Below are 56,665 nucleotides of genomic sequence, written 5' to 3'. Positions count from 1 at the left end.
CCGCTTCGCGATTCCCGTGTTGGTCGTCGCGATCGCCGGCGTGATTGCCGGGTTCGCGTTCGACACGGTGCGCGACGTGGCGGCCTGGCGAGTGGCGGGCGTCCTCGGCGGCTACTGCTTCTGGGCGCTCTTTCAGCAATACCTGCTGAACGGCTACTTCGCGAATCGCCTGCAGGCGTCGTTCGACTCGCGCTATCAGTTCGTCGTCGCCCCGATCGCGGGACTGATGTTCGCCGCGGCGCACGTGCCGAACCCGCTGCTCATGGGTGTGACGCTCGTCGGCGGCACGGTGGCGGCGTGGGCCTACCAGCGCCATCGCAACCTGTTCTTCCTGGCGTTCGCGCACGCGTTGATCGGGACCATGCTCTGGCTCGTCGTGCCCGACTCGGTGAGTCACCATCTTCGCGTCGGGCCGGGGATGAGGAGGAATCACGCACATGCGGTGCAACGGCCGGCCGCTGGGCGAGCGGACGTGAGCACGCGAACGTTGGAGCGGCCGAGCGCCGGGGAGCGCTAGTCTATCGTACCGTTCGCGCCGGCCGATCGCGGTCGAACCGTGAGCGGCCGTCGAAGCCGGCGCGCTTGGCCGCCGCGAGCGGGTTCGCGACGCCGTCAAACTCGGTGCGCTTGATCCTTCGCCGGCGGGCCGGCCGTCCACTTCGGCAGCCGGCCGTGAAGATGATGTGTTGCACGCCGGCAACGGCGGCCGGAGCACGCCGGTGCCGCGGTTCCGCCAACGAGCAAGACCGGCCGGGCAGCTGTCACACGACGCGATCGACGTCCACGGCCGCGAGCGCCATTTCGTACAGCAGCAGGGTATCACCGCGCTCGTCGATTCCCCGAGTACCGGCCACTCGAAAGCCATTGGCCTCGACCACACGCCGGCTCGCCGCATTGTCTTCTGCAACGCCGGCCCAGACTGTTTTCACCGACACTTCGGCACGGGCCCAGCGAAGGGCGTCGGCGACCGCGCGCTTCGCCAGACCACGGCCCGTCGCCGACGTGGCCAGCCAATAGCCAATCATCGCACGCGCGTCCGAGGCGCTCACTTGCTCGAGGCCGACGACGCCGACCGCAGGGGCGTTCTTCGACTCACAGATCGCGAAATGAAACTCGGTTCCCTCGCGGCGCGCGGCGAGGGTGTGTCGGATCCACGACTCGGCGTCCGCTAGATCGTACTTGTCATGATACCAATCCAACCAGCGGCGAAGCGCGTCTCGCGAACTGTTGACGGCCGCGAAGAGCGCCGGAGCGTCGGTGAGCTCGAGTGGACGGATGTTGGACATGCGCGTGTGTCGTTCTAGGCGACGGCGTCAGAGAGGCTTTCGAAAGAATACTTCGTCCACTCCGCCTTCATTGAGTCCAGGGAGAACGCCGCAGTCGGTGAAGCCCATGCGCCGGTGCCACGCTTGCGGTTCAGGCTCGTTCGCCGACGATGAGCTGAGTGGCTCGCCGAAGCCTTCCCGTTGAAGAGCGTGCTCGGCGAACCCGAGCAGGGCGCGGCCGACGCCGTTGCGTTGATGCTCCGGCGCTCGCCCATCGAATATTGACCGGGGTCGGCACGTCGATCGACCGTGGCTAGCGGAGCAGACGCTCCGGATCAGCGGCGGGCTCGCCGAGTTGCACAGGCGCGCGTCGGGCGAGTCGCAGCATCCCCGCGCTGACGACACTTCCCCCGATCCCAAAGAGAGCCGTGCTCGCCGCGATGATGCCGATCGGCACCGAGACACCGCGCGCCGCGAGTGCCGCCAAGACGGGAATGCTCGCGGTCGCGAGCCCACCCCAAAACGCCACTCGCCCGGTGGAGAGCGCCGACAGCGACTTTCCCCGCTCGCCGCGCGCGACGAACCACGAAAAGAGACCGCCGGCGACCGCGCCCGCGACGAAGTCTCGAACGGCCACGGCGAGCAACTCGCGCGGGCCGAAGATGGACGACGGCACGAGTCCCGTGGCGAGCCCCAGCGCCAGGATTCCGGTCCCCAAAGCCGAGAGTGCGACGCCGGCCGTGAGGCTCGTGCGAAGCAGGCCGCGAATGCGGCGAGGCGGTCGTGCGTCCAGCTCTGAATCGTTCGTCAAGCTCATCGTTGAGCGGCCCTCAGGTGTGACAACGAGCGCGCAGCCATTTGACCATCGAAATCACGTCGCGCTGCTCACCGGCGCTAAGTGGATTGCGGGAGCTTATTGCGCATATGTGCCTTGACCGTACGAAATATCGCCGAATCCGGTTTCAACGAGAGGCTGTCGGAGAGATGCGTCTTCGTGCGCAATCTCCAACCTCGAACGTTACTCCGAGCGTCCGACGCGCACGTGACGCTCGCGAAGCGCATCGTCAGGGACGGAAGAACCGAGAGTTGTTCCAGCAGGTCGCCCGGGCCGTCGCCCGGATCAGCCGGCCTCGAGATTCAAAATAATGATGCTCACGTCAGCGAATGTAAATATCGGGATCCCTTGCCGAATGCCCTCCGATATTGTCAGCCGAAGCCAACGGCGGCAACTTGGTGCGATGAACCGTCCTCGACGCGGCTGGGTCACGTTCGCGTCCGCGTGCGGGCTCGGCGCCATTGCCGCCCTCGCGGTCCGCGGTGTACCGCGAGCGTCAATCCTTCGTCCCACGGCGGGGGCGGCGGCCGGTGGCGACGACGAATGGCCGTCGTACGGCCATGACTTCACGAACCAGCGATTCTCGCCGCTCACGCAAATCAACGTGAAAAATGTCGGGCGGCTCCGGCTCGCCTGGTTGCACGAGACGCGTCCGGCGCCGATCGCCCCGGTCGAGGGGATCTTCAAGCAGGAGAGCAGTCCCGTCGTCGTGGACGGAGTGTTGTACTACACATATCCCGGCCCGCAGGTATTCGCGCTCGACGCGGCAACAGGACGGGAGCTTTGGCGTTGGGCCGCGGCCGACAACGGAACGATTCGCGTCTGCTGCGGGCCGAACAACCGCGGGGTCGCCGTCGCCGACGGACGAGTATTCGTCGCGACACTCGACGCGCGCGTCGTGGCGATCAACGCCAAGAACGGAAAGGTGGTCTGGCAGACGCGCGCGGCCGACGGGGCGTTCGGATACTCCTTCACGATGGCGCCATTGGTCGCCGACGGGAAAGTCATCGTTGGAGCGGCAGGCGGAGAGTTCGAGATCCGCGGTTTCGTCGATGCGTACGACGTGAAAACGGGCAGTCGCGTGTGGCGATTCTGGACGATTCCGTCGCCGGAAGAAGGCGGTTGGTGGGGGACGTGGGCGCGAACCACGCCCGACGGCGAGCAGTTGCCGCGCAACATCGAGCGGGAGCGCGCCGACAGCGCGAAATACCCGAACGCATGGCAGAAAGGCGGCGCGCCCGTGTGGATGACGCCGAGCTACGATCCGGCGTTGGGTCTCGTGTATTTCGGAACGGGCAATCCCGGCGCGGACTTCGACGATCACGAGCGGCCCGGCGACAATCTCTACAACAACTCGATCGTCGCCGTCGACATCAAGACCGGAAAGCATCGCTGGCACTATCAGATGGTCCCGCACGATCTGTGGGACTACGACGCGGCGAGCCCCACGGTGCTCGTCGACATCGACGTCCGCGGCGCGCGCGTGCCGGCGATCGCGCACGCGGGCAAGACGGGCTGGGTCTACATACTGGACCGGCGCACGGGAACGCAGATTGTGCGGTCGGAGGAATTCGTTCCGCACGAAAACATGTGGGCCGAGCCGACCGAGCTCGGAACACGGATCGCGCCGGGAATTCAGGGTGGCTCGAATTGGCAGCCGATGTCGTATTCGCCGCGCACCGGACTCCTCTACGTGCGCGGGCAGCACACGCCGAACGTATACCATAGAATGGTTCGCGAGCACACCGTTGGTGAACGCTACGACGGCGGGATCGCGTCGCCGGCGAGAGGAGACGCCTACGCGACGACGACGGCCATCGACGCGGCCACCGGCAAGGTTCGCTGGATGCTGAGGACCGACGAGCCGACGCTGGCGTCGCCACTGTGCGGCGGATCCCTCGCGACGGCGGGCGACCTCGTCTTTTACGGCGACGTACAGGGCTATCTCAACGCGGTCGAGGCGAGCACCGGTGAAGGTCTGTGGCGCGCGAAGATGTCGGGCGGAGCTCAGTGGATTCGTTCCACGCCCGTGACGTTCAGCGCCGACGGGAAGCAATACGTCGCGATCACGACGCTGCAGGGGCTCGTGACGTTCGCCTTGCCGTAATCGAGCTCGTTTTTTCGTGTTTGTTGACATGGCGGCAGGAACCGCCAGCTTTGGGGTCACCCTACCTCCCACTCGCACCCGGAGCCGACGATGGCTTTTACCGTGGTTGCCGCGTTCCTCCTTTCGGCTGTCCTTCCGCCACAGGAGTCAGTCGTACCGCCGCCGCCGAGGTTTCCGCTTCCGCACCCAGTCGCGAACGCGTCGATCGCGCGCGTGAACGACAATCGGCATCCCGCGGGGACGCTGTCCAGCGGAACGCTGACACTCTCGCTCGACATCGTCGAAGCGGGCTATCAGCCGGAAGGCGAGCTCGATCCGGTCGTGCGGATTTTGGCGTTCGCCGAGACGGGCAAAGCGCCGTCGGTGCCCGCGCCGCTGTTGCGCGCGCCGGTTGGAACGACGGTCCACCTCACGGTTCACAACAAGTCCGACTCCGCGCTCACGCTGGGCGGCCTGCGCCGCTCGATGCCGGCGGAGCGCGACACGGTGCAACTCGCGGCCGGCGCGACGCGCGAGGTGACGTTCAAGCTCGACAAGGCCGGCAACTTCTTCTATTGGGCCGCGCTCAAAGGGCTGAACAACTTCGACGACCGCAATTGGCTCGACGCGCAGCTTACCGGAGCGCTCATCGTAGATGCGACGGGCTCGGCGCCGGCTGCGAACGAACGAGTGTTGCTGATCACCGAGTGGTTCTACCCGGTCGAGAAAACGCAGACGTTCGAGTCGGCCCTCACGTTCAACGGCAGGGAGTGGCCGTACAACGAGCAGTTCACGTTCACGCAGGGTGATTCGGTGCACTTCCGGATCGTGAACGCCGCGGCGATCGAGCATCCGCTACACCTGCACGGATTCTATTTCCGCGTGACCCGCTCCGGAGGCGCGCGAGCCGATACGGTAGTCCCGCCGGCGCTCCAGCCGCTGCAGAACATGCGCATCATTCCGATCGGCGGCTCGATGACGTTGGCGTTCGTGCCGACGACGCCGGGCAACTGGGTATTCCATTGTCACTTCGCAGGGCACATCGATGAGATCGTGAGCCTGCATGGCTCACCCGAACCGAACATCGTGCTGGCGTCGAGCAGTGATCACGCGATGCCGGCGCACGACAAACCGGGCGGACACACGATGCGCGGGTTGGTGATCGGGATCCACGTCACGCCGTCGCCGACCTTCAAAGAAAAAGCCGTCACCGACCGCCGGACGATCAACCTTCTCATACAGAAGCACGAGAACGGGCTGATGGGCAATCAGCCGGCGTACGGATTCGTGTTGCAGACGGGAAAAGAAGTTCCGGCCAGAGACTCGGTGATCATCCCCGGCCCCGTGCTCGAGCTCAAGCGAGGCGAGCCCGTAAGAATTCTCGTACACAACAACCTTGACGAGGCGAGCGGCGTGCACTGGCACGGACTCGAGATCGAGAGCTACCCCGACGGCGTTTCCGACTGGAGCGGCATGGGCGACAAGATCATGCCACCCATCCCGCCCGGGGGAACGTTCGCCGCCGAGTTCACGCCGCCGCGGAGCGGAACGTTCCCGTACCATTCGCATCTGCACGAGATGCGACAGATTGCGTCCGGGATGTATGGCGCGATCATCGTCAGCGATTCACCGCGCGACACGACGAAAGATCACTTGATCGTCGCCGGTGGCGGTGGGCTGCCCGAGTTCTACAAACTTGGACCGTCGACGTTGCTCGTGAACGGACGAATGGAACCTCCGGCGATCGTGATGACCGTCGGAGATACGAATCGGCTGAGAATCGTCAGCATCCACGCGGACGAAGTGCTGAACTTCAGGTTCGGGACCGAGGAGCAAGTGGTGAAGTGGAGGCCATTGGCGCGCGACGGCGCCGATCTCCCGATGGCCCTCCGGGCTCCGAAGTCGGCGCTCGCGCGGCTGGGGCCGGGCGAAACGGCCGACTTCACCTATGTGCCGACCAAAGCCGGTGAGATGCGCCTCGAGGTGTGGGTCGGCGGCGGCGGACGCCGCGTGCTACTCCCGGTAGAGATACGGGAGCGACAGAAAACGAAGAAGGCGGCTGAGTAGCAGCCGCCTTCTCGTCACATCAGCTCGTACCTGATCCCGCCGCCCGGCTTGTCGAGGATCATCACGGTTTTCTTTTCGCCGCTGGCGAGAGGAATCGTGATCTTGATCGGCGCGTTGGCCCATCCGGAGGAATCCGCGGGCGTTTGCCAGACGCGGATCTCCCAGGTGCCGACGGTGCTCTGAACAAACGGCGCGCTGATCGGCGTCGGGTCGGATTGATAGTTGAACGGAAACTGCCAGTCGACCGGCGTCGGGAAATCGGGCTGCGTGCGGTAGACCTGAATCGTGCCCGCGTTCGGCGCGAGATGGAGCACGCGGACCTTCGTGGCACCGGCGGGCACCACGCTGTTGGTGTCATCGAGGACCGCGCCTTGTACCGTGCCGCTCGCCGTGAGCACGACGGCGACCGTCGCGACCGAGCCGTCTGTCGTCGTGATGGAGCGCGGTGTCGACGCGGCGAGCTGCGTGGCGCGTAGTATCAGGGAGTGGCTGCCCGAAGGCGCGGCGGCGGTTCCGATCGTGCCGGGCGCGAGCGACGAGATCGCGACGCTGCCGTCGATCAACACATCGACCGGACTCGTGATCGCGTTGACGACGCGCAGCGATGGAGCGCCGGTCGTGCAGCAAGTCGGGGCCGCGGTGTCGCTGCTGCAAGCGGCAGCGGCGGCGAACGTCGCGATGGAAACGAGGGTGAGTATGCGCATACCCCGAAAATACCCGCCGCGCAGGCCAGTGTGCCCCGAAAGTCGCTCCGGGCTAGTCGCCGACCGTCCAGCCCCGGTTGTGTCGAAGGCTATTTCGGCCCGCTCGTCGCGACGCCAAACGCCGCCGGATCCATGCCATAGCCTTTGATCACCGCCGCGAATCGCGTGCTGCGACGGAGCGGGTCGTAGGCCGGCATGCTGAACGGAACGGAGAACGGCAGCGGCTCGCGGGCGCGCACCGCCTGCTCGAGCGCATCGAGGGCCCGAGTCGTGTCTCCGACGCCCAAATAGGTCCAGGCAATCGTGAGGTTGGTGAAGCTGTCGTGTCCTCGAACCGCCTCGCGTTGATCGATGAATGTCTTCGCGCCAACCCGGTCGCCCGTCACCGCGATCAAATACCCTCGCCAGGGCAGAATCTGCGGCGAGATGACGGCAGACGCGCCCAACAGTTTGCGAGCGCCATCGTTGTCGTTCGTCGCGTGCAGAATGAGAGCGTGGACCAACCGGGCGGGATTGTTCGCGCCCGAGTCGAGCTCCACCGAGCGCTGAGCCATGGCGATGCCCTCGTCGTATCGCTTCGCGACGAGCATCACCTGAGCGCCGACCCATGCGGACGTCGCATCCAACGGATCGAAACGAGCCGTCCGACGGGCCGCGTCGACGGCTGCATCGGTCTGACCCGCCGACTCCAGCGCCGACCAGCGCGCGCGGTTCGCCAGCACGTTGCCGGAGTCGAGGCTCAGCGCTCGGTCGAACGCGACCTGGGCCTCGCGTGGGCGAATCGCCAACATGTCGCAGAATCCCTCGGCGGCGTACGCGTTGGCGTCCGATGGATCCAGCGCGTGCGCTCGCGCGATGGCTGAACGCCCGAGCGGGAGAACCGAGTCCACGCGCACGGCGCTATACAAGGGAAGGACGCAATACGCTTCGCCGAGCTCGGACCATGCCCGGGCGTACGAAGAGTCGCGCGCGAGCGCTTGGCGAAAATAGGGAATCGACCCCATGACTCTCGTTCCACGCTGACGCAGGAGGTGGAGCGCGCGAAGATAGACGTCGTACGTCTCGAAATCGGTGGTATCTCGCTTGGCGCCGGCTTCCCCCGGTGTGGCGCTGCCCGCGAGTTTCACACGCAATGCGCCGACGATGTCCCGCGTCAACTCGTCCTGCACGGCGAACACATCCTTCACCTCGCGCTCGTAGCTGTTGCTCCACACGAGCAGTCCGTCGGCCGCGTCGGACAGCTGTGCCGACACGCGGATTCGGCCACCCTCTCGACGAACGGTGCCCTGCAGCACCGCGGCGACGTTGAGTGACTTGCCGACCTCGCGGACGTCTGCCGCCTTGTTGCGATAGGCGGCCGCGGAGCTCGTCGCGGCGAGTCGAAGCCCGCCGACCTTCGCGAGCTCGGTGGTGAGCTCGTCGGCCATGCCTTCGGCGAAATACGCGTTCGCGGTGTCGCCCTCGCGCGATCCGAATGGAAGAACGGCGAGCGACTTATAGCCCGCCGGCCTCGCGGAGCCCGATGTTTTTCGCGCCATCAGCCAGGCGCTCGTTCCAAGGACGACTACGATCGCGGCCGCGATCGCGAGGGTTCGCGCGGAGAATCGGCTGGACCGCGTCATCGAGGGCGCGGAGCCGCTCGTCGATCCGACTTGGTCGAGCGCGGAAAGCAGTTCAGTCGCCGATTGCGGCCGTCGCGACGGATCCTTTTCGAGGCAGCGCGCGACGAGCGACGCGAGCGCGGGTGGAACGTTTGAACGAATCGTCGTGAGCGAAGGGCACGCCTCGGTCAAATGCGCGGCGAGAACGGCCTGAGCGCTCGTCCTGCCGGAAAACGGATGTCGTCCGGCGATCAGCTCCCACGCCACGACGCCCCACGCATAGAGATCCGCGCGGTGATCCACGCCCGGATCTCCCGCGATTTGCTCAGGCGCCATGTACGCCGGCGTGCCGATTGCGGCACCCATCTGGGTGATCGTCGGTCCTGCCCCGTCGTGCGTACGCGACGTCGTGATCGCCTTGGCGATTCCGAAGTCCGTGACGACCGCGGCGCCGCCCGAGAGCAGAATGTTTTCCGGCTTGATGTCGCGATGGACGACGCCCTCCCCGTGCGCGAACGCGAGCGCGCGGGCCACGTCGCGCAGGATGTTCACCGCGTCGGTCAACGACACCGGCTCACTCGCCGCCAGCCGCGTGCGAAGCGACTCGCCGCGCACGTACGGCATCGAGTACCACGCCAGGCCATTCGATTCGCCGGCGCTGAGTAGGGGGACGATGTTCGCCTGCTGGAGCCGCGCGGCCACCTTCACCTCGCGCGCGAAGCGCTCCGCGCTGACCTCGGCGGCCAGCTCCGGCGCGAGAATCTTGACGACGACGGTGCGCGCGAGACCGGTTTCGATCGCGAGAAAGACGCGCGCCATTCCGCCGCCGCCCAGCTCACGCTCGATCGTGTAGCCGTCGCCGAGCGTGGTCTGGAGTCGAGAGCGCAGGTCGGAGGTCATCGAGCCGTCACGGGCGCGGCTTCTCGACCGGCGTGAGTCGCGCGAGTCGCTTCCGCGCGTCGGCCACTCGAGGTTGCAGATCCGGGTCCGCGTTCTTCCACAGCTCGATGAACGCGCGATAGTTCTCGACCGCCTTGTCGGTGTTGCCAATCGACTCGTAGAGCTGTCCGAGTCGTTCGCGGATCGCCGGTACGCGCGTTGGGTCGAGCTCGATCGAGTACTTGTCCCAGAACGGTGTTGCCAGATAGCGCTCCAAAAAGAAGATCGCCGAGTCCGGCTTCGCGGCGGCGTCGAACGCTTGCCCCAGCTCGAGCGGCAGGCAGGGCGCGCATTCGTGAGCCGGGGCGCCGTCGTATCCGATGTCACCCCGCCGAAACTCCTCCACGGCGTCGAGGGGCTTTCGGTCGGCAATCGCGATCTCGCCGAGTACGTCGTGCAGCTCGGCGAGTTGGTCGCGTCGGAGCGCCGTATCGGTGACCTCGGCGCGATACCGCGCGACCATCGCGCGCGCCTTATCGGCGCTCCCCACGAGGGCGAGCGTGACGGCCGCCTCGAGATAGGGGCGGTCCACCATGGGCAAGTCCTTGAACGGTACCTGGCCGATCACCGAGTCGAGTCGCGCCACGATCTTGGGTGACGGGCCCTTGAGCTCCGCCTCGCGGCGTAGCTGCCGAATCGGAAATCCCGGATCGGTGGCTCCGGCACCGGATCGCTCGTTGGTGAGCGCGACGTAGTCTCGCCAGCGACCTTCCTGAACGGCGAGCCCGCGCAGGTTCGGAAGGCCCACTCGTCGCCTCGGTTCGTCGCCCGCGCGATATGTGCTGTCGGCGAGTCTGGTGAGCGCTCTGTAATCCCCCTGGAGCGCGAACAAGGATGCCTGGCGCCCGAGTCCGTACCCGACGACTCGCACCTTGAGCTCAGCGATGTTCGCCGCGGCGTCCTTGAACTTCCCCTGATTCAACTCCATTTCGACGGCGTTTCCGAGAGCCGTTGCCGTGCCGGGCAAGAGTCGCGAGGCCGCCAGGTTGAGCGATTCGGCGCGCGCGAACTGTCGACGCCCTCTCAGTAGCTCGCCGAGGTTGATCAGTACCTGGGGAATGCTGTCGCCGCGCTGAAGCATCCCTTCGTACGCGGCGATCGCCTTGCCGCGATCTCGGCCGGGCCCCATCGCGAAGTAGCGCCCTACAACCTGGTCGTGCTCGATCTGCGGAAGCCGACCTCGATTGCGGTACGCCTGTGTGGTCGCCGTATCGATGGCTGACCGGGGGGCGCCGTAGTTCGACAGCGTTGCCGCGAGGAGGGTCCACGCCATCGCGAACGTCGAATCGAGCGCCACGGCATCGCGGGCGAGATCCGTCGACTTCCTGTCTCCGAGCGAGTTGAGTCGCACCGCCTCGCTGTACTTCCGAAGCGCATCCAGCGAAGACGTTGTCGCCTGGAACAGCGGAGGCGTCGCGTTCACCCGGCGGAGAGATTCGCCGGCCTTGGCGCGCAGTTGGCGCGCGAGCTTGTCCGCCGCGTCGATCAGGCCCCGCGGCCCGTCGCCCGTCTCGCGGAACGACGCCAACTCGCCGCCTGAATCCGCGCGTACGAGGCGGATCGAGACGATGTAGCCGCCCGGTACGCCGGTGACGTCGCCGTCGACGATCGCCTTGATGTTTTTTCGCTGCGCGATCTCGCGCGCCACCGCCGAATCGATTCGTGTCGTCGGCTCTCGCTGCATCTGTCGCAGCGTGGCGACGATTTCCGCGGGCTGAGTCAGCGTGAACGCCGACGAGCCGGTCAGCCCCGCGCGAACGGCGTCGCTCACGACGCGCCCCAGCGCGGAGTCGACGTTCGTCGTGCGGAAGTCGGTGAGCAGAATCGGTTCGCTCTGCCTGAGTCGGCCCGACGCGAGCAAAGAGGCGAATGGTCCGACGCCGACGGCCCGCAAGCCCATGAACAGCCCGATCATCGCGACGAACGCGACGAACGCGTAGAGCCCCCCGCGCGCGGTACGATACCAACTGACGTGCGGCGCGGCCTTGAGCGCGATCGTCGCGATCTTGCCGTGCGTCGCGGTCGGCGTCCCGCCCGGAGTGAACGTCGGCGTCGCCGTCATCGCGCGGCGGGTCACCCGCTGGACATACCCCGTCCACAACACCACCGGCAGGCCGAGTCCCATCACGATCAGCGAACCGGGGAACACCCATTCCGGAAGGCCGATTCCGACGATGGCCGCCTTCGCGATGACGGCGACGACGACGAATGACGCCGCATAGATCGCCAGTGCCTTCATGAACATCGCCGGTCCGCCGAGCAGGATTGGCGGCATCGCCGTCGCGCTGCCGCTCGCCATCGTTTCGAGATCTCGTACGACGTCGCCGGCGCTCTGCGGCCGGTTTGCCGGGTCCTTCGCCAAACACCGCATCACGAGATCGGCGAGCGCGGCAGGGACGTCGCCCCGCAGCGTAGCGAGCGGGCGCGGATCCTCGCTCATATGAGCAGCGAGCATCCGCGGCGCGGTGCGATCGGGGAAGACGAGTTGCCCGCTGAGCAGTTCGTACGCCATGGCGCCGAGCGCGTAGATGTCGGCGCGGGAGTCGATGCCGGCGTCGCCCGCGGCCTGCTCGGGCGCCATGTACGCGGGAGTTCCGATCGACGTGCCGACTTGCGTGAGCGTCGCGCCGCCGGAATCCGTGCGGGCGGCGCTGATCGCTTTGGCGATACCGAAGTCGGTAACGACCGCCGTGCCCCCCGAGATCAGCACGTTGTCCGGCTTGATGTCCCGATGGACGACGCCGCGCTGATGCGCGTAGGCGAGCGCCTTCGAGACGTCCTTGAGAACGCTCACGACTTCGGCGACGGCGAGCGGCCCACGGGCGAGTCTGGCGCGAAGCGACTCCCCCTCCACGAACGGCATCGTGTAGAAGGGGAGCCCTTCGGTGTCGCCGGCCGTCAGCACCGGGACGATGTTGGCCTGCTGGAGCCCGGCGACCGTTCGGATCTCGCGCTCGAAACGTTCCGCGCTGAGACCCTGCGCGAGATCGGGCGACAGGAGCTTCACCACGACCTTGCGACCGAGTCGGACCTCGTCGGCGACGAAGACCCGGCTCATCCCACCGCCGCCGAGCTCACGCTCGAGTCGATAGGCGTCGCCCAGTGTCGCTTGAAGCTGCGTGAACAGCGGGCCGCTCACGGTCGCGCGGCCTTCGTCGTTCCGGACGAGGTCTCGATCATTGGCGGCGAAGTCGGCCGTGGGGGGGAGGCAAGCGTGCACAAATTAGCGCTCGGCTCCGGGCTTAGCGAATTCGCGGATCGGGTTCAGATTTCACGCATACGACTCGCCATGTTGGCGGCGGCGACCTCGTTCTGCGCGTGCGCGGATGCGTCCATTGGCGCGACGTGGAGAATCGTCGCGCCGTAGTTTCTGGCGTCACGCCTGCGCGCAGGCGTAGAACAGCTCGACGTATGACCGCACCGCGCCGTCCATCCCGGCGACCTTCGGATTCGCCGACTCGATCAGCCAGTACTCGTCAGGCGCGTGTGCGCCGTCGCCATGGCCCATCCCGAATTGTCCGGCCGGGAGGCTGAGCGGCGCGCCGGTGAAGCGCACGCCCGGCCACGAGCCGGCGAGACGAGGCCAGAGCAGCGGCTCGACGCCCTGAGCCTTGTACGCCGCGATCTGCGCCTTGACGAGCTTCGAGTCGGGGTCGGTCTCGGTGGGATCGTATCCGCCGCTCATGTTCACCTCGATGTCGCCAAAGCCGTGCTTCGCGAGGTGCTGCTTCAGCAACTCGAGCGTACCGAGCGCCGTCATGTCGGGTACGAGGCGCATGTCGATCTTCGCGATGGCGCGATGCGGTAGAATCGTCTTGCCGCCCGGCCCCGTGTAGCCGCCGACGAGTCCTTCGATGTTGATCGTCGGCTGCGTCACGAGTCGCACTTCGGCGTCGTGGAACGACTCGTCCTTGAACCAGCGCTCGACACCGAGCGACGTCTTGGCCAACGCTTCGTTGCGTTGGGGGATAGCCGCTTCGAGAATCTGTCTCTGTCGCGCCGAGAGCGGGCGCACCTTGTCGAAGAATCCGGCGACGGCGGGAGTGTGGCCGTCCGGCTGGATGAGCGTGTTCAGCGCCTGCACGAGATGCCACGACGGGCTGTCGAGTTGCGCCTCGAGGCTCGAGTGCACGTCGTGCTTGGGACCGCGTCCCCATTTTTCACCGCTCGACACGAGCTCGAGCTCGACCACGCCCTTCGCGCCGAGGTTGATCTCGACCGAGCCGTCGAGACTCTGATTCCCGAACGGAATTACGACGCCGAGACACTTCTTGAGCGCCGCCTCGACCTTCGGCTCGAGGACGATCTGCGAGAAGTTCGGCGAGCCGATTTCCTCTTCGCCCTCGCAGACGACGACCAAGTTCACCGGCAGCTTTTGATTCGCCGCCTTGAAGGCGTGTAGCGCGGCGAGACAGGCGACCTGAGGTCCCTTCTCGTTGGTGGCGCCGCGTCCGACGACCACCTTGCCCAGTCCCGGTTTGTCGACGAGCCGACCCTCGAGCGGCGGCGAGCTCCACTCGGCCGGATCGAACTGTTTGACGTCATACATGAAGTAGATGCCGACGGAGTGCGGCGCACCCACGTCGTACGTCGCGAAGACGCCGGGCTTTCCCTTCGTCGGCACGAGATCGGCGCGCTGGCATCCCGCCTCGCGCAGCAGCTTCGCCATGTACTCGGCGCCCTGCGGAAATCCCCGGTTCTCGGCGGCGATCGAAGGAAACGCGATCCAGTCCTGGAGCATCTTCACGGTCCGATCGTGCTGCCCGGCGATCTTCGCGATCACGTCGTCCTTCGGCGACGAGATGAGATTCGGAAGTCGCGGCGCGACGCTCAGCGCAGCGGCGGTGGCCATCGTTCCGTGCAGGAACTCGCGACGATTGATGCTCGATGTTTCCGAGGGCAGCGTCTTCTCGAACTTCGAGTCCATGTGAGCTCCGCGCTGAGACCTTCGTGTGGGTGGGGTGGGGAGCCGAGAGACAAGAATCCACGTGAGTATGGCCCGCGACGCCGAAGCGCTGCAAGCTGCGCGGTTGGCCTGGTGACGCCGGAGCACCGGGACTATGATAGGCCGCCGAGTCAACGACTAGAACATGGAGATCCAATGCGCCCGCTCGCGATGATGCTGGTCGCTGTTCTGGCGTCGCGGGCGATCGCCGGCGCGCAACAGCCGCAGTACGACGTCGTGATCGCCAACGGTCGCGTGATCGACCCGGAGTCGCGTCTCGACGCGATTCGGTTCGTGGGGGTTCGCAACGGCAAGATCGAGTCGATCTCGACGACGCCGATCACCGGCAAGACCGTTCTCGATGCCAAGGGTCTCGTCGTCGCGCCGGGGTTCATCGACTTGCACGCGCACGGACAGGACGACGAGAACTACCGCCTGTTCGCGCTCGACGGTGTGACCACCGCGCTCGAGCTCGAGGTCGGCACTGAGGACGTCCCCCGCTTCTACAAGAGTCGTGAAGGAAAGGCGCTCATCAATTTCGGCGCGTCCTCGAGCCACATTCGCGCGCGCATGCTCGTGATGAAGGATAAGTCGACCGGTCTGCTGCCGACGGGGCCGGGCGGGCATCAAGTTGCCACCGACGCCCAGATCGCCGACATCGAGCACCGCGTCGCCGCCAATCTCGCCGCCGGCGCACTCGGCGTCGGGATGGGTCTGCAGTACACGCCGGCCGCGACGCGAAACGAGGTGCTCGAGACGTTCCGCACGGCGGCGAAGTATCACGCCCCCGTCTTCGTTCACGTGCGCTCGTTCGGCACCAAGGAGCCCGGGAGCTCGGTGGAGGCATTCCTAGAGGTGATCGGTGCGGCCGCGGTCACTGGCGCGCCGTTGCACATCGTACATCTCAACAGCATGAGTCTCGAGTCGACGCCCAAGACGCTGGCCCTCGTGCGCGAGGCGCGCGAACGCGGCATCGACGTCACGACGGAGGCTTATCCCTATATCGCGGGGATGACCGAGATCGGTTCGGCGCTGCTCGACCAGTACGTCGGCGCGCCGGACAGCGTGATGCAACGAATCATGCTCGTCGCGACAGGCGCGCGTCTCACGCGCGCGACGTTCGAGACGGAGCGCAAGAAAGGGGGCGGCGTGATCCTGTTTCTCAACACGCCCGAGATGGAAGCAATGGCGATCACGAGCCCGCTCACGGCGATCGCGAGCGACGGCGGCATCGAGCATGGCAAAGGTCACCCGCGCACCGCGGGGACCGAGGCGCGCATTCTCGCTCACTACGTTCGCGAGACCAAGCAGCTCACGCTCGTCGACGCGATTCGGAAGATGTCCCTCATGCCGGCGCAGCGATTGGAGACCCTCGCGCCGGTGTTCAAGAACAAGGGACGCATCAAAGTCGGCGCCGACGCGGACATCACGGTGTTCGATCCGAATACCGTCGCCGATCGGTCGACATATCAGCAACCCGCGCTCACGTCGGTCGGGTTCAAGTACGTGCTCGTGAATGGCGTGCCGGTCGTGAGCGACGGCGTCGTCCGCGACGGTGCGCTACCCGGTCGAGGACTGCGCGCGCCGATTCACTGATCGGCGGCGCGCCGGGCGGGGCCTCAGGTCCTGGCGAACGTCACCTCGCGACTCGCGGAGACCGCTTCACTCTCGGCGTCGAGCAGCGACTCGACGAACGCGCCGGCTGAGCGCGGCCGGTCGCCCGGCGAGCGCGCGAGAGCCGACTGAAGCGCGCAGGCGACAGGGCGAGGGATTCCGTCGCGTATGACGCTCACGCTCGGCGGCGTCTGCATGAACCGCTTCGAGATGACGACCTGCGTTGCCGGCCCGACGAATGGCGGCTCGCCGACGAGCATCTCGTAGAACACGCAAGCGAGCGAATAGACGTCGCTGCGCGAATCCACCGGTTCGCCGGCCACCTGCTCGGGGCTCATGTACTCCGGCGTACCGATGCCGATCGACGCCTTTGCGAGCGCGCCGCCCTCGATCGTCGCCATGGCGTTCCCGATTCCGAAATCGGCCAGCAGCAGGCGGCCGTCCTCGAGAATGACGTTCTGCGGTTTCACGTCGCGGTGGAGAACGCCGCAGTCGTTGGCGTAGTCGAGCGCACCCGCGATTTCACCGGCGATGCGGATCGATTCGCCGACCGACAGCTGGCCGGCCGAGTCGATCACGTGGCGGAGCGTATGCCCGCGAGCGCTCGGCATTACGCAGAACAGCGTGCCGTCTGCGTCGCCCCACTCGAAGATCGAAAGGATGTTCGGATGGCTGAGCGTGGCGGCGGCCGCCATTTCGCGCGTGAAGGCCTCTGCTCCGACCGCGGCGCTGAGCTCCGATTTGAGAACTTTGATCGCCACGTCGCGACCGTGCTTCAAGTCGCGGGCGAGATAGACCGTCGCCAGTCCGCCTTCGCCGAATGTGCGCTCGATGTGATATCGGTCGCCGAGCGCGGCGTAGAGCCGCGTACGAATTTCGAGCGTGTTCATGCGCGCCCACCCGCGCATGACGACGTGGATCGACCGCAGGCCCGAGGGCGGCGTCGCCCGACGGAGGTCTCAGTCATAAGTTCGATTGGTGGTGAAGGTCGCTGGAAGGCGAGCAGAACATACCGCGCCAGTGTGCACCGGGCCATGGCACGGCGCATACCGGCGCGGCATAGAGGATTCTTGACGCAAGCTTACGGTTTTGTCAGTCTGCGTTCGACCGGCTCGGTCACCGCTGTTGCTGTGTCGCCTGCACCTTCGGACCCGCTTTCAGCATCTTCATCGCCTCGTCGATCGCCACCTTGAGCTCGCGGTCCACGCCCTTCGCGTCGTCGTCGGGCGAATTCTTGACCCACACATCCGGCGGGATCCCGTAGTTCTCGAGATCGAACCCGTAGTTGTTCGGCTTGGCGGGATCCCACGAAACGACGAGAGAGCCCGGCGTTCGAATAGCCCCGCCGTTGATCAGCGCATAACTCCCGGTCGCGATCACCTGCGCCGAAGTCGGGTTGCCGACGAGCTTCCCGAGTCCGAGCGTGCGGAAGCCTTGTGGGGTCACCTCGGCGTCGGACACCGAGCGGTAGTTGATCATCATGACCTTCGGCCCGACGATCGCCTGCCGCGGACGGCGTCCCCACGTGCGTGAGCCGTTGCGGTTGTTCCAGAACTCGTATGGCTGGCGCTCGAGAATGTCGAGCAGCTCTTGGTCGATGTTGCCGCCACCGTTGTTCCTGATGTCGACGATGATCCCCTTCTTCTGCCAGAACCGGTCGATCTCGTTCTGGAAGCGCTCGAGCGACGGTTGGTCCATGGCTCGAATGTGGACATAGGCGATCTGTCCGTTGGTCGCCTTGTCCACCGAGTCGCGGTTGTTGGCGACCCATTCTTCGTACTTGATGTTCGTCATGTTGGTGGCCGTCGCGATTCGGTATGTCTTCGCGCCGGCTCCGTCGGCGGACTTCGACACCTTCACCGGGATGTACTCGTTCTCGGTCTGGCTCAAAATTTTCCAGTAGTCGTCGCCCGCTTTGACGTCCTTGCCGTCGATCGACCAGACGTAGTCGCCGACGTTGACGTCGATCCACTCCTTGTCGGCGGGACCGTCCCGATAGACGTGGCTCACGCGGTAGCGCGCGCCGGCCGGCTCCAGCTCGACGCCGAGGTACCGCGTCGTGTACGTGGCCGGCATGTTCACGCTCGGTGGGCCCGTCACGCCGGTGTGCGACGTGCTCAACTCTCCGATCATCGCGTTGGCAATGTCATAGACGTCTTCGTTCGTTCCCGCGTCGGCCAGAAGCGTCGAGTAGCGCGAGTAGATCACGGGCCAATCCTTGCCGTGCATCGTCGCGTCGTAGTAGCGGTATTTCATGACGCGGTACGATTCGTCGAGCAGTTGCTTCCACTCGTCCCGGCGGTCGACCCGCACGTTGAACGCGAAGTTGATCTGCTCGCCGGCAGCGCCACCGCCGGTCGCACCCGCGCGCCCGGGCGCGCCACCGGCGCCACCCGCACCACCCCCGCCCGCCGCGATGGTGAGTCGCTCGATCGGGAAGCCGACTTCGGCGGCACCGCCGCGTCCCTGAGGAGGCGGATCGTCACCCGCCGGGGCGCGCACGGCGCCGCGGAAATAGATCGCGCGACGATCCGCCGTCGGCTGCATGCCCGCGAACGTACCCGCCGCGATCCGCCGACGATCGCGTCCATCGACGCCAACGGAGTAGAGTCCCGCATCCGACTCGGCTGCGCCCGGCGCGCCGCCGCGTCCGCGACCACCGCCGCCGCGTCCGCCGAATCCGCCGACCGCGAAGTAGATGGTGCGTCCGTCGCGTGAAAGGAAGAAAGCGCCAACGCCGGTGCCGCCTCGCGTGAGCTGAATCGCGCGCCGGTCGATTCCTTTGAGGTCTACATGAACCGCCGCGTCCACCGCCGCCGAATCCGTGTTGCCCCCTCCTCGACCTCCGCGGCCGGCGCCGCCCCCGCCCGACGCGCGGCGAATTCGCTCTCGAACCAACGGATCGTTCGGATCCTCGGCGATGCGCGACAGCGAAACGGCGAACAACTGATTCACTCCGCCGTCGCGATTCGACGCAAAAACGACCGTCTTGCCGTCGGCGGTCAGCTGCGCGTTGGTCTCGTTCCACGGGCTTCGCGAGACGTTGTACTCGGTCTTGGTCCTGATGTCGTAGAGATAGACGTCGGCGTTCTGTTCGTCGTCGCGACGGCTGTAGACGAGCCAGTTTCCGTCCGCCGAATACTGCGACACGTTGATGCCGCCGGCGGCGTTGTGCTCGATTTCGCGAGGGGCGCCGCCCGCGGCGTCCACCTCGAACACCTTGTTGTCGGCGCCGTAGGCGAGCTTCTGCGAGTTCGACGCCCAAACCAGGTTGTCTTTTTCCGCCGGCTGCGCCGTGAGCTTCTTGCTCGTCGCCGATGCGACGTCGTAGACCCACACCTGCTGCTCGCCACCTTCGTCGGAGACATACGCGATCTTCCGGCCGTCGGGCGAATAGGCCTCGCTTCGCTCGCGCCACGCCGAGCTCGTGACCTGCGTCTTCTCGCCGACGCCGGCCTCGGTCGGCACGATCACGATTTCACCGTGGTAGTCGATGGCCATGTAGTCGCCGGCCGGGGACACGCTGAATCCCTCGGCTCGACTCGCGGACGCGAGGACTTGAACGTCCGGCTCCTTGGGATCGAACGACATCGCCAACGCCAGCTTCTTCGCCTTTCCGTTGGGGAGGTCGATCGTGTACAGGTCGAACTCGTTCTGAAAGACGATGTGCTTTCCGTCGGGCGAGATGGACGGGAAGAACACGCCGCCCGGGCTCTTGAAGGTCGTCACCTGTTGCGCGGCGCCGCCCTTCGTAGACATGCGCCACAGGTTGAACGTGCCGTCGCGCTCCGACGCGAAGTAGATCATTCCCTCGGGGCCCCACATCGGAAACACGTTGTTCGAGAACGTCTTGAATTGCTGGAGATCGGTGTTCGTGATCTCCTGAATCGAGCCGTTGCTCACGTTCATCACGGCGATGTTCGCCGCCGCGTTGCCGCGATACTCTTTGCGCCACGTCGACGGCAGGTTGCGGTTGAACGCGATCGTCGCCCCGTCCTGGCTGATCATCCCGGCCCGGGCGATCCCCATGCCCAACGGCTTGGCGATTCCGCCGTCGACGGGCTGCACGTAGAGCGGCGATCCCCACGCGTTCGATCCGCGCGTGCTCGAGATGACGATCCCTTTGCCGTCGGGCGTCCAGTACAGCGCTTGGTCGTCGCCGGAGAAGAACGTGACTTGCCTCGGCTCGCCGCCGGCGGATGGCATGACGAACACGTCGTTGTTCCCGGTGCGGTTGCTCGTGAACGCGATCCACTTTCCGTCGGGTGAGAAGCGCGGCGAGAAATCGCGCGCGACGTTCACGGTGAGCCGGCGCGGATTCGAGCCGTCGGCGTCGACGAGCCAGATGTCGTCCTGGTAGGTGAACGCGACGCGTCCATCGCTGGCGATGCCGGCGTTGCGGGCGAAGTGAATCGGCTTGACCTGTTGGGCGCCCGCCGGCGCGGCGAACAGAGTGGCGACGGTGATCGAAGCGGCGGCGCGCGCCGCGCGATTCAGCGAGACCGAGAGCGGCATGGAGGCTCCATCGGGGGAGAGAGGTCGGACGGCACGTCTAACGTACGGCGTCCCAGGCGAACGGGGCCAGAGTAGGAAAGCCGTTTCGCTACCATATGTTGCGCCACAGCCTTGCGCGCCGGGCGGTCGAGCGCATTGCTTTCTGTCAGCTTCTCGCGTGTCCCTCCCTCGAAGAGGCCTCCCGCCCATGCCGTCTCGACTCATTCGCGCCGCGCAGCTTTCTGCGCTGGTCCCCGCCGCGCTGGTCGCCGTCGCGTTCGCTCGCCAGTCCAGTCCCCGCCACGCCGCGCCGACGTTCAGCAAGGATGTCGCGCCGATCATCTATAAGAATTGCGCGAGCTGCCATCACCCCGGCGGTCTCGGGCCGTTCTCGCTCGTCGACTACGACAGCGCGAAAGCGCAGACGGACAAGATGGAGGACGCGGTATCGACGGGGTACATGCCGCCGTGGCACGCCGAAGGTCCTCATGGCGTCTTCCGAAACGATCGGCGCCTCTCGGACGCGGACAAGAAAATCATTCTCGACTGGATCGCCGGCGGCGCACAGCAAGGCGATACGAAGGACTTGCCGCCGAAGCCCGACTTTCCGTCGAGCTGGTCGATCGGCGCGCCAGACATGGTGGTCAGCATGCCGGAGGATTTCGACGTTCCGGCGAGCGGACTGATCGAGTATCAGTACTTCACCGTTCCGACGAATCTCACCGAAGACAAGTGGGTGCAGGCGATCGAGATTCAGCCGGGCGCGCGTGAAGTGGTGCACCACGTTCTGGTGTTCGCGAATGTTCCGCCCGTGCCTGGCGCCGCACCGGTCGCTGCCGCGCCGCGTCCTGCCGGCACACCCGCGCCCGTACCGGTTCTCATTCGCAACCGGCAGCAGGCGGCCATCCGCGACGCTCCGCGCGCCGACACGCTGCACGCGCCACCGAAAATGGGACTCGGCGCCCTCATCGGCACGACCGCGCCGGGGACCAACGTCGTCCAGTTCGCGCCGGGCACGGCGCTGCGCCTGCGAGCCGGCACGGTGCTCACCTTCCAAATGCACTACACCGCGCACGGCCACGAGATGAAGGATCGCTCGCGTGTCGGCTTCCGTTTTGCGCCAGGCAAGCCGCAGGAAGAGATCTTTGCTTCACAGTTCGTGAATGGTTCATTCACGCTTCCCGCCGGCGCGAACGACGTCGCGGTTCCGGCTGAGATCACGGCCGGCCAGTCGATCCGCGTCTGGGGGCTGTTCCCGCACACGCACCTTCGCGGAACGCGCTGGCGCTACACACTGGTGAAGCCGGACAGCACGTCCGAGGTCATCCTCGACATGCCGCACTACGACTTCAACTGGCAGACGTACTACCTCTTCGACAAGCCGCTCGAAATGCCCGCCGGCGCGAAGATCATGTCGACGGCGTGGTATGACAACTCAGCGACGAACAAACACAACCCCGATCCCACCAAAGACGTCCACTGGGGCGAGCAGACGTGGGACGAGATGCAGTACACGGGATTCTTGTACAGCGTCGTCGGCCGCCAGCCATAGCGCTGGCGGCGCCGGCGGGGGGGCGCGCTCCTTCGCGGTGCCCGATCGCGACTAGCCGGCTCGCTTCATCGCCGCGTCGAGAAGCTTGTTGACGCCTTCCATCTGCACCTTCGACGAACCGGTCGCGCTCACGGAGACGCCCATTCCGTGGGCCGCTCCGGCGCAACCCGTCGCGCGCGGCATCTCGCTGTGTCCCGCGGGCGGCGTTCCGATCCAACAGTCGACGTCGCCGCGGAACGCTTTTTCTTCGATCGTCCATCCCTGCGTCTTGAGAGCCTGCATCGTCTGATGCATCTGCGCGTGAAACGCGCTTTTCGCGCTTTCGACGTCGCCCACCTTCACGAGCGAAAGATTGACGGCGCCGGTGCCGACCGCCCATGAGCATGTTCGCATGGTCTCGCCCTTCGCCGGTCCTTGCGTGACCGGCATCTGCCCCTCGTGCGATTTGCCCGGCGCTCCCACGGCGGCGGTGATTTCCGCGTCGGTGAGGAGAGTGCAGGGCTTGTCGGGGGCCGGCGCGCCGCTACCGGTCGAGGGCGTCGTCAACAGCAACGCGGCGAGACCGGCCATTGAACCGCACCACAACGCAAACGAGCGATCAGTTCGATTCGTCATCATCCTCTCCTGGTGGCGGGGCGCCACTGATGAATATTGAATGCCAGCGCGCCCCGCCACGACGATCGAATCGTTCAGTCCGACGCGTGAATTGATCAGACCGGATTCTCTAGGCCTTTTCCGCCGAGTAGCAGAATCGAGAAAGACGCCGCTCGGCCGAGACGGTTCGAACGCACGCCAGAAAACGCTGCAGTCCGTCGAAATTCGACTCGCCTTCGCGCGCCGTGAGCGCCGCGCGATGCGACGCCCGCGCGTCGTGCCACCGACCGGCGATCGTCTCGGCGTCCGCGGTAACGTCATCGGCGGCGAGCAGCGTGAATCCGGCGGCGGCGATCAGTCGCTCATTCTCTCCCGGCGGCACGAAGATGTAGAGGCCGATCGAGCTGCGCGTCGCGATCTCGTCGGCGCTGAGCGGGCCGGTCATGACGAGCGCATCGGTGAAGAGCATGCGCCCGCCCCGGCGAAGCACGCGATGCCAGTCGCGCAGCACGCCGAGACGGTTCGCGATGTGGCACATCGCGTCGTTCGAGAGCACGGCGTCGAACGTTTGGGCGGGAAACGGAAGCGGCCGGCTCGCGTCGATGGTCTCGAAGTGAACGCGGTCGGTGAGACCGCGGTCGGCGGCAAGCTTGCGGCCGTTGCCCACGCCGTGTGCGTTGATGTCGACGCCGGTGACATGGCAGCCGCGTTCGGCCGCGAGGTACACGGCCGGCCCGCCGGACCCGCTTCCGACCTCGAGTACGCGCGAGTCGTCTCGCACGCCGGCCAGATCGGCGAAGCGGAGCCAATCGTCGGCGGTCAGCCAACTGCTCTGACCGATGTCCTCGCCGAACGCGGCCCGGCGCACCGCCGTTTCGGCGTTGCTTTCAAAATCGCTATAAACGTTGTCGTACAGGTCGACTGACTTCGTCATGCGGCCCCCCTCCCGGTCCCAATTCTAGGCCGGTCGGCGTCGCGGCGCGAAGCGCCCGGCGGCCGCGTGCGACGTCAGGGGTCGCGCGACCAGAACAGCAATGTTCCGCAGTCCGAGTTGAACCCCGCATACCGGGCGGGAAGACCCGATGGCCCCGCGTAATACTCGATTCCGCTCAAATCTCCCGGCCGGAACGTCGACAGGTTGACGCCAGCGCTGTTGCGCTGCTGCGGCGAACCGTCGAACACGGGCGTGCCGTCGAGGAAGATGCGAACGTAGCAACGTGGCGTGCTGCACGACATGCCGCTGCACACGCGCGACGAAATCGGAAACTCGCCGTAGGCGCCGCCGTCCCCGATGACGATTCCCGGCATGTGTTGCATGAGCAACTGTGACAAGCGGGTCTTCGACTCCGCGCGAAGCACGCTGTCGGTGATGAACTGGCCGATTCCCGATTTGCGACGATCCTCGAATCCCTGCATGCCGGGCGAGAGGAAACGACGTGGGGCATCGCTGAGCGCGACTTGAGCGTTCTGCGCACTGCCGGCTCGCGCGAACACCGAAGCGAGCGATAATGCGACGACGGAATGGCGAACGAGTGCGGTGGACAGTCTCATAGCGGCAAGTCCGAGTCGGTCGTGTGATGGGGCGGCCGGGCGCGCCGGCGCTGTCGTGTAAACGCGCTTTCGCGCCGGAACCGGTCAACGAACGCTTTCGCGATCGCTGACCATTCGATGGCACACACTACGAGTTCGTTGGCTCGGCGGTTGTGACGATCTCGTTCGTTTTCTGTCAACTTGTTCGCATGGCCATCGTGATCGTCCATTCAGGGGGCGTGCCCGCCGACGCGCGGCTCGTCGACGACGGGTCTCCGGTCCGCGCCGCTATTATTACGGCGTCATCCGCGGTGGACCCGCCTACTCCAGACCTCGCTCCCCATCCGATGTCCTCGCGCGCTTCATAGAATGTTCATCGGCCACTTTGGTCTCGCGTTCGCGGCGAAACGAGCCGCGCCCCGCACGTCGCTTGGCACGATGTTCGTCGCCGCGCAGCTCGCCGACTTACTCTGGCCGATCCTTCTGCTCGCGGGCGTCGAGCAGGTCCGCATCGCGCAGGCGAGCCGCAATCCATTTCTCACGCTCGATTTCGTGAGCTATCCGTGGTCGCACGGCCTGCTGACGGAGCTCGTCGCCGGCGCCGCGTTCGCCGCGCTCTATTTCGCGGTCACGCGCTACGCCGCCGGCGCGATCGTCGTCGGCCTGCTCGTGCCGAGTCACTGGTTGGTCGATCTCGTCGTTCACGTGCCCGATCTACCGCTCTATCCGGGAGGCGCCGCGCGTTTCGGTTTCGGCCTTTGGCGGAACCCGATCGCGACCGTCGTTCTCGAGCTGGTCGTGTACTTCGCGGGCGTGTGGGTCTATGCGCGAGCCGCGCGTGCGACCGATCGCGTCGGCCGATACGGTCTCTGGTCCCTTGTGATCTTCCTGTTGCTTCTCTACGCGGCGAGTTTCGGCCCGCCGCCGCCGAGTGTGAAAGCACTGGCGTGGACGGCGCTGATCGGCTGGCCGCTGACCCTGTGGCCGTGGTGGGTGGATCGCCACCGGAACCAGCGGTAATTGCCCTCGCGGCGGTGTCCCGGCACATTCGACCGGTCATCGCGCTGAGCCTTCACATGCGATTCCGCCAGATCGTTTCCCTCCTGACCACCGTCTGCGCCGCTGGCGTCGCGGCCGCGCAGAATCCATCGGCGATCGATCACCACCTTCGCTACGGCGTTCGCATCGCCGACCAGCCCGACATCGGACTCGACATTCTCGATCGGATGAAGTCCTATCACGTTCCCGGCGTGAGCATCGCGGTGATCGACAACTACCGGGTCGTGTTCGCGAAAGGTTACGGCGTGGCGGAGTTCGGAGGACACAAACCCGTCGACACGACGACCCTCTTCCTCGCGGGGTCGATCAGCAAGCCGGTGTTCACGAGCGGATTCCTGCGGCTCGTCGAGCAGCGCAAGATCCCGCTCGACGCCGACGTGAACACGCTGCTCAAGTCCTGGCACCTGCCTGAAAGCCGTTTCACCGAACACGAAAAGGTGACGCTCCGCAGGCTACTGACGCATTCGGCGGGGCTCACCGTGTGGGGATTCCCGGGGTACGCGCTCGGAACGCCGGTGCCCACCGTGCCGCAGTTGCTCGACGGCGCGCCACCCGCCAACACGCCGGCGGTACGCAACGACACGACCCCCGGTGCGCGCTGGCTCTATTCCGGCGGCGGCATGACGATCGCCCAACTCGTCAGCACCGACGTGAGCGGCGACGCGTTTCCCGCGCTCATGCGCAAGTTGGTTCTCCAGCCGGCCGGGATGTCGCGCAGCACGTACGAGAATCCTCTTCCAACGAATCGTCGGGGCGAGGCCGCGAGCGGCCACGAGCAGCTCGACACTCCGATCCCCGGCGGCTTTCACGTGTATCCGGAGATGGCCGCGGCGGGCCTATGGACGACCGCATCCGATCTCGCGCGATGGGCGATCGCGCTCTCGCGATCGTACCGCGGCGAGAATGGCGGAGTTCTCTCGACGACGATGGCGAAGCAGATGGTCTCGAAGCAGGTGCACCAGCGACCGCCGTTCGGTAACGGATACTGGGGCCTGGGCATTTCAGTCGCCGGCGAGGCCGATTCGTTGACGTTTTCGCACGGCGGCCGGGACGAGGGATTCGTCGCCGACATGTTCATGCGGCCGAACACCGGGCGCGGATTCGTGATCATGATGAACGGCGTCGCTGGCGGGTTGATGGCGGAGATCGAGCGCGCCTTCGCCGAAGAGTACGGATTCGGCGCGCCACCGCGCGTCACACGCGCCGTCGTCGCGGCCTCGCCGGCCAAGCTCGGCGAGTACGTGGGCCACTACGTCGGAGTCGCCGGCAACGATACGACGCGCCTCGAGATCAGCGTCACGGCGGACGGCACGATGCTCGCCTTCTACAATCAGGCGAGCAAGCGATCGGCTCCGCTCGCGCCCCTCGGCGACGACAAGTTCGTCGGGTTGGAAGGAAACGGCGCGTGGGAGTTCGAGCGCGCGGAGCGAAGCGGCGCGGTCAAGTCGTTGGCGACCGGCAACGGGCCGAATCGACGGGTCTTGCAGCGACAACCGAGCCCGCCCGCCTGATGCCGGTCACGCTGCAGATCATCCAGGTCACGCTTCAGGCGCTGTCGTCGTTCGCCATCGCCGGCGGCTTGATCTACACGGCAATCCAATTCCGGAACGCGCGAAAGGCGCAGCTCGTCGCGAACTTCTCCAAGCTCGTCGAACTCCAGTATCAGCTGCGGGCCATCCGCGTGCAGAACCCGTCGCTCGCGTCGGTCCACGAGCGCGACGTGGATCATTTGGAGACCGACCGCGACGTGCAGGACTACTTCCTGAACTTGATGCAGCTGTCACTGTTCGAGATCGCGTGGTACGCTCACAAGCATGGCCAGCTGCCGCCGGACTACTTCGCGTCGTGGAACAGCCGCATGTGGCAGATCGCGCAGGAAAAGTCGTTTCGGCGCATGATGGCGAATCCGTCCATGAAGATCATGCACGACGAATTCGACGTTTTCGTCCGCCGTCTCACGGAGATGTCGAGGCCTCCGGCTTAGGCTCACCAGTGCGCATCACGACTATCGCCGACTCAGCCGGACGACCGCCAACCCGACGACGAGGGCGATGGCGCCGTAGATGGCCCACTTGGTCTGCCCCGTCATGAAGCTTCCGGGCAAGACGCCGACGCCCTGGAAGATCCACACGAGGCCGATCAGCGCGAACAACGCGCCGACGATAGTTCCGCCGATTCTCACCTTGGACGCTCCGTGCCGGAGGGCGAGGATGTTGAGCGTCCCGTCCTCGGGCCGCAAGCGCACCCTACGAGACTTTGTTGCCGACCTCGCTCGGCCGTGCCGTCGCGTCGGGCTTCGCGAATGAGCGCATGCGCCGCGGGCCGGTCCTGCGCAACTGCCGCGCCTCGTAGGCGACGCCCTTGAGAAAACGCAGCCGCCATCGCGCGTGCAGAAGCATCGCCGCGTTTCCGCTCAACGCCGCTCTCGTCGCGGTCGCGGCCTGCCCGACGGCCGCGCGGAAAATCCAGCGGGGGATCCCGAGCCACGACGGCTGCGTCTGTTGAGCATCGAGCGAGTCGAAGAAGCACCGGCAGCGTCCCCACCGCACCGCGCGCTCCAGAATCCACGACGTCTCGAGATTCGAGCGCGGAATCAGGTGCTCGACATTCGCGCGTTCGCAGCACCAAATGCGCTCGCCGTCGCGGGCGAGACGACGAATCAACTCCGCCTCGCTCCCCATGGTGTACGACGTGGGCCGCGGTCCGATCGACGTATTGAAGCGGTAACCGCGGTGAAAGATCTCGGCGCGGATGGCGACGTTTCCGCCGAGCGCGTTGTTCGGACGAGCGGGACCTTCGCTCAGCCCCTGCGGATGGAAGGCGTACGCGATCGCCAACGGGATCGCCTGCCGGATCACGCTCGACGGCGCGGCTTCCCACCGTGGCGCGATGATCCCGGCGAAAATCGAGTAGGACTCTCGTTCGTCCGCCGCTTCGCACAGGCGAATCAGCCAATCCGTTTTGGGAAAGATGTCGTCGTCGGTGAAGACGATGAGATCTCCGGTGACGAGCGGGAGCCCGGTGTTCAGCGCGGCGTTCTTACCCGGAGTCGACTCGAAGCAGAACGTGATGGGCAGCCGGTCGCGGAACGAGCGGACCACCTCCGCCGTGCGATCGGTGCTTCCGTTGTCGACGATGACGAGGTCCCATCCGGCGGGAGGCGACTCCAGCCGGCAATACGCGTCGAGCACAGACTCGAGCGTCGCCGCCCGGTTGCGCGTCGCCATCAGAATCGTGGGGTGGCTGCCGATCATCGTCGATCGCCTCTGCTCAGGCCGCCACGAGGTTGATCGCGGACATCGACGCGACCTCCGCGTCGAGATGGCCAAGTCCCTTGGCCAGCTTGCTCGACGCGAGCACGCGGAGCTCCGCTTCTCGCTGCCGGACGTATTTCGACTTCTCCGCCAACGACGCGTCGGCGAACCCGGGGTGGCACATCACCTCGAGGGTTCCGTATCCGTGGATGCGGTTGAACGCCGCTTCGATGCGCCGCAGCAGCGACTTCGCGCTCAGCTCCCCGTCGTACCACGATGTCATCGACAGGTCCACGCAGGGAGCGCCGCTCGCTCGCAACCGAGCCGTGAGCTCTGGCGACGTCGTGCGGGCCGGCAATCCCGAGGCCGACGCGACGGCGACGTACGAGTCCACGACGTGCGGCTTGAGCCCGATGTGGTGATGACTGTCCATGTGCGACGGATCAATCCCCCAAGCCCGCAATTCAGCGACCTGCGCAGTCCATTCGGCCCGAACGTGTGATGGATTCACGTTTTGGACCCCGGCGGGAGAACCCGGGAAATCTCCGTTGGCGTCGACGAGCGAGGAGACCTCATCCGGACCGAGGCATGCCCGTCCTTCGGTCAACTGAAGGTGCACGCCGATCTGTCCCCCGCGCGACGCCGCCGGGCTCCACTGCTCGATGTGTTCGCGGGACCCTGGAGCGCAGACCATGGCCGTCGTGGCTCGGACGACGCCGGCATCTATAGCCTCGCAAATGCCGCGGCAAACGCCGTCGGTCAGGCCGAAATCGTCTGCGTTGAAGATCACGAGCCGCCGGCCGGTCATGGCGGAAGGGGGGTCCTTTGTCCGTTCGCAGTGGCGCGGGTCACCGCGGGAAGTTCCGAGAAGTCCCGGAAACCAATCTTACCATCAGGTAAGACGGCACAAGGGGAGAATTTGTGTCTGGTGAATCGATTTGGCTATTGTGAAAGCGCTCGACCGCGTGATTGTTGGCCGCGCGCGACGGTCCGCCGGCTCGGCTGCGACGTTCACGCCGGCTTGCCTCACCCACCAAGTATGTGATCTGCGGCCGCGGCCGGGCGCCGGTGCGACCACGGCGCCGCTAGAACCCGAAGAAGAACCTTCCCTGAAAGTTCTCGGTCGTCACCATGGCGAAGATGGGCGGAGGCAGCCGGCGCAATTGGCCCCAGCCGTGGAGCTTGCGCGAGAGCGCCGTGTCGGCCACGCGCGACGGGTCGAAGACGAACGCGCGGTCATTCGATGCACACCCCTGAATGGTTATGGGGCGGGTGTGTGAAAGCTCACCGAAACTCGTGCGCCCGGTGCGTCAACGCTCCCACGTCGAGTGTCTTGAACTTCTGCCCCACCACCGAAATCGCCGACCCGTCGTTCTCGACGCGCCCTTGCACGAGCACGAATGGATCCCGCTTCACCACTTCTTCGTTCGGCGCCACGAGCGGCTTGGGCACGACGATGTTCGCGTAGCCCCACTCGTCTTCCAACAAGAGAAAGATCGTTCCGCCGGCCGTCGCCGGCCGCTGACGCACCGTCACGAGGCCGCCGATCGTCACCTTGCGGCCGTTCGGCATCTTGGCGAGCTGCCGTGTGTCGATCGCGCCGCCGCGCACGAGCTTGTCGCGCACCGACGCCATCGGATGGCCGGCGATGCTCATTCCCACGGCGTGATAATCCAGGAATATGAGATCGTCGGGCGTGATCGGCACCGGATCGTGCGGCGTCGCCGCGGCGGGCGCGAGCGGCAGGACGTCGCCGCTCGCGTGCAAGCCCTCCCACGCGGCATGCCGGCGATCCTTGGCCCACGCCGCGAACGCGTCGGCCTGCGCGAACGCCAGCACGTCGTCGCGATTCAGCTTCGCTCGTCGCACGACGTCGCGGATCGAGGTGAACGGGCATTTTTTGCGCGCGGCCTCGAGCGCGTCGAGCACCGTGTCACCGATGCCGCGCACGAACCGCCAGCCGACGCGCATCGCGCCGTCCTCGTACGTGCACTCGCGGCTGCCGACGAGAAGACAGGGCGGACGCACTTCGACACCGAACCGCTTGGCGTCGTGCACGAGCGTCGACACGGGATAGAACCCCATCGGCTGCGCATTGAGCGCGCCGATGAAGAATTCGGTCGGGTAATGCGCCTTGAGGTACGCCGTCACGTACGCGATGAGCGCGAAGCTCCACGCGTGCGATTCGGGGAACCCATAATTCGCGAAGCTCACCAGGTCGTCGCAAATGCGCGTCGCCGTCTCTTCGCTGAGCGGTGCGATCGCGCCGGACGCCGCGCGGGCGAGCATCGCCTGCTTCATCTCGACGAGCGCCGCCTCGAGCCGGCCCTTTTTGCGGATGTTGCCCATCGTGCGGCGCAGCGCGTCGGCTCGCGCGCCCGTGTAACCGCCGAGCTTCATCGCGATCGCCATCGCCTGCTCCTGGAAGATGGGAATCCCCTGCGTGCGGGCGAGGATCTCCTCGAGGTCGGGATGGAGGAACGTCACCGGCTCCTTGCCGAGCCGCCGGGCCGTATAGGGATGGACGAAGTTCGCTTGGATCGGCCCGGGGCGGATGAGCGCGACCTGAACGACGATGTCGTACAGGTGATCCGGCGCCGTGTGCAGGATCGAGTTGATCTGCGCGCGGCTCTCGATCTGGAACGTGCCGATCGTCTCGCCTGTTTGGATGAGCTGATACGTCTTGGCGTCTTCCATCGGGATCTCGTACATCTGCGGACGCACACCCGAGTGGTGCTCGATCGTGTCGAACGCGATGCGCACCATCGAGAGCGCGCCGAGTCCGAGGAAGTCGAACTTGGGCACGCCGATCATGTCGAGGTCGTCCTTGTCGTATTGGACGATCGTGCGTCCCATCGTCGTCTGCTCGACAGGCAAATAATTCCCGAGCGGCGCCGCCGAAAGCACGAAGCCGCCGACGTGCGTCGAGCGCAGCCTCGCGAGCCCATCAAAGGCTTCGAGCGCCGTGAGCAGCGCTTTGCCGCGCTGATTCCCGAGATCGACTTCCCGGCGCGCGGCGACTTCGCGTACGGCATCGATGCACGTCGCCGGCTCGTCGCCGTGGACGCGTTTTGAGATCTCAAATGCCGTCGCCGCGGGATAGCCGAGCGCTCGCATGGCGTCCTGCACGGCGGTCGGCGCGTGGAAGCATTGCGTGACTGCCGTGATCGCGGCGTGCGCGCGGTCGTAGTTGTCGTACATGTAGTCGAGCACCTCTTCGCGGCGGTTGTGCTCGAAGTCGACGTCGATGTCCGGCGGCTCCGCCTTGCCGTCGACGCGCGCTTCGGAGAGAAAGCGCTCGAACAAGAGACCGTGCTGCACCGGATCGACCGCCGTGATGCCGAGGCAGAACGCGACCGCGGAATTGGCGGCGCTGCCGCGCCCTTGGCAGAGGATCCCTTTGTGCCGCGCGAAACGGACCGCGTCGGCCATCACGAGAAAGAATCCCGCGAAGCCGAGGTTCGCGATGAGCCTCAGCTCGTGCTCGATCTGCCGCTGCTGATGCGGTGTCGGGTCGGTCCAGCGCTCGCGCATGCCCTCTTCCGTCCAGCGACGCAGCGCGACGTTGTCATCGACGTCGGAGAGACGCGCGGCGAGCTTGGCTTTGCGAAAATCGGGAAGGGGAGGACGCATCCAATCGAGCAGGAAGCCCGTGCACTCGTCGGCGATGCGGACAGTCTCGCGAAGACCTTCTTCGCGTCCCTGCCATCGCTCGGTCATCTGCTCCGGCGAGAGAAGGCGCCACTCGCCGTTCGGATGCAGGAGGCCGCGCGCGGCCGCGTCGTCGATCGTTAGTCCCAAGCGCAGCGCGGTGAGCATGTCGTGCACGAGACGACCCGGCTCGTCCACATAGCGAGGGTCCTGCGTCGCGAACCACGGAAGTCCCGTTCGCTCGGCGAGCTCGATGAGCTCAGTGGCCAGCGCCGCTTCGTGGCCGCCCGTGTGGTGGAGCTGGACTTCTATAGATAGCCGTTTGTCGAACACGTCCCGCCAACGGCCGAGCGCGCGCTCGGCGGCGTGCGATTTACCCGCGCGAACGAGCGACGCGAGCTCGCCCGTCGCGGGACCGGTGAGCGCGTGCAAGCCCTGCGAATGATCAGCGAGCTGCTGCCAAGAGACTCTTGGACGGCCGCGGCGCTTCGCCTGCACCGGCTTTTCCCACGACGACCACTGGCCGACGCGGGCGAGCGTGACGAGAGCGGCGAGGTTGCAGTACCCGGTTTGGTCGCGGGCGAGGAACGCGGCGGGATGGCCGTCGACGTTCAGCTCCGCGCCGACGAGCGGACGAACCGGATATTGGCAGATGTGGCAGGCCGTGTCGTCGTGGTCGTCGCTGCGAGGACACGTCGGGTCCTTGAGCGGCGCCATCGCTTCGGTGGCGAAGCGCGCGAGGCCGCCCAAGTCGGCGGTGTCGGTGATGCCGAGGTGTGAGTAGCCGAGGGCGCGAGCGTGGCGGGCTAACGCTTCCGCGGAGATCGCGCCGTCGGAGAAAGAGAAACAGGTGTGAGATCTGAGTTCTACAAACACGGGCGCTGACTTCCGAAGGGACGCGATCAGTCGAACTCGTAGTTGAACGAGTACGAGGCGCCGGAGTCGGTGGCGGCGAAGTGGCCTTCGCCGCGGAGGCCGCAGAGAGAGCCGGTGGAGAGGCCGGGGAGAATCGTCCAGCAGCTCTCGGCGATTCCGTTGGCGAAGGTGCCGACGTCGCGGGCGACGAACGTGCCGTGGCGCTCGCCGATGCGCCCCGTGATGCGGGCGAGGCCGACGTACGAAGCGCCGGTGCCCGGGTTGGAATCGTAGGCCAACAGATACGTGATCGACGCCTCACCCTCGATGTCGCCGGTCAGCTCGTGCGTCACCGTCGCATGCGCGAGCATCGGCAGTCCCGTCGCATCCTCGTACGGATGCTCTTCCCAGTTCATCACCGTGAACGCGCCAGTCAGCCGCTCCATTGCTTCCCCTCCCCCCCTCATCCGAGGCGTTTATCGAAACCCGTTGGCCGTGTTCAGTCCCACCATCCCTGTAGAAACCAGTCGGCCGACTGTTGCTGCGCTCCGCGAAACAGCCAGACCATCATTCCGTCCTCGCGCACGCAGCGGAAATACTCGCGCGAGTACGCGTCGCTCCATTGACCGCCGGATACGCGATCCGGGCCGGCGACTTCGACGATGTCGTGCCATTCGTTGTCGTCGAGGTAGCGGACGGGAACGGCGTGGTCGCGGCGCGGCGTCGTATCGACGGTGACCGTCCTCGGCGTCGGCAGGAGTTGGAGCGTGAGCGCCGGTGTGTCGATTTTCGCTCGCGCGGGCGCCTGCGTCGGTAGGTATGTCGTGCCGTGGTCGTTCTCCGACGACGTCCGTGTGCGCCACGTCGTGCGCATCTCGAGCAGCGGATGCTCCGAGTTCTCCGGCGTCACGACGACGTCGCCTTGATCATCCGTCAGCTGGATGATCGCGTCTTCGACGGCGGGCGCGCTGGCGAACCCGCGGTCGAACAGGTCGCCCTGCGCGCCGTTGTTGCCCGTGACCGATTCGACGCGGAGCGTTACGCCCATCACGGCGTCGGGCAGCGTGATCGTGTCGAGCGCTTCGCGGACGAGACGCATCCACCGTTTTTGCTCCGCGCTCGGGCGCGACGAGCGAATGAGATGCGTGCGATGCGTGCGGTTGCCGAGCGCGAAGACGATCGACATCTCGCGGGCGCGCTCGCCGCGCGCGACGAGCTCGGCGCAGACGGTGCCGGCGAGCGAGTTGATGACGAAGAGCAGCCGCTCGGGATCCTTGAGCCCGTACTCGACCCACTCGAGCGACGCGTTGGGGAAGGCGCGCAAGGGAACTCGAAAAAGCCAGCGCTCGTCGTCGGCGCGGGCACGGTGCCAAAGCTTCATGCCGTCGGCGCCGAGTCGAACCTCGATCGCTTCGGCATCGAGCGCGCCGAACGCGCCGCACGTCTCGATGCCGAGTCCCTTGAGCAACGGCGTGAGGCGCTCGTCGGGCGAGAGGACGCGAAGCGGATAGGGCGCGATGAACGCGCGTTCCTGGCCCGGCCGCACGACGACGACCGGCGTGGTGCTCTCGGTGGCCGCGACTTCGGCGGCGACGGGAGAGACGGCGACGCCGGCGTGCGCGTCGTCGAAGCCGTAGTCGGCGGCGGCGCGGAGCATCTGGTCGGCGAGCAGGCTGCCGACGAGGCCGCGCGCGTCGCCCCAGACGAGGCCGCGCTCGCCGACGGCGACACGAGGAGACACGGACAAAAAACCGGCGACGAGATCAGCGGGGAAGTCCGCGCCGGTCGGCCAGCTCGGACTCCAGAGACAGACGTAGCTCATGATTCATCACGGCGAGAGAAAAGGTCGTGTGTGCGTTCCACCCGGCGGAGCGCGCGTCGATGCGGACGTCGGCGCGTTCGGCGTCCGCAGGATCGCCGAACGGCGTGAGACGCCAGTGGTAGTTGAGCAGGCGCGACGAGAGTCGGAGGCTGGCCATCGACGCCGACGTGCCGACGGCGACGAGAGCGGCGCCGCCCTCGCGCGCGGCGCGCGTCAGCCGGACGGTCTCGGCGCCCTGGGGTTCAGCGCCAGCTAGTATGAGAAGTGAAAACCCGCCGGACCGGAGGAGCTCGTCGGCGGCGCGGAACGCGTCGAGGCGCGACCTGGGCCGGACGAGGTAGAGGCTGCTCGAGCTGCGGGGGGGCGACCAAAAAGCGCCGGCGACGGTGTTGTCCGTGTCGATCCAGGCCGCCCGCTCACCGGACGCAACCACGGCATGGCAGGCCGACCGCAGAATCGCGGTGGCGGCGCCGAGTGGGGTCCAGACGGAAAGGCGTCCGCGGGGAAAGCCGTTGTTGGGGAGAAGCCGGTCGAGCGCAGCGATGCCGGTGGCGACTCCATCGCTGGTCTCCGCCCCGCCAGTGAGCGGGGCAGCGTCTGGGAAACGCTGCTGGATGAGGGCTCGGAGGGCGGCGACGGAGGCGGACATTCGGCTTTGATCGGGGGGATGAAGCTATACCGAACAAAAGCCGAAAGCAAGAAGGAGTCCACAGGCTCGTGAATCGCCACCAGAAATGTGATGCGGACTCTGCCGTCAGCCCTCTTCGCTCAAAGAGCCGAGCTGCTCTCCAACTCGAGGCTCAGCTGGTCGTCGCCCGCGAATTTCGCCTCGATCTCACGATACGGCGCCCGTCCGTAGTGGCCGTACGCCACGCCGTGCTTCTCGCACAGCCCGCGCATCGTCGATCGCAACGCTTCCGTGTACTGCTCACTCACCTTGTGATCGTTCGCGTACGTCGCGCGATAGCGGCCGGCCAGATCCGGAAATTCCTTTTCGATGAACGGCAGGTACCGCATCCGCGCCGACGACCGCAACCGCAGCGGGCACGCGTTGAGATACGACGCGCCGCGTTCCGCGACGGCCTGCACGAGCCGCTCGAGCGCCGCGGGCGCGTCGGTGATCGCCGGCAATACAGGCATCACGTTGATTCCGGTCTCGATGTCCGCCGCGCGAAGACGGGCGAGCGCGCGCAAGCGCGCATCGGGTGTTGGTGCGCGCGGCTCGAGACGCCGAGCGAGATCCCGATCGATCGAGATGAGCGAGAGATGCACGGAGAGCGTCGAGATGCGCGCGATGCGTGCGAGCAGGTCGATGTCGCGCGTGATGAGCGGACTCTTCGTGATGATGCAGACGGAAAGTCCGGGATGCTCGGCGAGCACCTCGAGCACCGATCGCGTGATGCGATAGCGGCGCTCGGCGGGCTGGAACGGGTCGGTCGCCGTGCCGATGACGATCGTCTCGCCGGCGATGAGCGCGAGATGCTTCTCCGATCCGTGGCGCAGCGTGCGTCGGAGAACGTCGGCCGCATTTTGCTTGACGAAGATGCGACGCTCGAACGCGAGCCACGGAGGCATCGCCTGATGCGCCTCGCGCAGCTCGTCATGGTCCGGATTGTCGTTGGCGTGCCGGTCGAGAACCCAGCGGTGCGTGTAGCGCGCGTAGCAGTACGCACAGCCGAACGCGCAGCCAACGTAGGGATTGACCGACCAGAAGCCCATGCCCGTCGTGTCGGGATCGTTGAGCACCGACTTCGAGACGAGTCCGATGTAGCGAATGTCCTTTTGCTCGCCGACGATCGGCAGGGAGCGCCCCAGCGTCTCTCGGTCGAAGAGCGCGGACTGGGCGACGGGCGTACGTCGGCCGGGCTTGCTGCGCGGAGTGGACATCGAGTCTGACCTCTCTAGTCAGACTACCGAATAAATACCGAAAATGCAACGGCGATCCCCGTTCGCAGGTCTCCGGAACCGGTGAGAATCGAAACCTGGACCTGAGTATCGGAGACCGGTGACCGGAGACCGGTCACCGCCTTCTAACGTTTCAGCCGCACTCCAAGCCGAACTCGTCCGTCCTCCGACGGCCGGGCGAAGAAATTCGCGTAGCTCGGGTCGCGCGCGATCCGAATCGAGTGCTCGAGCGCGACGGCGCCGAAGATGAGCGTGATCTGCGTCTTTGTGAGCGCGTGCGTGCGCGCCATGAAGTCCACGTCACTCACCGTGCCGCGGCGCCCGATCGTGAGATAGAACACGGTCGTGCCGATGCCGCCGCCGAGGAGCCCGCGCTCGAACACACCGCCACGATCGTGCGGAACGTCGAGGATCGCTTCGTCGAGCAGCGACTGCACCGTGAGGCCGGCCGCCGAAAAAAGGAATTGTTTGTGCGGCTCGATGTGCGAGTTGATTCCCGAATAGATCGTCGGGCGAAAGTCGTCGAAGCCGAACGTCGGGCGGCCGCCGACCGCATACGACGTCGCGATGTGCGCTGCCTCGTGCAGCAGAATGCTCGAGACCGCCCCGGCGGTGAACCGTGTCCAGTACGAGGCGCGGGTCGTCGTCCTAGAGAGAGTCGAGTCCTGTGCTCGGCACGGGGCGCCGATCGCGAGCAGGGCGGCGAGCGGCACGATGGCTCGAAGCGCCGGCGCGGTGTAGAATCTCCAGCGTCGGTCGACCTGTAACCGCGAGGCGATATGCGACAGAAACTCTCCGATCTCGAGATTCAGCGTGCGCTCGGGGGGCTTCCCGGTTGGGCGCGCAAAGGCGGCGCGCTGGCCAAGACCTTCTCGTTCGACCGATTCGCTGACGGGATTCGCTTCATCGACCGCTTGGCGCGCGTCGCCGACGACATGAATCACCACCCCGACATCGACGTTCGGTACACCAAGATTACGATCATGTTGTCGACGCACGATGCGGGCGGGATCACAGACGCCGACCTCCGGCTGGCCGAGAAGATCGAAATGGTCAACGGCGCCGGGGCGAGCTAGAGTCCCGCGAAGACGTCGTCGACGATCGGCGACGGCTGCGGTACGCCGGCCGCAAACGCGAGAACCTCGACGTCCGGGAACGCGCTCGAAAAGAAAACGCCGGTCGACCCCTGTTGCGTGACGTGGGCGGCGAATGCGGCGGATTTCCGTTCCTTGAACGCGCGAACGTCGATCCGCGCCGTGCCCGGAACGCTCTCGAGCTTCAACCGCTTGTCGGCGAGGGGAAAATCCCAGGCGTGGAAGTAGAGCCGCGAGGCGCGGTGCGGCGCGAGATTCTGGTCGGGATGTGAGGTGGCCAGCCCCGAAAGAAAGAACGCCGCGGTGGCGCCGCGAGACGTCGCGGCGTGATCGGCGTGTCCCGTCGGCGCACCCTCGGGGCCGAAGGTCAGAAGGACCGTCGGTCGCTTGCGTCGGATGAACCCGACGATGTCGGCGACGAGCGCCGCGGCGTCAGCGCGTGCGACTTCGCCGTCTCGATAGCCGCCGAGCTCGACGGAGGAGATGCCGAGGATGCGCGCGGCCTCGTCCAGCTCGCGGCGGCGCAGCGCGGCCAACTCCTCGCGAGACGAAACGGGGACGCCGGCACTCTTGCCGGCGTCCCCGTCGGTCGCGCACCACAAGTGAACTTCGTGTCCGGCCGCGGCGTACTTCGCGACGATGCCGCCGACGCAGAACGTCTCGTCGTCAGGGTGCGAGAAAACGCACCCGATGCTTGCCTTGTCGGACAACTATCGGCGTCGGCCGCCGCCGAGGAGGCTCAAGATGAACATGAACATGTTGAGCAGATCGAGATAGATCTGCACCGCGGCGAAGACGTAGTCCTCCTGGCCGAACCGTCCGCTGCGGATGAAGCGCCAGGTGTCGAACACGAGCAAACCGCTAAAAATCAGCACGCCGATGGCCGACAGCCACAGGTACGCGCCCACGCTCGCGACGAAGGCGTTGATGATCGACGCGACGATGAGGACGACCAGTCCAACCATCAGGAAGCTGCCCCACGCGCTGAAGTCGCGACGGCTCGTGAGCGCGTACAACGACAGTGCGCCGAACGCGCTGAACGTGAGGATTCCGGCCTGTCCGACCGCGCCGGGCGCCTGCTGCTGCATGAGATACAGGAAGGGCGCGATGAAGATGCCTTCGACGAACGTGAAGAGCAGCGTGAGAATCACGTTGCGAGGAAAGCTGCGCGCGTTGGCCTGAGCCAGGAGGAGCGGCGCGATCACGGCGATGAACGACAGGAACGGATGTCGGATCACCGCGTCCATCAATCCAGGCTGCGAGCCGGCGAACGCGACGCCGCCCATCGTGACGAGCACGCTGAGGAACACCAAGCCGTACGTGCGTCGGGCCAGCGTCGCGCGCTCGGCGCCGGTCCGGACTTGGGTTGTCGCGGTGGCGGGGGCGTATGAGAAACCCATAGGTCTCGAAAACTCCGTTGGAGATCTGGTAGGGACTAACGTCGAATAATACCCCTGCCTCGGCGCACGGTGCCAGCCGAGCTCCGCCGCAGCGGATAAGAGGGTGAGGCCCCCAAAGGCCTCTTAATGCGACGTCGAAACCGCCTTTGTCGTCACGGAAAGAGTGCCGTTCGTCGTGCGCATGCGGACGACGCGGTTCGACGAGCCAATCTGGCCGCGCAGGCGTCGACCGGCGCGCTGCGCCTTGTCGCCGTTGATCGGCAGATCCGTTCGCACGACGCCGTTGGTCACGGCGAGATCGAACATGCCGTCGATGTTCGGCGGCAGCTCGGCGGTGATCATTCCGTTCGTCGTGTTGAGGTGTATCGAGTCGTTGGCCGACACCGCATCCACGGACAATCGCACGTTCCCGTTCACGGTCGACAGGGCCAATGGTCCGGACACGTGCTCCGCGCTGACCGTCCCGTTGGTGGTCTTCGCGGTCACGCCCGACGACGCGCCCTGCACGTCGACCGATCCGCTTGTCGTGCGCGCGTCGACGATCACGTCGGCCGGAAGCTGCGCGACGATGTCCGCCGTCACGTCACTCGAGCGGCGGAAGAGCGCGAACGCTTCCAGAATTCCACCGGCGCGGCGGCCGCGGTAGCCGTTCGCGGCGCATTTGCCGCTCCCCTTCCACATCGCGCACACGAAATATTCGTTGCCGCTGTGGGAGACGACGAAGTTCACGTCGCGCTCGCGGCTGCGTTTCCAGGCAAGGCTTCCCGTCACGGTCGCCATTTGTCCCGGCGCGACGGACCGAACCGTGATGTCGCCCGCGCCGCTTCGAATGTGAACGGTCGATCCGGCGGGAATCGGTTCGTTCCACTCCCAGGCACGTTCGTTCGAACCGGCGCGCGAACAGCCGGCGGCAACTGCCGCCAGCGCGAGGACCGCCAAAGCGTTTCGATTCATGCCCCCCCCCGTGCCCCGTCGGAATGGTCCTAGCGACTGGAGAGAATACGGCTCCGGCGCAGGGAAAGTTGCGCCGGCCGCCAAGGGGGCCTAACGCCTTCGGAGCTCGACGTTTCCGTTGACGGTCTCGAGCTTCATTCGGGGACCGCCGGCCTTGCCGATGTGGGCTCGCAGGTGCTTGGGATCGAGCCGGCCGCTCACGGTCATTTCAAAGTTCGTGTTCAGCGAGCCGTTGACCGTGGAAAGATCGACGTCGCCGCCGAAGTCGCCGGTGAACTCCACGATGACGTTGCCGTTGACCGTGGTGAACGACATTCGGTCGTCGGTTTCGACGTGTCCCATTCGGGCGCGAACGCTACCGTTGGTCGTCTCGGCGTTTACCGGGCCGCCCGTCGTCGATACGTCGACCTCACCGTTCACCGAACCCGCCTCGACCTGCGACGTGGCGCCATCCACCGTCACGGAACCGTTCACGGTTCCCGCGCCGATCTTCACGCCTTTCGGAACGAGCACATTGAGGTCGACGCTCACGTCGTTTCGGTTGTTGCGGTTGCCGCGATCACCGCGGTTGCCGTTGTCGTTGTACCCACGCTCGTCGCAGGTCGCTCGCTCGCCCCACAGCGCGCAGATCACGACGTTCTCGCCGATCTTCTTGGCCTCGATCCGGACCGTCGCCGGATCGCCGCGGCGCCAACGCTTGGTCGCCGTCACCTGCACTTCGGATCCGGTCGCCGCGCCGACGGTCACCGTGCCGTTCAGGTTGTGCACGTTGACCCAGTTTCCGGCCGCGATCTGACCGTTCCACTTGAAGCTGTTGTCGGTCTGCGTTTGCTGTCCCGCGGCGGGCAGCGCGAGGCCCGCGAGCAGCGCGAGCGAGCGAAGTGAAGTGCGCATCGACAATGGTGGACGGGTGGACAGGTTGACGGAAGAGGGCGACGACTACTTTGCCATGCGGATTCTAAGGTCGCCGCTCACGGTGCTCACGTCGAGGCGCCGGCCTCCCTCGCCGATGCGTGCTTCGACGCGGCGGCGGCTCCACCGGTTCGACCCTCCGAGCGTGATCGGAAAATCGCTGTCGATGTCGCCGCTCACCGTCGTGAGCGAGAGATCGGCACCGAATCCCTTGGGGACTTCCAGCCGGATCTCGCCGCTCACACTGTGGAACGTGAGGTCGCCACGTCCCGTGAGCTCATCGACCCGCACGTCGATCTCGCCGCTCACCGTGTTGGCGCGGACGGACGTCGCGTGCAAGTGGTCGAGATGGACGTCGCCGCTCACCGCGGATGCGGTGACGTCGCCGTGCGCGCCGTCGATCGAGACGTCACCGCTCACCGAGCCAGCGGACACCCTGAGATTGGCCGGCACCGAAACGTCGAGGTCGATGCTGGCGTGGTTCCAGTTGTGATCGTGGTCGCGGTAGCCACGGTCGCCGTCGCACGAAGCGTCGGCATCGTCGTAGACCACGCAGACGTCGATGCCGTGCGACGACTCTTCGACGATCGCTTTGATGCGGTCGGCGTCGCGGCCGCCGTGCTTGAAGCCGTTCACGACGACGCGCCCGTTGGTGGACGCCGTGATTTTGACGTTGCCGTTGATGTTGCCGACGTGGACTTCATTACCGGCCGGGAGCGTCTTGTCCCAGTGGAAATCGGGGGTCTGCGCCGCGAGCGACAGAGCAGGTACCGCGGCGATGACGAGGGCGGGGAAGAGTGAGCGCATCGGCGGAGACGGGTGGACGGGTGGTGGACGGGTGGACCGGTGGACCGGTGGACCGGTGGACCGGAACTACTCAGCTAGACAGACAGTCGAAAAGGGCCGCGGGTTTGCAGGGTTCAGCGGCGCGGGCTGGCGCCGTGGCCGTTGGCGGCGATGGTGACGTCGCCGCTGAACGTCTCGGCCGTGATGCGCGCCCCGCCGCCGCCGATCTCGAACGTGTATCGCTTACCCATGCCCGTTCCGATCTCGTGGGCGCCGGCTCGAAGCGTGATGGGAAAATCACTGTTGATGCCGCCGTTCCAGGTGGAGACCGTGAGCTGCGCGCTCGCGTCGCGCTGGACGTGCATCTCGATGTCGCCGGAGTGCGCGGCGAAGTCGTAGCGTCCCGCCGCGTCGATGAGCCCGTCGAAGCGCACGTCGCCGGAGGTCGTCTTGGCGCGCATCGTCTTGCCGGTCACGTTGCGCAGCTCGACATCGCCGCTCACCGTGCCGACGTCGGCGTTGCCGAGCAGGTTGTAGATCTTCACGTCGCCGCTCGTCGTCACGAGATCCACATCACCGGTGACGTCGCGGGCGGTGATGCCGCCGGACAGCGTGTTGACGTCGAGGTGGCCGTTGACGCCCTCGATCTCGAGGTCGCCGGAGTTCGCGTGCGCCTCGATCGCGCCCCGGGTGTCGCGCATGCGCATGTCGCCGGATTGGCTGCGCGCGATGACTTGGACGCCGTACGGCACGGTGACCTCGAAATGCGACTCTCCCGCGCGGTTCTGGAGAATCACACGATTGGGAGCGGCGTCGAGGCTGAGGTTGCCGTTGTCGCTCGTCGCCACGATATGGATTCGCGCGTCGGAGCTTCCGCTGACGATGATGTCGCCGCTCGTGGCGGTGAGCGTTACCGACCCGGTCTTGTCGAAGGCGAAGGTCGTGTCGATCCGTTCCCGGTCGTGGCCGAACCGGCTGCGTTGCTGAGCGCCGGCGTTGCCGGCGGAGGCCGCGAGCGCGGCGAACGCGATGAGGAGTGGCGCGGTGCGGCGGCATCGCCGCGATAGGTCGTGCATGGTCATCTGAGAATGCTCACGTTCCCGACGGCAGCATCGCCACCTTGCGGAGCAGTTGGACCTTGGTGTCGAACGCGTCGTTCAGGGACTCCATTAGGAATTGACTTGCCGGATCGCGGCGCAGCGCCTGCTTCGTCTGCGCGATCGCGTCGTCGATGATCTTGAGATTTCGTTTCACGACGGCGACGGTCGTCGAGTCGAGGTCGGGCCGCCGCTGGTTGTAGACGACGAGCAGCCCCGCGATCTCGCGATCGTAGGTCTGCTCGGCGGAGGGTTTGTTGGAGGCGAGGCGGACCGGGGAAGCGGGTTGACCGGTGGACCGGTGGACCGATAGACCGCTGGGCCGCTCGGCCGCTGGGCCGGAAGAGCGGGACGCCGGCGCGGGAAATTGCGAGCGAGCGACTGCGGAATCCGGAAGCGCCGCAACGGCAGGCGGAGAACCCGTCGGCGCGTGAGCGCTATTCGTTTCCGGCCTTCCCGCCAACTGGCCGACCGGCCCACCACTCTCCGCCCAGTGCGTGACCGTCGCCGTAACCGCGACCAGTCCCGCGGCGGCGAGGCCGAGGACGAGGGGATTTCGCCAGCGGCGAATGCGCACGTCGCGCGCGCCGGGGAGCGAGAGCACAGGCGCCTGGATGCGGCTTTCGATGCCGGACCAGAGGTCGCGACTGGGCGTGAGCTCGGGGAGGTTCGTTGCGTCGATGCGTAGCCGGCGCAGATCGGCGAGCAGCGGACCGCAGTCGTCGCAGCCTACGGCGTGCGATTCCATCGCGGCGCGCGTCGGCTCGGAGACGGCTCGCTCGAGGAAATCGGCGAGCTGCTCGTTGAACCCGTCACAGGTGATTGTCGGATGCGTCATCGATTCAATGCCTCCCGCAACAGGAGCCGCGCTCGGTGCAACTGCGCTTTGGTGGCTCCCGATGTTACGCCGAGCATCTCGGCGATTTCTTCGTGCTTGTAGCCCTCGACGTCATGCAACACGAACACGCGGCGCGCGCCCGGCGGCAGCTTGGTGATCGCTTCCTCGAGGTCGAGGAGATCGCCGGGAGCGAGGGGAGAACCGATCGTGCCTGGCAGGGCATCGATTCCCCCGTCGTCGTCGTCCGTCTCTTCGACCCGTGACCGCATGCGGCTGTCGGTCTTTCGCGCATTGAGCACGACGTTCACCGTGAGCCGGTGCAGCCACGTCGAGAACGAGCTTTCACCGCGGAACAGGTTCAGCTTTTCCCACGCACGAACGAAGACGTCCTGAGTGAGCTCTTCAGCTCGCGTCCGGTCGCCAGTCATCCGCGTGCAAAGCGAAAACACCCGGTTGACGTGGATGTGGTAGACCCGCTCGAATGCGCGCCGGTCCCCGGCGGCCGCTCGTGCGACGTCCGTATCGTTGCTGCCGATTGGGCCCGACTGTGCTTCGATGATGGCCACTGCAGCCATTGGCGTGGACGCTCCATCCGTGCAGTCACTTGGATGGTGCCACGTCGCGGAAGGTTTGAACCCGGGGCGGCGACTTGTCACCGCAGGAGGACGCCGCCGGGTGGACTGCTGACGAGTAATCCGGCTACTTCAGAAACTCTCTCGGCCCAAGCGGTTGGACCACCGGGTTCGAGATCGCGCCGGCCGAAGGCGCCCCATAGTGCCGCGATGGTGGCCACGCCGGCCGCGTTCCCCGCGATCACGTCGTGCACCGAGTCACCCACGAACACCGCATCGCTGGGATCGCACGCGAGCCGGTGCAATGCCAACCGTACGGGTGCGGGATCGGGCTTGTGTCGCGTGGTGGAGTCGCAGCCCACGATCGTGTCGAAGAACCGCGCGAGCCGGACGTGGGCGAGCCCGCGCATCGCGAGGTACTCGGACTTGCTCGTCACGACAGCCAGCTCGTGTCCGCGCGAGCGCAGGTCCGCGAGCAGCTCGCGGACTCCTTCGTAGGGTCGCACCAGCCGGTCGTGGTTGGCGAACTGGTGCTCACGGTATGCGGCGATCAGCGCGACTTTATCCGCGTCGTCGCGCGCATAACGCCCGAACATGGTGAAGAGCGGGATCCCGACGCCCTGCAACCACTCCTCGTCCGACGGACACTCGCGACCGAGTTTGCCGAAGGCGTATCGAGCCGACGAGAGAATGAGCTCGATCGAGTCGAGGAGGGTGCCGTCCAAGTCGAAGAGAATGGCGGGGCGGGGCACTGAACCGGTTTTGCGGGCGGGCGTTGTTGGAGTTTTGGGAGATCGTCTGGCGGAAGCAGTGCGCGGTGCAGATATCTTACGTCGCGGACACAAAGCCGGCATGCCGACAGTCAACGCCCAAGAGGTACGGAAATATCTCCTCATGCTCATCGCCGCGGTCGTGGTTCTCGACGCGGCGGTACTAGGCGTCTATTACGCCATGCACATCGCCGATCGACCGGAAAAGACTCAACAGACGTTCGTCGCGGTGTGGGTCGTCCTCACCTTGCTGGTGGTCACGAGCATCATGCGGAAGCTGCGTCAGGCGAGAGTGCGACGGCCGTGATTCCTCGGATTTTGCCAGCCCAAAAAAGAACAGCGCCGGACCGACTCGCGTCGATCCGGCGCTGTTCTTTCGGGAGAACCTTAGTGGCCGACCTTCACAACGTTTTCGGCAGCGGGGCCCTTGGCACCCTGAACGATGTCGAACTCAACGCGCTCGCCTTCGGCGAGCGTGCGGAAGCCACCGCCCTGAATCGCGGAATGATGAACGAAGCAGTCCTTCTGGCCGCCCTCGGGCGTGATAAAGCCATAGCCCTTCGCGTCGTTGAACCACTTCACGGTGCCGGTCGTACGTGCCATTGCTAACTCCAAAGAAGGTGTTGTTGTGTCGTCGGAGTAGCGGGCATGCCGTACAAACCGACCCACAGGTTTCGTGAACTCCCTCACGAGGGGTACGTTCGAGCGGCCAAAAATCGGCCGCCCCGGCGACCCTGAACGAAAAAAGGGCCCATCGCGAAGTGCGAAGGCCCCAATGCGTTCCGGAACGTGTTCGCCAAAAACTGCTGAGTCGCTGCGCCCCAAAGTAATACATCGGGCAGAGCCGGGCAAATAGTTCTTTGTGGCCGATCGGAACAATTTGGACAGGTTAACTGATGCTCGGTTCGAGGTCTGAACGAGGCGCGTCGCGTCCGCTTTTCGATCCCTCGCCGAGCCGTCGCGTTGGTCCACCTGTCCGCCCGTCCACGCCGTCGGTACCTTGACCTTCCCCAAGGCCATGGACCCATGCCCCCGCGCGCCGAGTTCGTTCCGGTCTTCAAGGCGCTGAAGACCCTTCTCAAGCCGTACGCGCCGAACCTCAAGACCGTGCACGACAAGTCGGACTACTACTATCTGGACACCCACACGCTCGGCGTGAACAGAAAGCCGATCATGTTCGCGGCCGCGAAGATCGGAAAAAACTACGTCAGCTACCACTTCATGCCGGTGTATTCGGGCATGAACGCTGCGATGTCGGCGGCGTTGAAAAAGCGGATGCAGGGAAAAGCATGCTTCAATTTCACCGCGGTCGACCCGGCTCTCTTCGAGGAGCTGGCCGACCTCACGCGGAAGGGATACGACCAGTGGCGTGCCAAAGGATGGGTCGAGTAGCCCATCGCCGCGCCGCGATTCGGCGCGTTTCATTGCGCGGCGCAGTCGTTCGATGATTCCGACCATCGCCGTCATTGCCGAGCGTGCCCAGGTGCGCGCAGACGGCAAGCTCGACGTGGTCGGCGTCTACAACTGCCGCTACGCGACCGAGCTACCCGGGAAGATCGACGTCACGCTCGCGGTGCGATTCGATATCGAACCGCTCGACTACGGCGCGCGGCAACGCATCTCCGTGCACATCGTGGACGAGGACGGCAACGAGATGGTGAACCTCACGGCGACACCGGTGACGTTCGACTCGCCGTCGGTCGCCGGATTGCCGCTCGCCTACGACCTCGTGCTTCCGCTGACCGTCGGGTTCCCTCGCGCCGGCACGTGGACGTTCGACGTGCGCGTCAACGATCGCGCCGTGGCGAGGGTACCGCTGCGGGTCGAACGACGGGACGTAGAAGCGGTCTGACTCAACGAGGTTCGTGACCGCGGACGCCGCCGGCGTGCTCGAGGACACGACTCCCTTCGATCTGCTCCGCCCGCACGTCGTCCTCCTCCTCGTACATCAGCCGGATCTCGACCTCGCCTTCCCAGTTTGGCCAGTGGTCGCGATGCAATTCCGTGAATTTGCGGACCTCCTCGATCGCTTCTTCCTTCGACGCGAAATTGTAGATCGAGAATCCGCCGATCACTTCCTTCGACTCGGTAAACGGGCCGTCGGTCGTGACGATCTTGCCCTTGGTGATGCGCATTCGCGTGCCGGACGACGTCGGCTTGAGACCGCCGAACGACAGCAGCTTGCCCTTCTTGACATCGTCTTCGACGAGCTTGCCGACCGCCTCGATGAGCGCCGCCGGCGGCGGTCCGGAAGCAGTCAAGTCCTCGGGACCTTTCACGATCATCATGTAGCGCATTGGTGGTCTTCTCTCCCAGACAGGTGAACGTGGTGAAGGTCGACGGCTCCGTGTCGCCTCCTTACCCTTACGTCGAACGAAGGTGGCGGAAATCGACAACCGCGAAATGGAACCCTCAATACCGACGACGGCGTGATCCAGGCCGAACCGGATCTCGAGCGAGCCAAACGCCAGATCGAGCGCGTGGTCGGCGTGGCCAATTTGACGATCGGACTGCTGCTGACCTTCGGCGGCCTTCTCCTGGCGATGTACTGGCGCGCCGAGGTTGGCCATGTGTCGCGCCTCCGCGCCTACTATTTGTACACGGCCTGGGCGTTCGGCACGCTGCAGATCCTCGCCGGTACGGCGATGCGCGGCCGTTGGCCAAGTCGTTGGATCCTCGAGCTGCTGCCGCTGGCGGTCCCGGTGGTCTCGTCCCAGTACTTCCTGCTCCACTTCATTCGACAACTGTGAAGCCCGGTTCGGTCCTCAAGCTCATCCTGGGTGTCATCCTCATTGGCCTCGGGACCTTCGTCGCGATTCGCCCTCTCTGGGCCCCACGCACCACCGTGTCGGGTTCGCGGCTTCTCGACGTGGCGTTCGCCGCGGTCTTCCTCCTGCGTGGAATCGTCAACGTTCGGTCCGCGCTGCGCGCATCAAGATCCTGATGGCATTCTTCAAGCGAAAGGAAAAGGCTCCCGCCGACTCCGCGCGGCTCGACTGGAAGCTCATGGAGCGCGGCGCGGTCGCGCTCTACCACAAAAATTCGATTCTCTCGGCGGACCTCGGCTGGTTCCGTCAGGAGCGCTACGTCATTCGGGAGCTCGAGGCGGCGCGTTGGAGCACGCCGCACGCTTTTCACGAAGACGCGAAACGAGTGCTCGGATTTCCGACGCACTACGCGCCGAATCTCATGGCGTGGGTGGATTGCCTCGGCGAGCTGGCGGTGCCGGACGACGGCGGCTTTGTGATCGTATTTCGCGGCTACGACGCGTTCGCCAGGGCGCAGCCGCATCTGGCGCAAACGATCCTCGACAGCATCGAATCAACGTCGCGGCGTTTCCTGCTCACCGGACGCCGGCTCATGGCGCTCGTGCAGTCGAACGATCCGCGCATTCGCTTCGAACGCGTTGGCGCGATGCCCGTGACTTGGAATCCGCGGGAGTGGCTCGATGCGGATCGCGAGTCTGGCGCGGGGGGCGGGACAGGGGGAAGCGCCGCGCAGCGGGGTCCGTAACTGGGTCGTGACGCGCTCAGCGAATACAGTTTCAGGGTGGCACGTCGCGGCTTGGCGGGACATCTTGTTGCCGGCTGGCCCGTGTGTTTCCGGGACTTCAAAATCGCGCCATTCACCCGCAACTGAGGCTTCATGCGTCACGCCTACATGTACAACGGGTCGTTCGAGTCGAACTATCCGAACCTTCAGCCGGGCACGACGACCTATCGCACCACCGAGGGCGACGAGCGCCCGCTGCCGCAATGGCCGCCCAAGATCGACGGCATTCGCGTGAGCTACATGGAAAAGAGCGGCAAGAAGTTCTACGCCGTTCGGGTTCAGTACGAGGGGCACGACCTGGTACTCGAGAACCCGGTTCACATCGATCCGATGCGGCACATGAACAACCGCCGGTTCTCCGCCGAGCCGACCCAGGTGGATGACGACGCGGCCTCGGCGCTACTCGACGAGATCATCCGCGAGAATCCCGACAAGCAGGCCGAGCTGGCGATGATGATCAACGGGATCAACCAGATTCGGCGGGCGGCCAGGCCGAATAGCGGGTCCTGAGCGGTTCAGGCCGGCTTTTCGACCGGTCAAGCCGCGCGGATGAACTCCCTATGAACCATCTGATTCGCTAGATTGGGGGACCGAAAATGACCCCCGATAATCCGGACAAGATGGACAGCTCAACCGCCCTGTCGATATATCGGCAGGAGAAGGAGCGCGCGCTGGCTGAGCGTCGCATCTCCCACTCGCAGTTGATGGCGGAGGCGAAGGAAGCGTTCGCGAAGATGTTGGCCGACGCGCAGTTGGCTCGTAAGGGCGGACGCCCACGGACCAATCCTTTGCCTCCCGGAGCCGTCAAGCCTGCGGCCGCAGCCGCAGCCGCACCAGCGGCCCCGGCGGCCGCCGCCAAAAAGCCAGCCGTCGAGAAAGTCGCGAAGTCAAAGGTGCGGACCGCCGCCGCTCCGAAACGGGCGGGCGCAAAGAAGGGTCCGGCTCGAAAGGCCGCGAGCGCCAAGGCCGCACGACCGACGGCGCACACCAAGCCCAAAGCCAAGAGCGCGAAGGCGACCGCCAGAACCAGCAAGCCCGCCGCGCGGGGCAAAGCGACGAAGAAGCGCTAGTCACCGGGACCGATGCGCGTTCACCGCGTAGTCATCGGTCTCATTGCGGGATTGATCCTCGGAAGCGCGATCGGCTCATCAGCGAGCCCGGTCGCGCTTCGCGTTGTGGGTTTCCTCGAGCCGATCGGCCAGCTTTGGCTGAACGCGATCCGGATGACGGTTCTCCCGCTCGTGATCTCGATGCTGTTCGTCGGCGTCGCGAGCGCGAAGGAAGGAGACCGGATGGGCCGCATGGGTATCGCGACCGTGGGGGCATATGTCGGCCTGCTCCTTTTCGCCGCAGCCTTCGCGCTTCTGCTCGGGCCGCCTCTCATCGCTGACATGCACCTGTCGGCGGCCGCCGTGGACAGCCTCCGCGCGTCAGCCAACGCGGCCGCCACCCAAACGGCGACGCGGGCGAATCAGGTGCCGGGCTTCGGCGCGTGGGTGACGTCGCTCATACCGGCGAACGCGATGAAGTCGGCCGCCGACGGCGCGATGCTCCCGGTGGTCGCCTTCACACTCCTCTTTGCGCTCGCCGCTCGACGCATCGACGAACGTCTGCGGCAATCGCTCATCGACGTCTTCGGCGCCATCGCCGGGGCCACGCGAGCGATCGTCCACTGGGTGATGGTCGCCGCCCCGGTCGGCGTCTTCGTTTTGGTGCTCGCGACCGCAAGCCGAATCGGCTCTTCGTTGATCGAGTCGATGATTTACTACGTCCTCGCCTATTCGGCGGCGGTGATCCTGTTCGCCCTTCTGCTGTATCCCATTGCCGCCTTCGCCGGTCGAACCGCGTTGCCGCGCTTCACGCGCGCGGCGCTTCCGGCACAGACGATCGCGGTGAGCTCGAGCTCGTCACTCGCATCGCTGCCGCCGTTGATCGAGGGGGCGGAGTCGCTCGAGCTGTCGGCGCCGGTCATTGGCTTCGTGCTGCCGCTCTCGGTCTCGGTGCTCCGGGCGACGACGCCTATCGCATGGGTGATCGGAACGCTGTTTCTCGCGAAGCTCGACGGAATCACGCTTGGCGCGGGAACGCTCGTCGTGCTCGCGCTCACCGCGGCGGCGCTGAGCTTTGCGACGCCGGGCGTGCCTCAAGGGGGCATATTGCTGCTCGCGACGATGCTTCCCTCGTTCGGCGTGCCCGCCTCGGGGTCGGCGCTGTTGATCGGCGCCGACACGATTCCGGATCTCTTCGCGACGGCGGCGAACGTGACGGCGGATCTCGCCGCGGCGACGATCGTCGCCGGGCGGGCCGGCGGAACGGCGCCCGACGTTGCGGAGGCGCCAGCCGAGGCGGCATCATCTGACGATGCGTGACCTCGTCGTCATCGCCGTCGCGATTCTCGTCACGGCCTGCTCCAGGTCGGATAAGGAGAAGGCGGACGCCGCGTCGGCCGGACAGAATCGGGACTCCACCGTTCCGAAGGCGGTGGCCGCGGCCGCGGGTGATTCGGCGTGTGCGGCGAATGGCTTGTGGGCGGAGTGCAGCGTGTTGTATCGGCTCGAGCGCGCCGGGTTGGCGCCGCATCTCGACTCGACGGCCAAGGTCGAGGAAAAGTCGATCGGACAACGCGCCGCGAGCTTCGTCGTGAAAGTCGGCCTGCTCGCGCGTCTCGAGGTGTTTCTCTACCCCGACTCCGCGACCCGCATCGCCGACGAAGCGCATCTCGATCGGAAGGATCTCGTGAACGCGACGCAGGAGCAGACGATCAAGCGTGAGCGAACGCTGATCGAGAACGCCAACCTCGTCGGGTTGCTGACGAGCATCAACGCGCATCAGCGGGAACGGGTGTCGGACGCGCTCACCGCGGGTCCGCCGCAACCGCCGAGCAAGTGAACCGGTCGCATCGCGCCCAATCTCGGCGGAGGCTGGTCGCGGCGGCCGCCGCGGTGTTCGCGATCGCCGCGGGAGCGTGCTCGCGCGCGTTGGGTCATTCGAGCACGGACCTCGACGTCGCCGTGCCCGACAGCTTCGTCGTGCGCTTCGAGACGAGCCGCGGCGCGTTCGACGTGATGGCGCGCAAGGCGTGGGCGCCGAACGGCACCGACCGGCTCTACACATTGGTGCGCGACCGCTACTACGACGAAGCGCGGTTCTTCCGGGTCGTGAAGGATTTCGTCGCGCAGTTCGGACTTGCGGCGGACCCGCGACGGACGGCGGCGTGGCGAGTGCGCGCGATCGCCGACGAACCCGTGCATCACAGCAACGTGCGCGGCACGATCTCGTACGCGCGCGGCGGGCCGGGAACGCGGACGACGCAGCTCTACATCAACCTCAAGGACAACGCTCGGCTCGACACGCTGAACGGCTTCGGGTTTCCCCCGGTGGCGGAGGTGATCGCCGGGATGAGCGTCGTCGATTCGTTGTACTCCGGTTACGGCGAAGCGGCGCGGCCGGGCGGACGCGGCCAAGGACCCGCGCAGGATTCGATCACGAGACAGGGGAACGCGTATCTGACGCGCGGTTTTCCCAAGCTCGATTACGTCAAATCAGCGCGTGTGACACGTGAGTGGCGCGCGCCCACCATCACGGGCCGATGACCGCCGTCGAGACTCGATCGCCTCCATCGCCCGCCGCTCGAGAAAGCGGCGTCGAGGAAAAGAGCGCGTCGCTCAAGAAGGAGCTCGGGCTTCGCGATCTGGTCCTGCAGCAGATCGTGTACGTCGTCGGAACGATCTGGGTGGGAACGGCGGCCAAGCTCGGACATTCGCAGCTGATCTTCTGGCTGGCGGCGATGGCGTTCTTCTATTTGCCGCAAGCCGCGGTCGTCATCGCGCTCTCGAAGCGAATGCCGCTCGAGGGTGGCCTCTATCAGTGGGCGCGTCTCGGACTCGGCGAGCTGGCGGCGTTCATGGTCGTGTGGAATCTCTGGTTGTACGCCGTCGTGCTCATCGCATCGGTCGGGCTGCTGCTCGGGACGAATCTGTCGTACATCGTCGGGCCGAGCGGCGCGTGGCTCGCGAGCAACAAGACGGTGATCATGCTGCTGAACGCCATCCTGATCGCGGCCCTGATGATCATCGCGACGCTCGGGCTGCGGGTGAGCAAATGGCTGCACAACGCGGGCAGCATCACGCTGATGGCGTCGTTCGCCGTGCTGATCGCGCTGCCGTTCGTGCACATGGCGCGCGGGACATTGCCGAACTATCACCCGTTCGCCGTCGCGCTCCCGGCGTTGTCGCTCTTCAGCTTGAACGTGTTCGGCAAGATGGCGCTCGGCGCGTTGAGCGGATTCGAGTACGTCGCCGTGCTGGCGGGAGAGACGAAAGACGCCGGGCGTTCGATCGGCCGCGCGACGTTGATCGCGGCGCCGGTGATCGCCGCAATGTTCATCCTGGGCACGAGCGCGGTGCTCGCCTTCGTGCCGGTGGACAAGATCAACCTCATCGGCCCGATCCCGCAGGTATTCAGCATCGGATTCGGCGCGAGCACGTTCGGCGCGACGATGGCGGGAGCGGCGATTCTGTTGCTCACGGTCCGCTCGATCGCGAACTCGAGCATCGTGTTCACGGGAACGTCGCGCATGCCGATGGTCGCCGGGTGGAACAGTCTTCTGCCGGCGTGGTTCACGAAGCTCCATCCGAAATACCGGACGCCGGTGAACTCGATCCTGTTCGTCGGCATCGCGTCGGTGCTGTTCGGGGCCGCGGGGATCGCCGGCGTCGGCGAGCAGGAGGCGTTTCAGCTGTTGGACAACGCGGCGGGCATTTTCTACGCGCTCACGTATCTCGTGCTGTTCGCGATTCCGCTCGTGGCGTTTCGTGGGCAGGGCGAGCGAATGCCGCTCTGGCTGCGAGCAGCGTCGGCGTCGGGATTCGCGGTCTCGCTCCTCTACGTGGTGCTGTCGATCTTCCCGATCATCGATGTGACGAGCTGGTTGAGCTTCGCGGTGAAGATTTCCGGGGTGGTGGTCGGGCTGAACGCGGTAGGCGCCACGCTGTTTTTCGCCGAGCGACGGCGGCGCGGGTCGGCGAGAAAAGAGCTCGCGACATGACACGACGCTCGTTTCGAACGACGATCGTGCGCCGGATCGCCATTGCCCTGACGTCACTGTCGGCGGCGGGGCGTGTCGCCGCGCAGAGAGCTCCCGACAGCACCCGGTGCGATTCCATCGTGGGCAGCAGGGCCGCCATCGTGGACTCGACGTCGACCGCGATCTTCATCTTCATCGAACAGACGGACTACGACTGGCTGGCGGTGGACCGCGGCCGAATGGAAACGCGGATCCTGCGTGGCTTTTCGGCCCCACGCCCGTTTCGGCTGTCGGTGTTCGAAGGACCGTCGCTCGTCGGCGGGCTCCGCATTTCTTCCCCGACGGACAGCACCGGTGTCAGGCGCGAGGTCAGCATCCACGGGACCTATCGGATCGAATTGTCTCGTGCGGGCCCGATCAATGGACCCGTCGTCGTCCGTGCCTCGCTCTTGCCGGGGTTCGACTCCGCGATGGTCAGGGCAATTCGCACCGCTTCATTGATGACGAACGCGTTGAACCCGCCTTTCGGCGGCTCGTGGCACCTTCAGATCCGCGTTTCGACCGATTCACTGGATGACTCGCGTCGTCTCGCCGAGGGGATGTTTCCCGTCATGCTCGTTCACGACGCGAGTTCGCTGACTCGGCGTCAACTGTCGTTTCCGGAGGCGGCGCGCGCCGACGACCTCGATCACGGCGAAGCCGTGCTGCGATTCGTCGTCGATCGCGATGGCAAGGCCGCGCTCGAGACGGTGGAGGTGGTTCGCGCGAGCGCCAGCGTGTTCGCTCGCGCGGCGATCGTCGCGCTCAGCGATCAGACGTTCCACCCGGCGACGATCCGCGGCTGCCCCGTGGCTCAGGTCATCGAATTCCCCTTCATCTTCGACGACCGGGACCACCCGCGGCGCACGCCGTGAGCGGCGTTCGAGCCATTGACGCTGCGCGGCGTCCGCAGTCCATTTCCGGCGCGATTCGAGCCTCGTACGCGATACATTCAAGCTCGGCGGTTCTCCTTCCCATTCAACCCATCGGAACTCCATGGCGCATGCACCGCTCCCGCTCCTTCACCGCGGTTTCGGTGAAACGCAGCGGCGCGACGCATGGTGGCTTCAGCCCCTCGTCGTTTTCATCCTCCTCGGCAGCTTCCTCGTCTACGCGACCTGGGCCGCGTTCCAGAACGCACACTACACCTACGGACCGTACCTCTCGCCGTTTTACTCGCCGGAGATTTTCGGCGATTCGCCGCACGCGTGGTTCGGGCCCAAGCCGGGTTGGTGGCCGGCGCTGCTGCCGTTTTCGCCGGCGCTGATCATCCTGCCGTTCCCCGGCCTGTTCCGGGTGACGTGTTACTACTATCGCGGTGCGTACTACAAGGCGTTCTGGGCCGATCCGCCGAACTGCGCGGTCGGCGAGCCGCGGAAGAGCTACCTGGGCGAGCGGTACCTTCCGCTGATTCTCCAGAACGTCCACCGCTACTTCCTATATATCGCGGTGCTGTTCTTGTTCTTCCTGGCGCACGACGTTTGGAAGGCGCTCTGGTTCGACGACGGGGCGGGACGGCATTTCGGCATCGGCGTCGGCACGCTCGTGCTCGCGCTCAACACGACGCTCCTCACCTGCTACACGCTCGGCTGCCACTCCTTTCGCCACATGGTCGGCGGGTTCCTAGACCGGCTGTCGCGCCATCCGGTTCGCCGCGTGGCCTACGATTGCTCGAGCTGCCTCAATCGATGGCACATGAAGTGGGCGTGGATGAGCCTCGTCGGCGTGGCGTTCGCGGATGTCTACGTCCGCCTGTGCTCGATGGGCATCTGGCACGACTGGAGGTTGCTATGAGACGCCCCGCGCTATCGCGTGGGCGGGGCGCGCGATGAGCGAAATCCAGACGATCGAACACGATGTGTTGGTGATCGGCGCCGGCGGCGCCGGTCTCCGTGCGGCGATCGAAGCGTCGGCGAACGGCGCGCGGGTCGGTCTCGTGTGCAAGTCGCTGCTCGGTAAAGCGCATACGGTGATGGCCGAGGGCGGGATGGCGGCGGCGATGGGCAACGTGGACGACCGCGACAACTGGCGCGTCCACTTCGCCGACACGATGCGCGGCGGCCAGTACCTGAATAACTGGAGAATGGCCGAGCTGCACGCGAAGGAAGCTCCAGACCGCGTGAAAGAGCTCGAGGGGTGGGGCGCGTTGTTCGACCGAACGCCGGATGGTCGAATCCTTCAGCGCAACTTCGGCGGACACCGATATCCGCGTCTCGCGCATGTCGGCGACCGCACGGGGCTCGAGCTCATTCGCACGCTGCAGGATCACGGCGTGCACCAGGGCGTGGACGTGCACATGGAGTGCACGGTCGTCACGCTACTCAAGGACGGCGAGCGAGTGGCCGGCGCGTTCGCGTACGACCGCGAGCGCGGTCGATTCAAGGTCTTCAAGTCGAAGGCCGTCGTGCTCGCGACGGGCGGCGTCGGCCGCGCGTTCAAGATCACGTCGAACAGCTGGGAGTACACCGGCGATGGCCACTCGCTGGCGTATCACGCGGGCGCGGCGCTCCAGGACATGGAGTTCGTGCAGTTCCACCCGACGGGGATGATCTGGCCGCCGAGCGTGCAGGGCATCCTGGTGACCGAGGGCGTGCGCGGCGAGGGCGGCATCCTGCTCAACAGCAAGGGCGAGCAGTTCATGTACAAGGACATCCCCGAGCCTTACCGCAACCAGACGGCGAAGGACCCGGAGGAGGGCTGGCGCTACACCCAGGGCGACAAGAACGCCATGCGCCCGCCCGAGCTGCTGACGCGCGACCACGTCGCGCGCTGCATCAACCGCGAGGTCAAAGCCGGCCGTGGATCTCCACACGGTGGCGTGTTCCTCGACATCGCCTGGATCAAGGACAAGCT

Annotated in this window: 56 protein-coding genes (1 of these 56 cut by a window edge); 24 read left to right on the top strand and 32 right to left on the bottom strand. The window is 65.9% G+C overall.

The window, feature by feature from the left end:
* Window positions 1-517, top strand: partial view of a CPBP family intramembrane glutamic endopeptidase gene (locus tag VGQ44_11115; protein ID HEV8447367.1) — the 3' portion only. It extends 242 nt beyond the left edge of the window; only the last 517 of its 759 coding nucleotides appear in the window; its start codon lies off the left edge, out of view; the stop codon is at window positions 515-517.
* A gap of 244 nt (window positions 518-761) precedes the next feature.
* Here the strand turns inward: VGQ44_11115 and VGQ44_11110 are convergent, their stop codons facing one another.
* Entirely contained in the window at window positions 762-1,286 is a 525-nt protein-coding gene (locus tag VGQ44_11110; protein ID HEV8447366.1) for a GNAT family N-acetyltransferase, read from the bottom strand.
* Window positions 1,287-1,578: 292 nt separating this feature from the next.
* On the bottom strand, window positions 1,579-2,082 hold the full coding sequence (locus tag VGQ44_11105; GenBank protein ID HEV8447365.1) for a hypothetical protein: 504 nt from the start codon (window positions 2,080-2,082) through the stop codon (window positions 1,579-1,581).
* A 421-nt stretch (window positions 2,083-2,503) separates the two neighbouring features.
* Here VGQ44_11105 and VGQ44_11100 point away from each other — a divergent pair, with 421 nt between their 5' ends.
* Window positions 2,504-4,207, top strand: coding sequence for a PQQ-binding-like beta-propeller repeat protein (locus VGQ44_11100; GenBank protein ID HEV8447364.1), 1,704 nt, complete (start codon window positions 2,504-2,506; stop codon window positions 4,205-4,207).
* Window positions 4,208-4,297: 90 nt separating this feature from the next.
* Window positions 4,298-6,253 carry a multicopper oxidase domain-containing protein gene (locus VGQ44_11095; protein ID HEV8447363.1) on the top strand — a complete coding sequence of 652 codons (1,956 nt, stop codon included), beginning with the start codon at window positions 4,298-4,300 and terminating at the stop codon, window positions 6,251-6,253.
* A 14-nt stretch (window positions 6,254-6,267) separates the two neighbouring features.
* Here VGQ44_11095 and VGQ44_11090 read toward each other — a convergent pair whose 3' ends face one another.
* The 4 genes from VGQ44_11090 to VGQ44_11075 form a co-directional block, all read right to left on the bottom strand.
* Window positions 6,268-6,957, bottom strand: a complete 690-nt coding sequence (locus tag VGQ44_11090) for a DUF4397 domain-containing protein (GenBank protein HEV8447362.1) — start codon at window positions 6,955-6,957, stop codon at window positions 6,268-6,270.
* 89 nt (window positions 6,958-7,046) lie between these two features.
* Window positions 7,047-9,458, bottom strand: coding sequence for a protein kinase (locus VGQ44_11085; GenBank protein HEV8447361.1), 2,412 nt, complete (start codon window positions 9,456-9,458; stop codon window positions 7,047-7,049).
* A gap of 7 nt (window positions 9,459-9,465) precedes the next feature.
* Window positions 9,466-12,717, bottom strand: coding sequence for a protein kinase (locus VGQ44_11080; GenBank protein HEV8447360.1), 3,252 nt, complete (start codon window positions 12,715-12,717; stop codon window positions 9,466-9,468).
* 156 nt (window positions 12,718-12,873) lie between these two features.
* Window positions 12,874-14,424, bottom strand: coding sequence for a M20/M25/M40 family metallo-hydrolase (locus VGQ44_11075; GenBank protein ID HEV8447359.1), 1,551 nt, complete (start codon window positions 14,422-14,424; stop codon window positions 12,874-12,876).
* 174 nt (window positions 14,425-14,598) lie between these two features.
* Here VGQ44_11075 and VGQ44_11070 point away from each other — a divergent pair, with 174 nt between their 5' ends.
* Window positions 14,599-16,038 carry an amidohydrolase family protein gene (locus VGQ44_11070; protein HEV8447358.1) on the top strand — a complete coding sequence of 480 codons (1,440 nt, stop codon included), beginning with the start codon at window positions 14,599-14,601 and terminating at the stop codon, window positions 16,036-16,038.
* Between the two features lie 23 nt (window positions 16,039-16,061).
* Here the strand turns inward: VGQ44_11070 and VGQ44_11065 are convergent, their stop codons facing one another.
* Both VGQ44_11065 and VGQ44_11060 read right to left on the bottom strand, forming a co-directional pair.
* The gene (locus VGQ44_11065; GenBank protein ID HEV8447357.1) at window positions 16,062-16,946 is read right to left on the bottom strand and encodes a serine/threonine-protein kinase; all 885 of its coding nucleotides are present in this window, start codon (window positions 16,944-16,946) and stop codon (window positions 16,062-16,064) included.
* A gap of 226 nt (window positions 16,947-17,172) precedes the next feature.
* The gene (locus VGQ44_11060; GenBank protein ID HEV8447356.1) at window positions 17,173-20,571 is read right to left on the bottom strand and encodes a S41 family peptidase; all 3,399 of its coding nucleotides are present in this window, start codon (window positions 20,569-20,571) and stop codon (window positions 17,173-17,175) included.
* Window positions 20,572-20,758: 187 nt separating this feature from the next.
* Here VGQ44_11060 and VGQ44_11055 point away from each other — a divergent pair, with 187 nt between their 5' ends.
* Window positions 20,759-22,102, top strand: coding sequence for a hypothetical protein (locus tag VGQ44_11055; protein HEV8447355.1), 1,344 nt, complete (start codon window positions 20,759-20,761; stop codon window positions 22,100-22,102).
* 51 nt (window positions 22,103-22,153) lie between these two features.
* Here VGQ44_11055 and VGQ44_11050 read toward each other — a convergent pair whose 3' ends face one another.
* The 3 genes from VGQ44_11050 to VGQ44_11040 all read right to left on the bottom strand — a co-directional run bounded on the left by VGQ44_11050 (window position 22,154) and on the right by VGQ44_11040 (window position 24,247).
* Complete coding sequence (locus VGQ44_11050) at window positions 22,154-22,717, bottom strand: hypothetical protein (protein HEV8447354.1); 564 nt, start codon at window positions 22,715-22,717, stop codon at window positions 22,154-22,156.
* Between the two features lie 109 nt (window positions 22,718-22,826).
* On the bottom strand, window positions 22,827-23,630 hold the full coding sequence (locus VGQ44_11045) for a methyltransferase domain-containing protein (protein ID HEV8447353.1): 804 nt from the start codon (window positions 23,628-23,630) through the stop codon (window positions 22,827-22,829).
* Window positions 23,631-23,704: 74 nt separating this feature from the next.
* Complete coding sequence (locus VGQ44_11040; protein HEV8447352.1) at window positions 23,705-24,247, bottom strand: TonB-dependent receptor plug domain-containing protein; 543 nt, start codon at window positions 24,245-24,247, stop codon at window positions 23,705-23,707.
* Between the two features lie 348 nt (window positions 24,248-24,595).
* Between VGQ44_11040 and VGQ44_11035 the strand changes: the two genes are divergently transcribed.
* The 3 genes from VGQ44_11035 to VGQ44_11025 are packed head-to-tail and all read left to right on the top strand — an operon-like array spanning window position 24,596 to window position 27,269.
* Window positions 24,596-25,246, top strand: a complete 651-nt coding sequence (locus VGQ44_11035) for a hypothetical protein (protein HEV8447351.1) — start codon at window positions 24,596-24,598, stop codon at window positions 25,244-25,246.
* A 56-nt stretch (window positions 25,247-25,302) separates the two neighbouring features.
* Window positions 25,303-26,796, top strand: a complete 1,494-nt coding sequence (locus VGQ44_11030; GenBank protein ID HEV8447350.1) for a serine hydrolase domain-containing protein — start codon at window positions 25,303-25,305, stop codon at window positions 26,794-26,796.
* Complete coding sequence (locus tag VGQ44_11025; protein ID HEV8447349.1) at window positions 26,796-27,269, top strand: hypothetical protein; 474 nt, start codon at window positions 26,796-26,798, stop codon at window positions 27,267-27,269. The genes VGQ44_11030 and VGQ44_11025 overlap by 1 nt, the downstream gene beginning before the upstream one ends.
* Before the next feature lie 21 nt (window positions 27,270-27,290).
* Here the strand turns inward: VGQ44_11025 and VGQ44_11020 are convergent, their stop codons facing one another.
* From VGQ44_11020 to VGQ44_10975, 10 genes are all read right to left on the bottom strand, one after another.
* Window positions 27,291-27,530 (bottom strand): hypothetical protein, encoded by a 240-nt coding sequence (locus VGQ44_11020; GenBank protein HEV8447348.1) that lies wholly within the window; start codon window positions 27,528-27,530, stop codon window positions 27,291-27,293.
* A 1-nt stretch (window position 27,531) separates the two neighbouring features.
* Window positions 27,532-28,539, bottom strand: a complete 1,008-nt coding sequence (locus tag VGQ44_11015; protein HEV8447347.1) for a glycosyltransferase family 2 protein — start codon at window positions 28,537-28,539, stop codon at window positions 27,532-27,534.
* A gap of 16 nt (window positions 28,540-28,555) precedes the next feature.
* Window positions 28,556-29,347 carry a ChbG/HpnK family deacetylase gene (locus VGQ44_11010; protein ID HEV8447346.1) on the bottom strand — a complete coding sequence of 264 codons (792 nt, stop codon included), beginning with the start codon at window positions 29,345-29,347 and terminating at the stop codon, window positions 28,556-28,558.
* Between the two features lie 277 nt (window positions 29,348-29,624).
* Window positions 29,625-29,747 (bottom strand): hypothetical protein, encoded by a 123-nt coding sequence (locus VGQ44_11005; GenBank protein ID HEV8447345.1) that lies wholly within the window; start codon window positions 29,745-29,747, stop codon window positions 29,625-29,627.
* A gap of 76 nt (window positions 29,748-29,823) precedes the next feature.
* Window positions 29,824-33,066, bottom strand: coding sequence for a DNA polymerase III subunit alpha (gene dnaE, locus VGQ44_11000; GenBank protein ID HEV8447344.1), 3,243 nt, complete (start codon window positions 33,064-33,066; stop codon window positions 29,824-29,826).
* Between the two features lie 26 nt (window positions 33,067-33,092).
* Entirely contained in the window at window positions 33,093-33,491 is a 399-nt protein-coding gene (locus VGQ44_10995) for a DUF3224 domain-containing protein (GenBank protein ID HEV8447343.1), read from the bottom strand.
* A gap of 53 nt (window positions 33,492-33,544) precedes the next feature.
* Complete coding sequence (locus VGQ44_10990) at window positions 33,545-34,867, bottom strand: hypothetical protein (GenBank protein ID HEV8447342.1); 1,323 nt, start codon at window positions 34,865-34,867, stop codon at window positions 33,545-33,547.
* Window positions 34,809-35,516, bottom strand: coding sequence for a hypothetical protein (locus VGQ44_10985; GenBank protein ID HEV8447341.1), 708 nt, complete (start codon window positions 35,514-35,516; stop codon window positions 34,809-34,811). Before VGQ44_10985 ends, VGQ44_10990 begins: the two co-directional genes overlap by 59 nt.
* Before the next feature lie 119 nt (window positions 35,517-35,635).
* On the bottom strand, window positions 35,636-36,754 hold the full coding sequence (locus VGQ44_10980) for a radical SAM protein (GenBank protein ID HEV8447340.1): 1,119 nt from the start codon (window positions 36,752-36,754) through the stop codon (window positions 35,636-35,638).
* Between the two features lie 143 nt (window positions 36,755-36,897).
* Window positions 36,898-37,485, bottom strand: a complete 588-nt coding sequence (locus VGQ44_10975) for a hypothetical protein (GenBank protein ID HEV8447339.1) — start codon at window positions 37,483-37,485, stop codon at window positions 36,898-36,900.
* A gap of 66 nt (window positions 37,486-37,551) precedes the next feature.
* Between VGQ44_10975 and VGQ44_10970 the strand changes: the two genes are divergently transcribed.
* Window positions 37,552-37,848 (top strand): 4a-hydroxytetrahydrobiopterin dehydratase, encoded by a 297-nt coding sequence (locus VGQ44_10970; protein ID HEV8447338.1) that lies wholly within the window; start codon window positions 37,552-37,554, stop codon window positions 37,846-37,848.
* Here the strand turns inward: VGQ44_10970 and VGQ44_10965 are convergent.
* From VGQ44_10965 to VGQ44_10925, 9 genes are all read right to left on the bottom strand, one after another.
* Window positions 37,845-38,576 (bottom strand): PIG-L family deacetylase, encoded by a 732-nt coding sequence (locus tag VGQ44_10965; GenBank protein ID HEV8447337.1) that lies wholly within the window; start codon window positions 38,574-38,576, stop codon window positions 37,845-37,847. The genes VGQ44_10970 and VGQ44_10965 overlap by 4 nt on opposite strands.
* Window positions 38,577-39,266, bottom strand: coding sequence for a Bax inhibitor-1/YccA family protein (locus tag VGQ44_10960; GenBank protein ID HEV8447336.1), 690 nt, complete (start codon window positions 39,264-39,266; stop codon window positions 38,577-38,579).
* Between the two features lie 123 nt (window positions 39,267-39,389).
* Window positions 39,390-40,220 carry a DUF4097 family beta strand repeat-containing protein gene (locus VGQ44_10955; protein ID HEV8447335.1) on the bottom strand — a complete coding sequence of 277 codons (831 nt, stop codon included), beginning with the start codon at window positions 40,218-40,220 and terminating at the stop codon, window positions 39,390-39,392.
* Window positions 40,221-40,310: 90 nt separating this feature from the next.
* The gene (locus tag VGQ44_10950) at window positions 40,311-41,114 is read right to left on the bottom strand and encodes a hypothetical protein (protein ID HEV8447334.1); all 804 of its coding nucleotides are present in this window, start codon (window positions 41,112-41,114) and stop codon (window positions 40,311-40,313) included.
* 45 nt (window positions 41,115-41,159) lie between these two features.
* Window positions 41,160-41,939, bottom strand: coding sequence for a DUF4097 family beta strand repeat-containing protein (locus tag VGQ44_10945; protein HEV8447333.1), 780 nt, complete (start codon window positions 41,937-41,939; stop codon window positions 41,160-41,162).
* Between the two features lie 113 nt (window positions 41,940-42,052).
* The gene (locus VGQ44_10940) at window positions 42,053-43,000 is read right to left on the bottom strand and encodes a DUF4097 family beta strand repeat-containing protein (protein HEV8447332.1); all 948 of its coding nucleotides are present in this window, start codon (window positions 42,998-43,000) and stop codon (window positions 42,053-42,055) included.
* 10 nt (window positions 43,001-43,010) lie between these two features.
* Window positions 43,011-43,853 carry a hypothetical protein gene (locus VGQ44_10935; protein ID HEV8447331.1) on the bottom strand — a complete coding sequence of 281 codons (843 nt, stop codon included), beginning with the start codon at window positions 43,851-43,853 and terminating at the stop codon, window positions 43,011-43,013.
* Complete coding sequence (locus VGQ44_10930; GenBank protein HEV8447330.1) at window positions 43,850-44,428, bottom strand: RNA polymerase sigma factor; 579 nt, start codon at window positions 44,426-44,428, stop codon at window positions 43,850-43,852. Before VGQ44_10930 ends, VGQ44_10935 begins: the two co-directional genes overlap by 4 nt.
* Before the next feature lie 77 nt (window positions 44,429-44,505).
* Window positions 44,506-45,177: an HAD-IA family hydrolase gene (locus VGQ44_10925; GenBank protein HEV8447329.1), complete on the bottom strand. Its 672-nt coding sequence runs from the start codon at window positions 45,175-45,177 to the stop codon at window positions 44,506-44,508.
* 100 nt (window positions 45,178-45,277) lie between these two features.
* Here VGQ44_10925 and VGQ44_10920 point away from each other — a divergent pair, with 100 nt between their 5' ends.
* Window positions 45,278-45,502, top strand: a complete 225-nt coding sequence (locus VGQ44_10920; GenBank protein ID HEV8447328.1) for a hypothetical protein — start codon at window positions 45,278-45,280, stop codon at window positions 45,500-45,502.
* Window positions 45,503-45,582: 80 nt separating this feature from the next.
* Here VGQ44_10920 and VGQ44_10915 read toward each other — a convergent pair whose 3' ends face one another.
* Window positions 45,583-45,798 (bottom strand): cold shock domain-containing protein, encoded by a 216-nt coding sequence (locus VGQ44_10915; protein ID HEV8447327.1) that lies wholly within the window; start codon window positions 45,796-45,798, stop codon window positions 45,583-45,585.
* Window positions 45,799-46,221: 423 nt separating this feature from the next.
* Here VGQ44_10915 and VGQ44_10910 point away from each other — a divergent pair, with 423 nt between their 5' ends.
* Together VGQ44_10910 and VGQ44_10905 are read left to right on the top strand one after the other, a co-directional pair.
* Complete coding sequence (locus VGQ44_10910; protein ID HEV8447326.1) at window positions 46,222-46,587, top strand: hypothetical protein; 366 nt, start codon at window positions 46,222-46,224, stop codon at window positions 46,585-46,587.
* 52 nt (window positions 46,588-46,639) lie between these two features.
* On the top strand, window positions 46,640-47,047 hold the full coding sequence (locus VGQ44_10905; protein ID HEV8447325.1) for a hypothetical protein: 408 nt from the start codon (window positions 46,640-46,642) through the stop codon (window positions 47,045-47,047).
* 1 nt (window position 47,048) lies between these two features.
* Here the strand turns inward: VGQ44_10905 and VGQ44_10900 are convergent, their stop codons facing one another.
* Window positions 47,049-47,492 (bottom strand): YciI family protein, encoded by a 444-nt coding sequence (locus tag VGQ44_10900; GenBank protein ID HEV8447324.1) that lies wholly within the window; start codon window positions 47,490-47,492, stop codon window positions 47,049-47,051.
* A gap of 132 nt (window positions 47,493-47,624) precedes the next feature.
* On the opposite strand from VGQ44_10900, the gene VGQ44_10895 reads away from it, so the two are divergent.
* The 12 genes from VGQ44_10895 to VGQ44_10840 all read left to right on the top strand — a co-directional run.
* Window positions 47,625-47,945, top strand: a complete 321-nt coding sequence (locus VGQ44_10895; protein ID HEV8447323.1) for a hypothetical protein — start codon at window positions 47,625-47,627, stop codon at window positions 47,943-47,945.
* The gene (locus tag VGQ44_10890) at window positions 47,942-48,139 is read left to right on the top strand and encodes a hypothetical protein (protein HEV8447322.1); all 198 of its coding nucleotides are present in this window, start codon (window positions 47,942-47,944) and stop codon (window positions 48,137-48,139) included. The genes VGQ44_10895 and VGQ44_10890 overlap by 4 nt, the downstream gene beginning before the upstream one ends.
* The gene (locus tag VGQ44_10885; protein HEV8447321.1) at window positions 48,139-48,708 is read left to right on the top strand and encodes a barstar family protein; all 570 of its coding nucleotides are present in this window, start codon (window positions 48,139-48,141) and stop codon (window positions 48,706-48,708) included. The genes VGQ44_10890 and VGQ44_10885 overlap by 1 nt, the downstream gene beginning before the upstream one ends.
* Before the next feature lie 132 nt (window positions 48,709-48,840).
* Complete coding sequence (locus tag VGQ44_10880; GenBank protein ID HEV8447320.1) at window positions 48,841-49,257, top strand: hypothetical protein; 417 nt, start codon at window positions 48,841-48,843, stop codon at window positions 49,255-49,257.
* Window positions 49,258-49,343: 86 nt separating this feature from the next.
* Window positions 49,344-49,817, top strand: a complete 474-nt coding sequence (locus VGQ44_10875; protein ID HEV8447319.1) for a hypothetical protein — start codon at window positions 49,344-49,346, stop codon at window positions 49,815-49,817.
* Between the two features lie 12 nt (window positions 49,818-49,829).
* Entirely contained in the window at window positions 49,830-51,116 is a 1,287-nt protein-coding gene (locus VGQ44_10870; protein ID HEV8447318.1) for a cation:dicarboxylase symporter family transporter, read from the top strand.
* Window positions 51,109-51,636, top strand: a complete 528-nt coding sequence (locus VGQ44_10865; protein HEV8447317.1) for a hypothetical protein — start codon at window positions 51,109-51,111, stop codon at window positions 51,634-51,636. Before VGQ44_10870 ends, VGQ44_10865 begins: the two co-directional genes overlap by 8 nt.
* Window positions 51,633-52,340, top strand: coding sequence for a peptidylprolyl isomerase (locus VGQ44_10860; protein ID HEV8447316.1), 708 nt, complete (start codon window positions 51,633-51,635; stop codon window positions 52,338-52,340). The genes VGQ44_10865 and VGQ44_10860 overlap by 4 nt, the downstream gene beginning before the upstream one ends.
* A complete protein-coding gene (locus VGQ44_10855) occupies window positions 52,337-53,794 on the top strand; it encodes an APC family permease (protein HEV8447315.1) in 1,458 nt (485 codons plus the stop codon). The genes VGQ44_10860 and VGQ44_10855 overlap by 4 nt, the downstream gene beginning before the upstream one ends.
* Complete coding sequence (locus VGQ44_10850) at window positions 53,791-54,687, top strand: energy transducer TonB (GenBank protein HEV8447314.1); 897 nt, start codon at window positions 53,791-53,793, stop codon at window positions 54,685-54,687. The genes VGQ44_10855 and VGQ44_10850 overlap by 4 nt, the downstream gene beginning before the upstream one ends.
* 121 nt (window positions 54,688-54,808) lie before the next feature.
* Window positions 54,809-55,606: a hypothetical protein gene (locus tag VGQ44_10845; GenBank protein HEV8447313.1), complete on the top strand. Its 798-nt coding sequence runs from the start codon at window positions 54,809-54,811 to the stop codon at window positions 55,604-55,606.
* Window positions 55,607-55,640: 34 nt separating this feature from the next.
* Window positions 55,641-56,665 (top strand): FAD-binding protein (locus VGQ44_10840; GenBank protein HEV8447312.1); only part of this gene is annotated, 1,025 nt, incomplete at its 3' end.

It is taken from the genome of Gemmatimonadaceae bacterium, from assembly GCA_036003045.1.
Classification (GTDB): Bacteria; Gemmatimonadota; Gemmatimonadetes; order Gemmatimonadales; family Gemmatimonadaceae; genus JAQBQB01.
The sequence above is the reverse complement of the archived record's forward strand: the minus strand, read 5'-3'. Positions and strand labels throughout refer to the sequence as shown.

Coding starts and splice junctions, on each gene's coding strand:
- VGQ44_11085 (HEV8447361.1), bottom strand. CDS start 9,458: ATGACCTCCGACCTGCGCTCTCGACTCCAGACCACGCTCGGCGACGGC.
- VGQ44_10930 (HEV8447330.1), bottom strand. CDS start 44,428: ATGGCTGCAGTGGCCATCATCGAAGCACAGTCGGGCCCAATCGGCAGC.
- VGQ44_10850 (HEV8447314.1), top strand. CDS start 53,791: ATGACACGACGCTCGTTTCGAACGACGATCGTGCGCCGGATCGCCATT.
- VGQ44_10865 (HEV8447317.1), top strand. CDS start 51,109: ATGCGTGACCTCGTCGTCATCGCCGTCGCGATTCTCGTCACGGCCTGC.
- VGQ44_10985 (HEV8447341.1), bottom strand. CDS start 35,516: ATGTCCGCCTCCGTCGCCGCCCTCCGAGCCCTCATCCAGCAGCGTTTC.
- VGQ44_10920 (HEV8447328.1), top strand. CDS start 45,278: ATGCCGACAGTCAACGCCCAAGAGGTACGGAAATATCTCCTCATGCTC.
- VGQ44_10960 (HEV8447336.1), bottom strand. CDS start 39,266: ATGGGTTTCTCATACGCCCCCGCCACCGCGACAACCCAAGTCCGGACC.
- VGQ44_11040 (HEV8447352.1), bottom strand. CDS start 24,247: ATGAGACTGTCCACCGCACTCGTTCGCCATTCCGTCGTCGCATTATCG.
- VGQ44_11110 (HEV8447366.1), bottom strand. CDS start 1,286: ATGTCCAACATCCGTCCACTCGAGCTCACCGACGCTCCGGCGCTCTTC.
- VGQ44_11075 (HEV8447359.1), bottom strand. CDS start 14,424: ATGGACTCGAAGTTCGAGAAGACGCTGCCCTCGGAAACATCGAGCATC.
- VGQ44_11035 (HEV8447351.1), top strand. CDS start 24,596: ATGTTCATCGGCCACTTTGGTCTCGCGTTCGCGGCGAAACGAGCCGCG.
- VGQ44_11030 (HEV8447350.1), top strand. CDS start 25,303: ATGCGATTCCGCCAGATCGTTTCCCTCCTGACCACCGTCTGCGCCGCT.
- VGQ44_10905 (HEV8447325.1), top strand. CDS start 46,640: ATGATTCCGACCATCGCCGTCATTGCCGAGCGTGCCCAGGTGCGCGCA.
- VGQ44_10910 (HEV8447326.1), top strand. CDS start 46,222: ATGCCCCCGCGCGCCGAGTTCGTTCCGGTCTTCAAGGCGCTGAAGACC.
- VGQ44_10980 (HEV8447340.1), bottom strand. CDS start 36,754: ATGTCCACTCCGCGCAGCAAGCCCGGCCGACGTACGCCCGTCGCCCAG.
- VGQ44_10875 (HEV8447319.1), top strand. CDS start 49,344: ATGACCCCCGATAATCCGGACAAGATGGACAGCTCAACCGCCCTGTCG.
- VGQ44_10855 (HEV8447315.1), top strand. CDS start 52,337: ATGACCGCCGTCGAGACTCGATCGCCTCCATCGCCCGCCGCTCGAGAA.
- VGQ44_10970 (HEV8447338.1), top strand. CDS start 37,552: ATGCGACAGAAACTCTCCGATCTCGAGATTCAGCGTGCGCTCGGGGGG.
- VGQ44_11045 (HEV8447353.1), bottom strand. CDS start 23,630: ATGACGAAGTCAGTCGACCTGTACGACAACGTTTATAGCGATTTTGAA.
- VGQ44_11100 (HEV8447364.1), top strand. CDS start 2,504: ATGAACCGTCCTCGACGCGGCTGGGTCACGTTCGCGTCCGCGTGCGGG.
- VGQ44_11095 (HEV8447363.1), top strand. CDS start 4,298: ATGGCTTTTACCGTGGTTGCCGCGTTCCTCCTTTCGGCTGTCCTTCCG.
- VGQ44_10935 (HEV8447331.1), bottom strand. CDS start 43,853: ATGACGCATCCGACAATCACCTGTGACGGGTTCAACGAGCAGCTCGCC.
- VGQ44_11015 (HEV8447347.1), bottom strand. CDS start 28,539: ATGATCGGCAGCCACCCCACGATTCTGATGGCGACGCGCAACCGGGCG.
- VGQ44_10990 (HEV8447342.1), bottom strand. CDS start 34,867: ATGAGCTACGTCTGTCTCTGGAGTCCGAGCTGGCCGACCGGCGCGGAC.
- VGQ44_11025 (HEV8447349.1), top strand. CDS start 26,796: ATGCCGGTCACGCTGCAGATCATCCAGGTCACGCTTCAGGCGCTGTCG.
- VGQ44_10880 (HEV8447320.1), top strand. CDS start 48,841: ATGCGTCACGCCTACATGTACAACGGGTCGTTCGAGTCGAACTATCCG.
- VGQ44_10885 (HEV8447321.1), top strand. CDS start 48,139: ATGGCATTCTTCAAGCGAAAGGAAAAGGCTCCCGCCGACTCCGCGCGG.
- VGQ44_11070 (HEV8447358.1), top strand. CDS start 14,599: ATGCGCCCGCTCGCGATGATGCTGGTCGCTGTTCTGGCGTCGCGGGCG.
- VGQ44_10955 (HEV8447335.1), bottom strand. CDS start 40,220: ATGAATCGAAACGCTTTGGCGGTCCTCGCGCTGGCGGCAGTTGCCGCC.
- VGQ44_10945 (HEV8447333.1), bottom strand. CDS start 41,939: ATGCGCTCACTCTTCCCCGCCCTCGTCATCGCCGCGGTACCTGCTCTG.
- VGQ44_11055 (HEV8447355.1), top strand. CDS start 20,759: ATGCCGTCTCGACTCATTCGCGCCGCGCAGCTTTCTGCGCTGGTCCCC.
- VGQ44_11060 (HEV8447356.1), bottom strand. CDS start 20,571: ATGCCGCTCTCGGTCTCGCTGAATCGCGCGGCGCGCGCCGCCGCTTCG.
- VGQ44_11090 (HEV8447362.1), bottom strand. CDS start 6,957: ATGCGCATACTCACCCTCGTTTCCATCGCGACGTTCGCCGCCGCTGCC.
- VGQ44_10995 (HEV8447343.1), bottom strand. CDS start 33,491: ATGGAGCGGCTGACTGGCGCGTTCACGGTGATGAACTGGGAAGAGCAT.
- VGQ44_11065 (HEV8447357.1), bottom strand. CDS start 16,946: ATGAACACGCTCGAAATTCGTACGCGGCTCTACGCCGCGCTCGGCGAC.
- VGQ44_10915 (HEV8447327.1), bottom strand. CDS start 45,798: ATGGCACGTACGACCGGCACCGTGAAGTGGTTCAACGACGCGAAGGGC.
- VGQ44_11050 (HEV8447354.1), bottom strand. CDS start 22,717: ATGACGAATCGAACTGATCGCTCGTTTGCGTTGTGGTGCGGTTCAATG.
- VGQ44_10845 (HEV8447313.1), top strand. CDS start 54,809: ATGGCGCATGCACCGCTCCCGCTCCTTCACCGCGGTTTCGGTGAAACG.
- VGQ44_10900 (HEV8447324.1), bottom strand. CDS start 47,492: ATGCGCTACATGATGATCGTGAAAGGTCCCGAGGACTTGACTGCTTCC.
- VGQ44_10870 (HEV8447318.1), top strand. CDS start 49,830: ATGCGCGTTCACCGCGTAGTCATCGGTCTCATTGCGGGATTGATCCTC.
- VGQ44_10940 (HEV8447332.1), bottom strand. CDS start 43,000: ATGACCATGCACGACCTATCGCGGCGATGCCGCCGCACCGCGCCACTC.
- VGQ44_11105 (HEV8447365.1), bottom strand. CDS start 2,082: ATGAGCTTGACGAACGATTCAGAGCTGGACGCACGACCGCCTCGCCGC.
- VGQ44_10950 (HEV8447334.1), bottom strand. CDS start 41,114: ATGCGCACTTCACTTCGCTCGCTCGCGCTGCTCGCGGGCCTCGCGCTG.
- VGQ44_11010 (HEV8447346.1), bottom strand. CDS start 29,347: ATGACCGGCCGGCGGCTCGTGATCTTCAACGCAGACGATTTCGGCCTG.